This is a genomic window from Mesorhizobium sp. 128a (assembly GCF_053848025.1).
Genome location: NZ_JBSPKY010000017.1, coordinates 1 through 57,671, shown reverse-complemented (window position 1 = coordinate 57,671; position 57,671 = coordinate 1). Strand labels below are relative to the sequence as shown.

Sequence of the window (57,671 nt, the reverse complement as noted above, 5' to 3'; positions counted from 1 at the left end):
TCGATCAGCGTGGCCATGCGGCCGGCCATCGAATTGCCCTCGGCCGCCTTGTCGCACCAGCGTTCGATGTTGAAGACGATGTCGTCGGCGTTGAGCTCGTCCCCGTTCGACCACTTCACGCCCTTGCGCACATGCAGCGTGTATTCGGTGGCGTCGTCGCTGACGTCCCAGCTTTCGATGAGATGGCCCTCGAAGGTGAAGTCCTGGGTGTAGCGGATCATGTAGTCGTTGCACTGGCGCAGCACATTGGCCATCTCCGACCAGTCCCATGTGCGCGGGTCCTTCATGTCCTTGATGATCATCTGCATCTTGAGGATGCCGCCCTTCTTGCCGGGCTCCAGCGTTGCAGCCTCGGCCGGCGTGGGAAGGCCGGCCATTGCGTAGGCGAACGTCGTCGAGGCGCCCATGGCGCTCGCCATGGCAAGGAATTCGCGGCGGTCCATCCTGCCGCTTCTGACTTCATCTGCGTAGCTTTCGATGACCGCCGGGACGCGGTCACCGTTGCTCCTGAAAAGTGCCATTGTTGCTTCTCCGGTTTGGGCTTTCCGCCCGTTCATTCCCCAGTACGCGGGGAATGTTAGAGGCGATGCAAAAATCCCGGAAGGGCTTGAGCTCTCACAAACCGCTGAAATCCAGCCTGCTAGACCTAAAAAAACAATGCCATTGGCGTGTCAAATTTTTTCGTGCGGAGGCAGGGAAGCGCAGGCGAATACTCGTCAGGCGCTGTCTTCCTGCGCCCTCGCCATGATCCATTCGCGCACCGTACGGGCGATGTTGCCCTTGGAGATATGGGTCTCGGTCAGGTAGTAATTCCAGGGACTTGGCGGCCGGACCGCAAACGGTTCTACGAGCAGTCCGCGCCTGAGATAGGCGTGGGCGAGCGAGCGCTGGGTGGCGACGAGGCCGGCGCCCATGGCGGCGAGTTCGAGCGCGATGTTGGAGGCGTTGGTCGACAGGCCCTTGTCGTAATCCTGCATGTCGACGCCAAGTGCGGTGGCAACGACCTGCCAGTATTCCTGGCGGCCATGCACGAAGATCCGGTCCACCTTGAGGATATCCTCCGGTACCTTGATGGCGTGCTCGCCTTCGAGCAGCGACGGGGCGCACAGCAGCACCAGCTCGTCATTCCAGAGCGGGATGGCGGCGGGCGGGCGATCGTCGAAGCGCCGCGTCGAAATGGTGATGTCGGCGATCTGTTCGCTGAGATCCTCCCAGATCGTGCCATGCAGTACGATCTCGATTTCGGGATGCTTCTTGCGGAAGGCGGCCATGCAGCCGGCCAACCAGTTCTCCGCCAGGCTCATCGGACAGGAGACGACCACGGTGCGGTTGCGCGAGGAGGTCACGATCGCCTCCGTCGCCTGGTCGATCTGGTCGAGCGCCTGGCGCAGCGTCGGCAGGAATGCCTCGCCCATCTCGGTCAGCTTGAGGCTGCGCGGATAGCGGATGAACAATTGCCGGCCGATGTAATGTTCGAGCGAGCGGACATGGGTGCTGACCGCGGCCTGCGTGTAGCCAAGCTCCTTGGCGGCCACGGTGAAACTCAGATGCCGGGCCGAGCTCTCGAACGATCTGATATAGTTCAAAGGCGGGGGTGGCTTCATCTCCGGCTCCTGCGCTGTGCCAGAATAGGTAGACCATGGAGGCGCCGGCGTTCAATTGCACGCAAGCGACATGGCATAGATATTTTTGGCCAAAGCCGCTGAACTAATTGCGTGAAAGCACGATGGACCCAAATTAATGATGTCGTGACGACAGAGGGAGTGAAGAAGTGGCTGTGTCGCCCCATCGCCGTGAAGGGCCGGATGCGAGCGCTGAAACTGCCGTGCGCCTGGCCGACTTCGTCTTACGCCGGCCGGCATCGGTCTTCCCTCAGGCGGTGCTGGAACAGGCCCGCTACCTCTTGCTCGACACGATTGGAATTGCGATTGCCGCGGGGCCGATGGAGGCCGGACGCATCGCCCGCGATACGGCCACCCTGCTCTACAATTCGAACGACCCGAAGCATTCCGCACGCATGCTCTTCGACGGCCGCCGCGCCTCAGTGGCGGGTGCGGCTTATGCGGCGGCAACACAGATCGACAATCTCGACGGTCACGACGGCTACAGCCCGACCAAGGGCCATATCGGCGTGGTGGTGGTGCCGGCGCTGGCGGCGCTGGCGGAACAGCTCCCGGAGCTTAGTGGCCCTGACGCACTGGCAGCCCTGGTCGTCGGCTACGAGGTCGCCGGGCGCGCCGGCGTCGCGCTGCATGCGACGGTGTCGGACTACCACACGTCAGGGGCATGGAACGCGCTGGGCGTCGCCGCCATGGCGGCGCGTCTGCGCCGGCTGAGCGACGGGCAATTGCGCGAGGCGCTGGGTATTGCCGAATATCATGGTCCGCGCAGCCAGATGATGCGCGAGATCGCCACGCCGACGATGCTGCATGACGGCTCGGGCATCGGCGCGCTGACCGGCCTGTCGGCGGCGGTGCTTGCCGAACGCGGCTTCACCGGCGCACCGGCGATCACCGTCGAGGCGCCTGAAGTCGCAGTGCATTGGCAGGATCTCGGCAGCTTCTGGCAGGCGCTGCATCAATATGTGAAGCCCTACCCGATCTGCCGCTGGGCGCATGCAGCCATCGACGCGACGCGCGGACTGGTTCTTTCACATCATCTGACACCGGCCGACATCGACCATGTCCAGGTCAACAGTTTCCACTATGCCGCGACACTGTTCGACGGCATGCCCGACACGACGTCGAAGGCGCAATACAGCCTGCGCTTTGCCGTTGCGACCTTCATCCTGCATGGCCGCATCGGGCTGGAGCACATTTCCGGCGGCGGGCTTGAGGACGCCGCCGTTGCCGAGTTGCTCAGCCGCATCAGCGTGTCGGAGCAGGAGCGCCACAGCGCCCGCTTTCCGGCAGGCCGCTGGGCCGATGTCGCTATCACCACCACCGACGGCCGGGTGCTGACTTCGGGCGATGTCCACGCACGTGGCGGACCGGAAGCGCCGCTGACGCCAAATGAGATCGAAGCCAAATATCTGGAGTTCGCGACACCCGTACTCGGACGAGGCCGCGCTATGGCCATCCGCGACGCCATCCTGTCGCTGACCGACCCCGACAGCCGCTTTTCCGATCTCTGCGCCCTGCTCTACGATCCTCCGGTGATCAGCAAGATCCTCCAGCGGCCGGCGTGGTAGACTGACATGCCGCCTCTGGCAGATCGCGGGGTGGGTATGCTCCATGCCTGCGATGACGACCTTCCCTCATCGATAGAAAGACCTACATGACCCGCCCGCAAGGAACCATCGCCCCGATCCTGACGCCGTTCGAGAACGATGGCCGCATCGCCCGCGATCTCTGGATCTCGCACGCCAAATGGGTGCTGGACCAAGGCGCGCATTTCCTGTCGCCCTTCGGTACCACGGGTGAGGCGCTGTCGCTCTCGCTGAGCGAACGCATACAGGCGCTGGAATGGCTGGTTGCATCAGGCATTTCGCCTGCCCGGATGATGCCGGGCACCGGTGTCACCGCATTGCCCGAAACGGTCGAATTGTCGAAGCATGCGGTCGGCCTCGGCTGCGCCGGGGTGATGGTGCTGCCGTCGTTCTTTTACACCGCGGCCGGCGACAACGGCCAGGCGCGCTACTACAGCGAGCTGATCGAGCGGGTGGCCAGTCCGGCGCTGAAGATGATCCTCTACCACATCCCGCAGAACTCCGGCGTGCCGGTCAGCCCTACCTTGACCGCCCGGCTGAGCGCGGCGTATCCCGACACTGTGGTGGCCTACAAGGACAGCGCCGTCGAATGGAACAACACGGCGGCGGTGATTGCCGCCGCACCAGATGTCGCGGTGTTCCCGAGTTCGGAGGCGCAGCTCACCAAGGGGTTGGCCAGCGGCGCGGCGGGCTGCATCTCGGCGACGGTCAATCTCAATGCGGCCGCCATCCGCGCCCTCTACGACGCGACAATCGCGGGCAAGGAGGTCACAGAAGCGGATGCCGCAGTGAAGGCATTCCGGAAGGTCATCCAGGATGCCGGCCTTATCCCGGCGATGAAGGCGGTGCTGGCGGTGCGCTCCGGCGACCAGCGCTGGCTGAACCTGCGCGCGCCGCACGAGAATGCATCGCTGGAAAGCGGCAAGGCGCTGCTCACGGCGCTCGGCCCTCTGGCCGATCATATTGGACGCAACTGAGGCCTGCACAATGTCGGCTCACCCTACCGTCATCCTGCACACCGACCGACCGGCCGCAGCGATGGCGGTGCTTGGGGAGACGCATCCGGATCTCCTTGTCCACGCCTGCGATACCTATGCGACTTTGCCGGCCCTGATCGAGCAGACAGCCGCCGAGGTGGTCTACACCGTCCGCTTCGACGGCACGCCGCGCTTTCCGCGCCAGGCTCTTGTCGAAAGCGCCACGGTGAAGTGGGTATCGGTCGGCGGTTCGGGAACCGATCATCTCGGACGCTGGGATCCGGCGCGCGTCACGGTGACCAATTCGGCCGGCGTCGCCGCCGGCATGCTGGCGGAATATGCGCTGGGCGCCATGCTGTCCTTCTCCCTCGACCTGCGCGGTTTTGAGCGCCGCCAGCTGGCGCGCCAGTGGGGCGGTGGCTGCGTCGAGCCAATCGAAGGCAAGACGGTCCTCGTCGTCGGCCTTGGCAAGACAGGCACGGCAGTCGCCGGGCGCGCCAAGGCGATGGGCATGGAAACACTCGGCATCCGCGCCCGGCCAAAGCCGATGCCCAGCCTCGACGAGGTGCACGACCCGGATGCCTTGCTTGCCCTGCTCGGTCGCGCCGACTTCATCGTCTGCTGCGTACCGCTGCTGGCCAGCACGCGTGGCCTGCTCGGCAAGGCAGCCTTCGCCGCGATGAAACCGTCCGCCGCGCTGATCGATATTTCGCGCGGTGGAGTGACCGAGGAAGCAGCACTGCTCGAAGCCCTCGACGGCAAGCGGATCAAGGGCGCTGCGCTCGATGTCTTCACAGCCGAACCGCTGCCTGCGGACCATCCTTTGTGGGGTTACGACAACGTCGCCATCACGCCGCATTGCGCAGCCGTCTACGAGGGCTGGGACGTCAAATCGGTGCGCATGTTCGCCGACAATCTGAAGCGTTTCCGCAGCGGCCAGCAACTGGAAAACACAGTCAATCCGGAGCGCGGCTACTAAGCCGGGAGGGGACGAGAGAGATGAACCAGGACAGGCGCGGCGGTGGCCGCCGATCGAAGCTCGGGCGAAGCGGCGGCGGCATCGCGCAACTGCCATGGCAGCATGTCGAAAACCCCTATCCACCGATGCAATTGCTGGACGAAGATCGGATGCAGCAGCTGCACGACACCTCGATGCGCATCCTGTCGGAGCTCGGCATCCGCGTGATGAGCGAAAAGGTGATGGATCTGTTTGCCGCCGCCGGAGCCATTGTCGACCGCGAGGAAAAGACCATCAGGATTGACGAAAGCCTGGTCACCGAAGCGTTGCGCGCGGTACCGTCCTCCTTCACGCTGACCAGCCGTAATCCCGAAAAGCAGGTGCATCTCGGCGGCAGATCGCTGGTGTTCGGCCTGGTCGCCGGTCCGCCCAATGTGCATGACCGCATCAATGGTCGCCGGCAGGGCAATTTGCCCGACTACCAGAACTTCATCCGGCTGGCGCACCACTTCAACGCCATCCACATCATCGGCAACCAGGTGGTGGCGCCGATGGAATTGCCGGTCAACGCGCGCCATCTCGACACCTACTACGCCAATCTGACGCTGAGCGATCTCTCTTTCCACTGCACGGCGATCGGCCGCGCCCGGGCGATGGACGGCATCAACATGATGGCCATCGCGCGCGGCATCAGCCTTGAGGAGATGCGGGCTTCGCCCGGTGTGACGACGATCATCTCGATCAACTCGCCACGCCTGTTCGACGATGCCATGGCCGAAGGCCTGATCGCGATGGCCGAGCACGGCCAGCCGGTGACGGTCACCCCCTTCACCCTGATGGGCGCGATGACGCCGGTGACGCTGGCGGCGGCCCTTTGCCAGCAGAACGCCGAAGCGTTGTTCGGCGTGGTACTGACGCAGCTGGTCAATCCGGGCACGCCTGTGATGTACGGCGCGTTCACTTCCAACGTGGACATGAAGTCGGGCGCACCGGCCTTCGGCACGCCTGAGAATGCCAAGGCCAACATCATCGCCGGGCAGTTGGCGCGGCGCTACAATCTGCCCTACCGCACCTCCAACGCGAACGCCTCGAACGTCGTCGATCTGCAGGCGGCCTACGAGACGGAGATGGCGACATGGGGCGCGGTGCTCGGCGGCGCCAATTTGATCTACCACGCGGCCGGATGGCTGGAAGGCGGGCTGACGGCTTCCTACGAAAAGCTCGTGCTCGACGTCGAGATCCTGCAGAACATGATGGAGTTCCTGCGGCCACTGCCGTTCCAGGAAGACGATCTCGGCTTCGAAGCCATCAAGTCGGTGCCGGCCGGCGGCCATTTCTTCGGCGCCGAACATACGATGTCGCGCTACACCACCGCCTTCTACCAGCCGATGCTGTCGAACTGGCAGAACCATGGCGCCTGGGAAGAAGCCGGCGGCAAGGATGCGCTGGAGCGCGCCACCGAGCTCTGGCAGCAGGCGCTGCATGACTATGAGGAGCCGGGGATGGATATCGCAATCCGCGAGGAGCTCGACGCCTATGTCGCGCGCCGCCGCGAGGAGATCGCCGCCAATCCGGACGGCTGACAGCGATGCCATACGATCTCGTCATCCGTAATGCGACGCTGATTTCAGGCGACGGTTCCGATCGCTTCGAGGCCGATATTGCGATCTCCGGCGACAGGATCGCCGCCATCGGCAACCTCGGCGATGCAGATGGTGCACAAGAGATCGACGCTTCGGGCAAGATCGTCGCGCCGGGCTTCATCGACGTGCACACCCATGATGACGGCGCACTGCTGGCGCCCGATGGCATGGTACCGAAGATCAGCCAGGGCGTGACGACGGTGATCGCCGGCAATTGCGGCATCAGCCTGGCGCCGCTGCTGCTCGACCGCGCACCACCGCCGCCCTTCACGCTGGTCGGCGGCCAGGAGAATTTTCGCTTCGACCGTTTTGCCGATTATGTCGCGGAACTGAAGCAACGCGGCATCGCCACCAACGCGGCGCTCCTCGTCGGCCACACCACCTTACGGCAGCGCTGCATGCCCGTGACCGATCGCCCTGCCAACGCGGCGGAGACGGCGGCGATGCAGGAAGCAGTCGTTGAAGCAATGGCCGAGGGCGCGTTTGGTCTCAGCACCGGGCTCGACTATCCGCCGGCGGTCAATTCATCGACCGACGAGCTCAAGGCGCTTGCGGCGACGGCGGCAAACCTCGGCGGGCCGTACGTCACCCATACGCGCAACTATTTCGAGACGATGGATGAGGCGATCGAGGAGGCCATCGACATTGCCGGCCATGCCGACGGCAAGCTGTTCATCTCGCATCACCAGTGCACGGGGCGCGCAAATTTCGGCAAGAGCGGCCCTTCCCTCCAGCGGATCGACAAGGCGCGCGAGACGATGGACATCGGCATGGATGTCTATCCCTATGCCGCGAGTTCCACTGTGCTCAGGCTCGAGCGTTGCGACACCGGGCTGAAGGTCCTCATCACCTGGTCGACGCCGCATCCAGAAATGGCCAATCGCGAGATTGCCGACATCGCCCGCGAATGGAAGTGCACGGAACGCGAGGCGGGCGAGCGGCTGCTGCCAGCGGGTGCAGTCTATTTCCAGCTCGACGAGAACGATGTCCGCACCATCATCGCGCATCCACGCACCATGATCGGTTCGGACGGCCTGCCGCATGACATCCACCCGCATCCGCGCCTGTGGGGCACGTTTCCGCGCGTGCTCGGACACTATGTCAGGGATGTCGGCCTGTTCAGCCTGGAAGAGGCGGTGCATCGCATGACGGGTCTGCCGGCGCGTGAATTCGGCATTGAGCAGCGCGGCACGCTGGCGGTTGGCAATTTCGCTGATCTGACGATATTCGACCCGCAGACGATCATTGACACCGCGACTTTCGAAAGGCCGCGCCAAGCTGCCGCCGGCATCGAGCATGTGTTCGTCAACGGCATCAGTGTGTGGAGTGGCGGCAATGCGACCGGAGCGCTGCCGGGTGCGGTGCTCAAACCCAGCGCTTCAAAGAAGATCGTCAAAAGCGCCTGCGGCTGCGGCGCCGGTCACAGCGCTTCGTAGAGCCGGTCAACGGTTTCCAGCGTGTAGACGAATTCCACCGGCCGCGTGCAGCGCCAGCCTTCAAAGGACTGGCCGGCAAGCGCCTTCAACGCCTCAGGCATGCGCAGTATGCCGCCGCCATAGAGGCGGTTGGCCATGTCGAGCATGCCGGTGCGGTGCATGGCTTCGCTCATGCTGCCGCAGGCCTCCTTGACCAGCCAGACGCGAAAACCCTGATAGACCGCGTCGAACACGCTCTCGGTGACGCAACTGTCGGTGAGCACGCCGGCGACAACAAGGCTTTCGATTTTGAGATCGGCAAGTCTCTGCGAAAGGTCGGTGCGGCGAAAGGCGCTCGGCCAGTGCTTGTGGATGACGATGTCACCAGGCAGCGCCGCGACTTCGGTGCAGATGTCGGCGCCTTCGCTGCCCGCGACGGCGGAGCGAAATTCCTCGGTCAGGATTTCTTCCTGCCTGGCATAGCCGCCGCGCTCCTCCGGCTTCACCCAAGCCTGCGCGTGGATGACCGGAATGCCGGCGGCGCGGGCGGCTTCGATCAGACGGGCGGCATAGGCAAGCACAGCGTCGTAGCCGACGACCGGCCAGGCGGCGCCGGGCCGATATTCGTTCTGCAAGTCGATGACAAGTAAGGCCGTTGCGGCGAGGTTCATGGCTGGTCCTTGTCGAAGTCGGTGACGAAACGCAGGAGCAGAAGGATCGCCTGATCGAGATCGGCGATCTCCATGGCTTCATGCGGATTGTGGCTGCCGTTCTCGTTGCGTACGAACAGCATGGCGGTCGGAATATCGGCGCCGGCAAAGGTGGCGGCATCGTGCCCTGCCCCGCTTGGCACATGCGGTGCCGGTATTTGCAAATCGGCGGCAGCGCGATCCAGCCTTGCAATCAGCGCCGGCGACATGGTGGCGGGCTCCCAAGTAAAGTATGGACCGGCTTCGAAGGTGACCCCGCGTTTCGCGCCGACTTCGACGAAGAGCGCGTGCAGACGCGTTTCGATCCGCTCCAGGACAGCGGCGTCGGCGCTGCGCACATCGAGGGTGAAGCCGAGTTCGCCGAGCACCCGGCTGCCGCCATGCTGGCTCGGATCGGATTCCACCCGACCAAAGGTGATGGTGGCTTCGTGCCCTTCCCGCTCAAGCACATCCCATTCCGCCTCAAGGCCGGCAGCCAGATCGGCAAAACCGAGCACGCTGTCATGCCGGGCAAAGCGTGGCTCGGCGCCGGAATGGGCATAGGCGCCGAGACACCTGGCATCGACATAGCGAAACCCGCCGGCGATGCCGGTGACGATGCCGACCGGCACGCCGGCGGCGACCAGGCGCGGTCCTTGCTCGATATGGACTTCGACGAAAGCGGCGATGCGGTCAGCGTCGATGCCCGGCACTCCGCGCCGCACGGCATCGGGATCGAAGCCTTCCTCTCGCATATGCTCGGCAAGGGTGCGGCCGCTGTCCGACCTCTTGGCGTCCAGGGCTGCCGGCGCCAGCAGACCGAGTGCGGCCTGGCTGCCGGGATAGGACAGCGGAAACCACACCGCTTCCTCGGCGCGCGTCACCAGCACGATCAGATCGCGCGGCATGCCTTGCCCGACCAGTTCGGCCATGACTGCAAGCCCGGCCACGACACCGGCGGCGCCATCAAAATTGCCGCCATGCGGCACGCTGTCGAGATGCGAGCCGATGACGATTGCCGGCAGAGCCGGGTCGCGACCTATCAGCGTCAGATAGAGGTTGCCGGCCGCATCGACGCGCGCAACCGCGCCGAGCCTTTCCGCTTCCTCGCGCACCAGACCGTGGGCAAAGCGCTCGCCGGGTCCGTAGGCGATGCGCGTGATGCCCGGCGCATCGGTGGTGGCTTGCGCCAGCGTCTCCAGCAGACGCCCCGCCAGAATGCCGCCCGCCGTCAATGCGGCATCGCTCATGAAGCAGCCTGCCTGGATTGAGACGCGCGCAACCGATGCGGGGTGAGGTCCGCCAGCGACACGCCTTGCCTCGCGACATCGTCCGGCAGGCCACCGCCGGCGATCAGGCTGGCGCAGACGCGCGACAACGCCGGCGAGGTCTTGATGCCGTAGCCGCCTTGCCCGACCAGCCAGATGAAATCCGGGACCTCGTCATCAGGACCGACGACCGGCGATCCATCGGCAACGAAGGTTCTCAAACCGGCCCAGGAACGCGACACCCGTTGCACCTCGATCGTCGTCGCCCTTTCCAGACGTTCGGCGCCGATGGCGACATCGATGTCCTCGGCATAGGCGTCCATCGGCGCCGACAGCGTCGCATCGGACGGCGAGACGAAGAGCTGTCCTGCATCCGGCTTGAAGTAGAATTCGGCGCCGACATCGTGGACCAGCGGCCAGTCCGATATGTCGACGCCGGCGGGCGCCGGTATGTTGAAAGCGGTGCGGCGCTTCGGTTGCAGGCCGACCGGGTGGACGCCGGCCATAGTAGCGATCTCATCGCCCCAGGCGCCGGCTGCGTTGACGAGGCGCGGCGCAAGGAATGTTCCGGCCGGGGTTTCGACCCGCCATCGACCGCCCTGGCGAACGATTGCCTTGACGCCGCCATTGGTAACGATCCTGGCACCGCGCGCACGGGCGCCGCGCAAAAAACCCTGGTGCAGGCCGTTGACGTCAATGTCCATCGAGTGCGGCTCGATATAGGCACCTGCAAGATAGTCGGCGCGCAGCACCGGCACGCGCTGGATCGCCTCGGACGGCGTCATGGCGACGATCGACGGCACCAGCGCCTGCGCGGCCTCAAGATCCTGGTGCAAGAGGTCGAGTTGATCCTCCCGCGCGACTGTGATCATGCCGCGTTTGCTGAGGAGCGGATAATCAGAGAAGCCGGCCGGCGGGTCGGTCAGGAAAGAGCGGCTGGCCAGCACGATGCGGCGGATGACGCCATTGCCGTAGTTTTCGGTGAAGCTTGCCGCCGAGCGGCCGGTGGTGTGGTAGCCGCAATGGCTTTCGCGCTCGAGCAGCACCACTTTGGCCGACCGGCTGATCTCGAAGGCTGCGCTGGCGCCGGCCATGCCGCCGCCTATGACGATCACATCGGTTTCTTCAGCGACACTCATGGAAATCCATCCTCCGCCATCATGGCTTCGCCGCGCGGCACCGGACGCGGTTCGCCCAACCGCCCGCGTTTGGCGCGATCGCGGGCGCCGCGGCCCTCAGCAAGATTGTTGGCCAGCGTGTTCTGCCGGGCGCAATCCTTAAGGGCAAGATCGGTCACGACCGGCACCGGCTTGCCGGCGATCTCGATGCCTTTCAGCCTAGCCCACACCGCGCGGCGCTTACGCGTTTGGTGCGATTGCAGTTCGCCGAGTTCGGCAAAGCTGGTCTCGCGCTTTATCGCCAATGCGCCGGCTTCAACCGCCGCGTCGAACAGCTCCATGCCACGTGGGGTGCGCACGATTATGCCGTTAAGGGCTTCGTCATCGACCGCCGGCCCGCCATTCAGCCAAGCATCGGTAGCGACGACATCGGCGACCTGGCCGATGGCGTCAGGACAGATCTTGCAACGCGGCTGGATCATCCATTTGTCCTCGTCTTCCCAAAGCTGGCGGTAGGTGAGCTGGAAGGCGCGGCCATCCTTGGTCTCGATCCGATTGAGGCCGGGATTGCCGTAGCCGCGGTAGCGGAACAGCGCGAGCTCATCCTCGCTGAGGCCGAAGCGCTGCAGCACCTGTTCCGATTTCGACAGGTCCGAAGCGCCGCCGCAAGCAAAGCTGAGCGCATAGCCCATCAACTCATCGACGCGCGGATCATGTAGCGCCAGATTGCGGACGGCGGTGATGTCGCAAGGCTTGGCGATCAGCGCGAAAGGTTCGCCGCGCGCAAGGATGTCGCTAAAATCCTCCAGCGGCGCCACCGGGCCATAGCGCGAGCCGGCGCCTTCGAGAACCGAGGCAGCATCGAAGCTCAGCCGCCGCTCGCTGCGCATCGGTGCGGTTCGCGACGCCGAGACATGCAGGACGAATTTCACCCGGCCGGATGTCAGCAGGAACTGGCCAAGCGCTGTCAGCACGCCACCGCTCGAGGCCTGAAACCGCACCGCCGGATCGCCGGCATAGCCAAGGCTGACCCGCTCGGCAGGGCCCCACACCGTGTCGGTCAGTGTCGCGGTGTCTGTCTGCGCCTGTGGTGGTCCGGCGATCCGGGTTCCCGGGCAGACGGCGTTGATCCGCGTCAGAGTCGAAGAGCTCAGCACTTTGCGGGCAACCGGTCGAAGACGCCCTTCCGGCGTCATGACCATCTCGACTTCCGTCGGACCAACGAGCGACCGGCAGAGCCCGCAGCCGATGCATAGCCCGTTCTCGACGATCTCGCCGAGCGACAACGGGACGACCAGCAGCGGCTCCGGGCATTCGGGGAATCGGTCGCGGCCCAGGTCAGACATGCGGACCGGCTTGCTCGCTGATAAGCCGGTACTGATCGGGACGGCGATAGAGCGCGAAGTCGAAATTCACCTTCCGGCAGGTGGCGTTGAGGTCGAGGTCGGCGCGATGGACGATGACTTCGTCGCCGAGCGAAATCGCCTGCGCCGCGATCTCGCCGGTCGGTGCGATGATGCAGGAGCCGCCGATCAGCGCCTGGCCATCTTCGAGCCCGGCCTTGGCAGCCGCGGCCACCCACAGCGTGTTCTGGTAGGCGCCGGCCTGCATCGGCAGATGGTTGTGGAACATTCTGAGATGCGCCAGCGCCGGCGCCTCGTCGAGCAGCAGCGGCGTGTTGTAGCCGAGCACCGCCACCTCCGCGCCGTTGAGACACAGCATGCGGTAGGTCTCCGGCCAGCGGCGATCGTTGCAGATCGCCATGCCGACGCGGATGCCGCCATAGTCGAAGACCGGGAAACCGAGATTGCCCGGTTCGAAATAGCGCCGCTCGAGATGTGTGGTGGTGCCTTCCTCCGGCTCGGCCGAGCCCGGCACATGCATCTTGCGGTAGCGGCCGATGAAGCGCCCATCCGGGCCGACCAGATCCATGGTGTTGAAGTGGCGCGTGCGGCCGTTTTCCCTAGCGATCTCGCAATAGCCGAGCGCAAAACCGACTTCGAGACGAGCGGCCGCATCATAAAGGCGTTGCGTTTCGGGCCCCGGCATTGCGCTTTCGAAGAAGGCGTCGATCTCGACCTGATCGTCGATGCGCCAGCGAGGGAAGAAGGTGGTCAGCGCCATTTCGGGAAACACGGCAACCTCCGCCCCGGCGGCGGCGGATTGCTCCAGGAGATGCACAAGACGACCGACAGTCTCGGCGCGCGTTGCGCTGCGCTGGATGGGTCCTGTCTGGCAGACCGCTATGGTCAGGCATCGAGCCATGGCGTCGTCTCCTCGACTGGTTTCCCCGAACGGGCCGGATCGGCGACGGTGCGCTCCACGAATTGTCCGAAGCCGGGCTGCGCCTTCAGCACGCCGTCGGCGATCACCGGCACGCCGCGGACCAGAACGGTGGTCGGCTTGCCCGTCACGCTCCTGCCCTCGTACGGCGTGAAGTCGACGCGGGAATGCAAAGCGGCGTGTCCGAGCGTCCAGGTCGCTTCGGGATCCCACAGCACCAGATCGGCATCGAGACCTACCTCTATGCTGCCTTTGCGATCGGCGAAGCCGTAGATCGCAGCGGCATTGCGCGAGGTGAGATCGAGATAGCGGTCGAGTGTCAGCCGGCCGGTCAACAGACCTTCCGAGAACAGCAGCGGCAGACGGGTCTCGATGCCGGGAATGCCGCTCAGCGTGGTGGCGAAATTGGGCGTCCGCGATCTGCCGATCTTGTCGGCGAAGTAGTAGGGCGAATGGTCGGAAGACCAGAGATCGATACCGCCATCGATCAGCGCCTGCCACAGGTGCTCATGGCTGCGCGGCGAACGCGGCGGCGGTGAAAAGACGAAGCGTGCCGCATCGAGCGCGGGGCGATCGAGATCGGCGCCGCCGATGAAGAGATATTGCGGGCAGGTCTCGGCAATCGCGTCGACGCCTCGCACACGCGCCCGCACCACCTCCTCGGCCGACTGCCAGGAGGAGACGTGGACGATGGTCATGCGCGCGCCGGTCATTTCGGCGAAGGCGAGCGCGCGGTGCGTCGCCTCGCGTTCCATGGTCTCGCTATGCGCGACGACGTGGTAGCGGATGTCGGTGCGGCCGAGGTCGATCAACCGCTGGCGCGTGCGCCTTATCGCTGCGTCGTTCTCGGCATGGACCATGACGATCCAGCCGAGCGTGCGGGCGGTATCGAGCACCCTGAAGAAGAGATCGTCGTCGACGGCAAAGCCCTGATAGGTCATGAACAGTTTCACCGAGGCAATGCCGCGGCCGGCAAGTTCTGCCAACTGGGTCTCGACATCGGCGCCGGTGCCCATGGTCACCACGGCATGCAGTCCGTAGTCGATCACCGCGCGGCCCGCCGCGCGATCGAGCGCGCGGTCGATGGCACCGACCGTCGACATATCAGGACCCGGCATGCCGAATGGGACGATGCAGGTCGTTCCGCCGAAGGCCGCCGAAATGGTGCCGGACTCGAAATCGTCGGCGTTGCCTGCGCCGCCCCAGACCGGCTGGTCGAGATGGCAATGGGTGTCGATGCCGCCGGGCATGACCCAGCGCTTGGCTGCGTCGATCAGCGATTTGCCTGACAGGCCATTGCCGATGGCTGAGATGCGGCCGTCATCGATGCCGATGTCGCAGCCGGCCCAGCCATCGTCGAGCGCGACGCGTCCGCCTTTGATGACTACCTCATGCATTGCGTTCGCCCACCCCAATCGGCCTCAGCCGACAGCCGCCGTCACCATGATCTCGACGCGATACTGATCGCCGGCAAGCCGCGCCTCGACCGTTGCGCGCACCGGCATGGCGCCGCGGTCGATCCAGGCATCCCAGGCCGTATTCATCATCTCGAAATCGGCGATGTCCCGGAGCCAGATCTGGGCGCTGAGTATTTTGGCCTTGTCGCTGCCGGCCTTGGCCAGAAGCGCATCGATCTTGGCGAGAATCTGCTTCGTCTGCGAGGTGGTATCGCCGGAGAGGTCGTCCGCCGTCAGACCCGCGACATAGACGGTGCCGTTGTAGCGCAGCACCCGGCAGAAACGTTGGCCGTTTTCAAGTCGTTCGATCGTCATGAAACTCCTCCTGGGATGTCGGCGACTTGCCTATGGTATGGACGGCACAAAACCACTGTAAAGCCCCGCCGGCCGCCTAGACGCCGCTTTCGGTCACCGGCATGGCCAAAAAAATCGGAGCCATAGGCGTATCAATCTTCGTTTGCAGCAATCGCCGCCGCGTGTAGCCTCTCGCTCAGGGTGGCGTCGTCGACGGCGCCGCCAGGGGAGCAGCCATGAGGTCGATCGCCCAATCCGCGATGCGGCTGTGGCAAAACGCGGAGCGCTCGCGCGCTCTGCTACCGATCATGACCGGTATCTGTCTCGCCTGCATCGGCAGCGCCATGCTCACCACCGCCGTCTCGCTTCACCTCGGCAAGCCCGGCATTTCGCCCGATGTCGTCCAGATCGTGCTTACCGCCTATCCCGTCGGCTTTTTTGTCGGCTGTCTGGTCACGCGCCCGGCCGTCGCCCATTACGGCCACGAGCGCACCTTCGTGGCGGTCCTGGTGCTGGCGCTGTTGGCGGCCATGGGTTTCGTGTTCACCGATTTCGTGCCGAGCTGGATCTGCTTTCGCCTGCTTGGCGGCATGTCGATGGCTTCGCTCTTCGTCGTCTGCGAGAGCTGGATCAACCTCTATGCCGAGCAGCACAATCGCGGCGCGATGTTCTCGCTCTACATGCTGACGACGGCGATCGCGGTGCTGCTCGGGCAACTCCTCGTCGCGCTGGTCGGGCCGCAATCGCCGCATCTGTTTCCGGTCGCGGCGGCGATGGTGCTGCTGGCGCTGGTTTCCAAATTCGTCGGCGGACGCTGGCCCACCTTGCCAGTTTTTCCCTCTGAGCCGGAGCACGCGAGCGGGCGGGTCAAACGCCTCAGCCCCCTGGCGCTTTTCCGGCTAGCCCCGGTGACGGTGGTGGCTATCTTCCAGGGCGGCGTCACCAACATGAACATCTTCGTGCTGACGCCGATCTACGGCACCCAGATCGGGCTGTCAGCGGGGACGACGGTCGGGCTCGTGACGACCATCAGCATCGCCGGCATGCTGGCGCAGACGCCCGTCGGCTGGCTGTCGGACCGGTTTGAACGGCGGCTGATCCTGCTGGCGCAAGGCTTGCTCTCGGTCGTGCTGTGCGCCACGATCGCCTGGCTCGGCAATTTTTCCGAGCCGCTGCTGTTCGTGCTGTTCTTCCTCTACGGCGCGACGGCGCTGACGATCTATCCCGTAGCGATGGCGTTCGGCGCCTCGCAGTTGCACAGCCGGCATATGGTCGGCGCCTCCGGCACGCTGCTCCTGCTCTATTCGATCGGCAACGTCGCGACGCCCGGCGTATCCGCCGGCCTGATGGCACATATGGGCGCGCCGGCGATGTTCCTGCTGTTGGGCGGCGGCGCGGTGCTGGTGACGCTCGCAGCCTGCTATAATCTGCTGCGCCGGCCGGTCTCCATGCCGGCCCTGCAGGTCGCGGAGAAAGCGAGCCCATGACCGACAATCCCACAGCCAAGCGCCTTGACGGCGCTGTCATCCTGATCGCAGGCGCTGCCAGCGGCATCGGCGCGGCGATCGCCAGGCGGTGCATTGGCGAGGGCGCCAGGATCGTCTGCGCCGACTACGATCTCCACCCGGCGAAGCAACTTGCCGACACGCTCGGCCCTTCGGCGGTCGCCTGCCAATGCGATGTGACCGATAGCGGTTCCGCCCGGGCCGCTGTCGAGTTCGCCAGACAGAAATTCAACCGGCTTGACGGGTTGGTGCACAATGCCGCCGCACCGTCGACCAGCGCCACCGTCGTCGATCTCGACGAGAGCGCGTGGCGGCGCGAACTCGATGTCGGCCTGACCGGCGCGTTCCTGATGAGCAAGTACGCAGTGCCGCTGATCGCGGCAAGCGGCGGTGGATCGGTTGTGTTCATCGGCTCGCAGTTCGGTCGCGTCGCCACCACAAAGGCGGTCGCCTACTGCGCCGCCAAGGCCGGGCTGATCCATCTCGCCAAGGCAATGGCTGTCGACCACGCCGCCGACAAGGTCCGCGTCAACAGCCTGTCGCCGGGTGCGGTGGCGACGACGCGGCTGCTGCGCCGCTTCGCGGATTTCGAGGCAGCCAATGCCACACTCGGGCCTGCCCAACTGCTCGGCCGGATCGCCGAACCGGAGGAGATCGCCGCAGCGGCTGCCTTCCTGCTTTCGCGGGATGCGTCCTTCGTCACCGGCTCCGACATGCTTGTGGATGGCGGCTATGCGACGCGCTGAATTCTACAGGTCGAGTCTACAGGAGATCCCATGACGCTTCTCGTCACCGGCGGCACCGGCTTTGTCATGAGCGTGGTGGCCCATGAATGGCTCACCCGCGACCCGCAAGCCCGCGCCGTGATCCTCGACCGCTCCGGCCTCGACACCATCGCGGAGAAATTCTTCGCGCCGGTGCGCGACCGCCTTACCGTGCTCACCGCCGACATACTGGATCCCAAACAATGGGCTACGGCACTCGACGCGCATGGCATCACGGCAATCGTCCATGGCGCGACGGTGACACCGAATTCGCGCCCGAGCGACCCGACACAACCGCCCGAGGCCAACGATCCGGCTGCCATCGTTGATGTCAATCTGATGGGCACGGTGCGCATGCTGGAATGGGCGCGGGGCCGCCCCGGCATCAAGCGTTTCGTCTATGTCAGCTCCGGCTCGGTCTATCGCCATAACGGGCCGGACTGGAGCGGCGAGCCGCTGCCCGAGGATGGCTATGTCGCGCCGCTGACGCTTTACGGCATTTCGAAATTCGCCGCCGAAATGGTCACCAACCGCTATGCTGACCTCTTCGGCCTGTCGGCCATCTCGGTGCGTCTGTCCTCGGTCTATGGGCCGATGGACCGCGTCACCGGCAGCCGCAATGTGCGCCATCTGCCGAACCGAGTCGCGCATATGGCGCTCAGCAACGAGACGATACGGCCGAACAGTCTTGAGCCGCTCGGCGACTATGTGCTGTCGAGCGATGTCGCCAAGGCAATCATGGCGCTGCTCGATGCCAAGATCTTGCGCTACCGCCACTACAATATCGGCAGCGGCGGCACGCAGACCGTCGGCGACTTCATCGGCTGGGCCGCCGAACGTTTCCCCGGCCTGAAGAGCGAGGTCCGCCCGCAAGAGACGGCGAACATAGTCATGAACGCAGCCCTGAAGACGGGCATGTGGGGCGAGTACGACCTTGCCCGCATCGAGCGCGATACGGACTGGCGGCCGACGCCGGCGAAGCAGGCCTTCCATGATTACATCGACTGGATTGCCGCCAACGAAAGCTGAGGAGCAGAGCGATGCCGACCGAATTCCAGCAACCGCGCGACTTCGTCGGCTATGGCTCGAACCCGCCCTTCATGACCTGGCCGGGCGGCGTCAAGCTCGCCATCAACCTCGTGCTGAACTACGAGGAAGGCTCGGAATATTCCTGGCTCGAGGACGGCCGCAACGACAATTGGGGCGAGTACAATCTCGCCACGAGCCCACCGGTGCGCGACCTCGGCACCGAGACCCATTTCGAATATGGCAGCAGGGCCGGTGTCTGGCGGCTGGCGCGGCTGTTTGACCGCTACGACATCCCGATTACCGTCTCCGCCTGCGCCGTCGCGCTGGAGCGCAACCCGGCGGTCGCCGAATGGATGAACGCGCGCGGGCACGATCTGCTCGGCCACGGCTTGCGCTGGATCGACTACACGACGATGGAACGCGACGAGGAAGAGCGCCAGTTGCACGAGGCGATTGCGCTCTACGAGAGGCTGATGGGCAGGCGTCCGCTGGGCTGGAACTGTCGCTTGCTGCCGAGCGTCAGCACGCGCGACCTCTTGGTGCGCGAAGGCGGGTTTCTCTACCACTCCGACCCCTGCAATGACGACCTGCCATATTTCCTCGACCACCAGGGGACCGAGATCCTGGTCGTGCCCTATTCCAAGGCGCTCAACGACAGCCGCTACCTCGTCGCGCCGGGCTACAGCAATCCGCGCGACTTCGCCGAGGATTGCCGCTCGGCCATCGACTACATGCTCGACGAAGCCGACGAGACCGGTGGCCGCATGCTGACGATTGGCATCCATGCGCGCTGGATGGGCCAGCCCAACCGTGCCTCGGGGCTGCGCGAAGTGATCGAGCACGTTAAGAGACAACCGGCTGCTGCCTTCATGCGGCGCGAGGATATCGCCCGCTTCTGGCTGGAGAACCATGCTGGCTTCGAGCAGCGCGCCTGACGGAGCGGGGCGGCATGTTCGAGACGCTGATCAGGGGCGCGACAATCGTCAATGCCGACAGGCAGGAGCGGCGCGATGTCGGCATTGCCGGCGGACGCATCGCAGCGCTGATCACGCCCGGCGGTGCAGCGGAAGCAGCGACCGTCATCGACGCTTCGGACTGCCTGCTGCTGCCCGGCCTGGTCGACGCGCATGCGCATCTGCGCGAGCCGGGCCTGACGCACAAGGAAAACTTTTACTCGGGTACGCATGCCGCGGCCCTTGGCGGCGTGACGACGGTGCTCGACATGCCGACCGACGAGCCGTGGACGGCCAGCGCCGAGGAGCTGACCGACAAGATGGCGATGGCGGCAGGCCGGCTCCACGTCGATGTTGGTTTCCAGGCCGTGGTCAGCCGCGATCTGTCGCTGATCCATGAGCTGCTCGACCTCGCACCGGTGTCGTTCGAATTGTTTACCGCCGACGTGCCGGAGACCTTCCTGTTTCGCAATTTCGACGCGGTTGCCGAGGCGCTCGGACATTTTGGCCATGCCGATACGCTGGTAGGCATTTCGCCGGGCGATCAATCGATGCTGACCGGCGCCAATGAGCGCAACAAGACAGGGACCATCGCAGCCTTTCTCGACAGCCGGCCACCGCTTGCCGAAGCCGGCGGCGTTGCGCGCGCCGTGCTTGCCGCCGCCGCGACAGGCGCGCGCGTCCATATCCGGCAGATCAATTCGGGGCCGGGCGTCGAAGCGTGGAGCCGGTTGCGCGACCGGGCGGACGCCAGCGTCGAGACGACACCGCAAAACCTGTTCTTCACCGCCGACGATTACGAGACGCAAGGCGCCAGGCTGAAGGGTTCGCCACCGTTACGGTCGCGGCAGGATGTCGAAGCCTTGCGCGCTGCGCTGAAGGGTGGGCTGATCGACATCGTCGCGACCGATCACGCGCCACACGCGCCGGCCGAGAAGGCCGCCGCATACGCCGCCTTCGCCGATATACCCGGGGGCATGCCGGGGCTGCAGACGCTGCTTCAGGTAACGCTGAAACTGGTGGACGAGGGACTGATCACTCATGCCGATGTGGTGCGGATGTGCGCGCGCAATCCGGCCGAGCGTTTCGGGCTCGGCAAGCGCAAGGGACGCATCGCCACCGGCTACGACGCCGACCTGCTGATCGTCGATCCGCGCGTATCCAGCTCCATCTCCGACGCCGAGCAGGTTTCCCGCGCGGCTTACACGCCGTTCGACGGCTGGAGCGTGAAGGCCCGGCTGACCAATGTGTTTCTGCGCGGGCGGGAGATCGTGCGCGATCAGGCGCTGATCGGTGCGGGGCAAGGCAAGGTCGTGCGCCGGGAACACTAGACCGGTTGACCGTTTCAGGGAAACGGCGAACCGCCCTATCTATTTGTTTTTACGCAATTCCGGACAGAAAACCGCTCACACTTTTCATGGAATTGCTCAAAGGAGACGAAATGCCCCTGCTCGAGAACAAGGTTGCGATCGTCACCGGCGGAAGTTCCGGCATCGGCCGTGCGATCGCGCTCAAATTCGCGGCGGAAGGCGCCGCCGTCATCGTCGCCGACACGGGCGAATTGCCGATCGAGGGTGGCGACAGCACGGCAGCCCTTATCGAGTCCTCTGGCGGCACGGCAATGCATGTCACGACTGACATTGCGGACTGGGCTGCGGTCGACGCGCTGGTCGGCGTGACGGCCGGGCGTTTCGGACGGCTCGATGTGATGGTCAACAATGCGGCCATCTACACCAGCACCAATCTGGTCGAGACCACGCCGGAGCAATGGAACCGCGTCATCGGCGTCAATCTGACCGGCTTCTTCCACTGCTCGAAGCGCGCCGTCATGCAGATGCACAGCCAGACACCGGTCAACGAGGTGCGCGGTCGCATCATCAACATTTCCTCGCAGCACGGCATGGTCGCCTGCCCGGGCGATTTTCCCTATTCAGTGAGCAAGGGCGCGATCGTGCAGATGACGCGACAGATCGCCGTCGATCATGCCGATGACCTGATTGTCTGCAACGCGATTGCGCCCGGCAAGATCATCACCGGCAAGCCAGGCGTTGCCAACGATCCCGACGCGCTCGCCTATTCACACAGCCGCACGCCCTGGCCGCGGCTCGGGCATCCGAACGACGTGGCGGGCGCCGCGCTGTTCCTTGCTAGCGACATGGCAAGCTACGTCACCGGGATCAACCTGATGGTCGATGGCGGCTGGATGGCGGGATGACACGAATTGCAGGGCCGTTCAGGTACAGTGCGATGCCGCCATTGGCCCTTGAACGGCCGAAATGGAGGCGTACCATCTCGGCATCTGAAACTGAGTCTGCTTTCATTCGTCTGGGCTAATGTCCGGACCGGATTGGGTATTTTCCTTGGCAATGGACGCAACCAGCGGCGCGGCGAAGCGCGGCAAATCGTTTGCCCATGTGGCGGAGGCGTCCTGGGGCAAGGGCCTCAGCACGCTGCTGCGCATCGTGCGCATGACGCTGCGCCATCCCTGGCAGGTGGCTATCACCATCGTCTCGACCTTCATCGCCGCGACGCTGCAGCTGTTCATCCCGCGTCTGCTCGGACGCGCCATCGATCAGGGGCAAGGCGTGATGGCCGCAGCCGCTGGCGCGGCGGCCGAGCAGGCGCTGTGGACGACGGCGATCACGCTGCTCGTCGTCAGCATCCTGCGTGGCCTCTTCACCATGGCGCAGAACTATTACGGCGAGGCTGTCGGCCACCGCACCGGCTATGAACTGCGCCTCGCCTTCTACGAGAAGATCCAGCGCCTGAGCTTCAGCTTCCATGACAGGGTGCATACCGGCGACCTGATCACGCTCGGCCTGCTCGACCTCGACGGCGTTCGCATGTTCTTTTCCACCGGCATATTGCGCGTGGTGCTGCTCGGCGTGCTGATCGGCGTCGGATCCTATCTCCTGATCAGCACCGATCTTGAACTTGGACTGCTCAGCCTGAGCTTCGTACCGTTCGTCGCCTGGCGGTCCTCGGTCACGCAGCTCAGGCTGCGCAGCACCTGGCTGACGCTGCAGGAGCGGCTGTCGGTGCTGAGCCGGGTGATGGACGAAAATCTCGGCGGCATCCGTGTCGTGCGCGCCTTCGCCGCGCAGCGGCATGAGCTGGAAAAATTCGACCGCGCCAAGCTATCGGCGCTGGAGCTCGCCAATCAGCGCGTCGACATCCGCGTCGCCAACACCAGCGCCATGAACTTTTCGTTCCTCGCCGCCATGGGGCTGGTGCTGTGGTTCGGCGGCCAGAAGGTGATCGCGGGTGAGATCAGCGTCGGCACACTGGCGCAGTTCCTGACCTTCATGACCATCCTGCAGATGCCGGTTCGCCAGCTCGGCCTGATGGTCAACTCGTTCGCCCGCGCCTCGACCTGCGGCACAAGGCTGTTCGAACTGCTCGACGCCGAGCTCGACATCGAGGACGCACCGGGCGCCAAGGATCTCGTGGTCAGCGAAGGTGTGCTGCGCTTCGACAATGTCGGCTTCCGCTATGCAGGCACGGGCGGCCGGCCGGCGCTGTCGGGCATCTCCTTCGAGGCCCGGTCCGGCGAGACCGTCGGCATTGTCGGCCCGCCGGGCAGCGGCAAGTCGACCATCGCGCATCTGATCCCGCGCTTCTATGACGTGACGTCGGGCGCGATCACCATCGATGGCCAGGACATCCGCGCGGTCACGCTGCAATCGCTGCGCAAGGCGGTCGGCGTCGTTCAGCAGGATGCGTTCCTGTTCACCACCTCGATCGAAAACAACATCGCCTATGGTAATCCCTGGGCGCGCGAGACCCGCATCGGACAGGCTGCCGAATATGCCCAGTTGCACAACTACATTATCGGGCTTCCGGCCGACTACAAAACGGTCGTCGGCGAGCGCGGCGCCTCGCTTTCGGGAGGCCAGCGGCAGCGCCTGACCATTGCCCGCACCCTGATGCTGCGGCCTTCGGTGCTGGTCTTCGACGATTCCACCGCGGCCGTCGACGCCGGCACCGAGCAGCGTATCCGCACCGCCATGAAACGCTTCACCAAGGACCGCGTGACGCTGATCATCTCGCATCGGCTGAGCTCGCTGATGCATGCCGACCAGATCCTGTTCGTGGAAGGCGGCCGCATCGTCGAACGTGGCACGCATGAAGAGCTGTTGGCACTCAAAGGGCGCTACCGCGCGCTCTACGATTTGCAGCTGCGGCCGGATGAAGACCGGCTCGAAGGAGCCGCCTGATGTCCAAGCAGGATGACGACGAAAAGGACGACAAAAGCGGCCGGCCGACCAAGGCCGTCGTTGGCTCGCATCGCGACGACGAGGAGGTTTTCGGCAAGGCCTACGATCCGCGTATCGTGCGTCGCATCTGGAGCTTCGTGAAGCCGTATCAGGGTCGGCTCTTCATCTCGGTTGCCGCGGTGCTGGTGTTCACTCTGACGCAGCTGGCGATCCCGCTGGTCATTCGCTACGCCATCGACCACGGCATGGTGGCAGGCAAGGTCGACCGGTCGGTGATGAATTGGGCGATCGGCGCTTTCGCTGCGATCATCCTGATCAACTATGGCGCCAGCTATGTCCAGGAAAGCGTGGTCGGCAAGGTGGCCGAAAATGTGCTGTCGGATTTGCGCCGCGCCATGTTCAGCCATCTGCAGCGTGTCTCGCTCAGTTTCATGGACAAGACCGAAGTGGGACGGCTGATGTCGCGCCTGCAGGGCGATGTCAATTCGATGCAGGAATTCCTCGAGACATCCGTCATGTCGGTCGGCGACATCGTGCTGTTGTTCGGCATCGTCACCGTTCTGTTGTGGCTCGATTTCCGGCTCGGCCTGCTGACGCTGTCGACCATGCCGGCCCTGTTCATCGTGCGGCTGTTCTGGCTGCCCCGCGCCAAGGTCGCCTTCATGGCCGCGCACGAAACCAATTCGATCGCCAACGGCGCGCTGGCCGAAGGCATCCATGGCGTGCGCACGGTGCAGAGCCTCGAGCGCCAGCACGTCAATTTCGAGCTCTATGACGAGAAGGTGCTGGCCAATCTGAGGACGCACCTGACCTCGGCCAAATATGCGCAGGTGATGGTGCCAATCGTCGACACGCTGACCGGCATCGCCATGGCCACGGTCATCGTCGTCGGCGGCTCGATGGTGCTGTCGCACAGCCTCGACATCGGCGTCATGGTGGCGTTCCTGTTTTACATCCAGCGCTTCTTCGACCCGATCCGCTCACTCACCATGCAATACTCGGTCATGCAGCGCGCCATGGCTTCGGGCCAGCGCATCTCCGAAGTGCTCGACGTGCCGGTCGATGTCAGCGATAAACCAAGTGCAGTCGCTCTGACGCGCGACATGGACGGTTCGGTCGAGTTCAAGAACGTCACTTTCGGCTACTGGCAGAACCAGCCGGTGCTGAAGAATGTCTCCTTGCGCGTCAATCCCGGCGAGACCGTCGCGCTCGTCGGCCCGACCGGTTCGGGCAAATCGAGCTGCATGGCGCTGGTTCACCGCTTCTACGATGTCTGGTCGGGCGAAGTGCTGGTGGGCGGCCATGATGTGCGCGACGTCACGCAGGATTCGCTCGGCGACCAGGTCGCGATGGTGCTGCAGGAACCGTTCCTGTTTTCAGGTACGGTTCTGGAAAACATCCGCTACCACAAGACCGGCGCCAGCCGCGAAGAAGTGGTGCGCGCGGCGCAAGCCGTCGGCGCGCATGATTTCATCGAGAACCTGCCCGACGGCTACGACACCGAACTCGAACAGCGCGGCGGCAACCTCTCGCTTGGCCAGCGCCAGCTGATCAGCTTTGCCCGCGCACTGGTGGCGGATGCCAAGATCCTGGTGCTCGACGAGGCTACGGCCAGCATCGATTCCTACACCGAGATGCTGATCCAGAAGGCGCTGGTGACGCTGCTCGAAGGCCGCACGGGGCTGGTGATCGCCCACCGGCTGGCGACCATACGCGGCGCCGACCGCATCATCGTGCTGCAGAATGGCGAGATCGTCGAAAGCGGCAACCATGAGCAGCTTATGGCGAGGCAAGGCCTCTACGCCCGCCTCTACAACATGAACTACGCTTCGTTCGACGACATGTCCGAGGATGAGATGACGACAGGCGCACCCGTCGGCAAGGCGACGTGAAGGTGGCCTGTTGAGCCCAACGGAAACTCGCGGGAAGCCGCGCAGAGCGGGTCAGCGATTCTATCAAATGCCGAGTCCCTCCGGGGCCAGCAGGCAGGGTTCCTGCTTTTCTTAGCCGTCAAACAGAGACCGTAATCACGCCGGCTGCGCTTGCCCTTGGCGCGCAAGGGTTGCAAGTCATTGGAACAGGATGGCCTGCCGCGAGTTTCTGTCTTCGAGCCGCGCGGTGTGAATGGCGCGGCAGCGCAAGGAGACGGCATATGGGCCTGGGTACCATTCTTATTATCATCCTGATCATCGCGTTGCTCGGCGGCTTCAGCGGCCTCGGCGGCGGACCCTTTTATGGCACCGGATACTATGGCGGCGGCGGCCTCGGGCTGTTGCTGATCATCGTCATCATTCTGGTTGTTCTCGGGCGGATATAGCGCCGCCGACAGCGGCCGCCGGACCTCCCAGGTACGGCGGCCGTTCTTCGTTGAAGACAATGGTTGGTAGTTGAAGACATCGCTGACGTCTGGAGACATTGGTGGCACGCAAACTCGACCTGCGCAGCGGCCGGCCGGTCTGGTTTGCCTATCGGGCACCCTCGGTGCCTACGGAAAAACTGACGCGCGATGTCAAGACCGACGTGCTGATCGTCGGCATGGGGATCAGCGGCGCCATGGCCGCCGAGACGCTGACCGCCTCCGGTCATTCGGTTATCTGTATCGACCGTCGTGGTCCGCTGCTCGGGTCGACCTCGGCAACCACCGCCCTGGTGCAGTTCGAGCTCGACCAGCCACTGACGAAACTTTCGGCAATGGTCGGGAAGGCCGATGCCGGACAGGCATGGCGGCGGTCGCGCCTGGCGGTATCCAACCTTAGCGGACGGATCACCGAACTCGGCATCGACTGTCGCCTGACACCATCGTCCTCGCTCTATTTGGCCGGCGATGCGCTCGACCCCTCTGCACTGCGCGATGAGGCAGAGGCACGCCGGCAGGTCGGCATTGGCGCAAGTTACCTGACCCGCAAGGCGCTCGCCGACGAGTTTGGTATCGATCGCGCCGGCGCCATCCTCAGCCACAGCAATCTTGCGCTCGACCCGCGCAAGCTGACGGCTGGCCTGCTGCTGAAAACCCTGCAGCGCAAGGCGCGTTTTTATGCGCCGGTGCAGGCGACGGCGATCGAGGACAGAAGCGATCAGGTCGTCGTCGCCACCAGCCTCGGTCCGACGATCACCGCGCGGCATCTGGTGCTGGCCACCGGCTATGAGCTGACTGACGTCATCCCGAAGACCGCGCACGGCGTCGTCTCGACCTGGGCGATTGCAACAGCACCGCAACCGAAAAACATCTGGCCGGACGCAGCGCTGATCTGGGAGGCGTCGGAGCCGTATCTGTATCTGCGCGCAACAGAGGACGGCCGCGTCATCTGCGGCGGCGAGGACGAGGAATTCACCGACGAGGCACGTCGCGACGCGCTGATCGCCGACAAGGCGAAACGTCTGGCGAAGAAACTGCATCGCCTGCTGCCGCGGCTCGACGTGAGGCCCGAATTCGCCTGGACCGGCTCATTCGGAACAACCGGCACAGGCATGCCCTATATCGGCGCCCTGCCCCGGCATCCACGCATCCATGCCGTGATGGGCTATGGCGGCAACGGCATCACCTTCTCGCAGATCGCTTCGGAGATCGTTGCCTCGGCGATCGGCGGCATCGAAGACTCCGATGCGAAGCTGTTTTCATTCAGCAGATCCTGATCGAGGGGGCCTCCGTTCGCCGAGCCGCCACTTTGGAATCGCTCTCGTCAGGTCGGCAGATTTGTGCGTCTCTGTGCCATCAGAAACACCACAAGCACACAGCACAGCAGGCCAAGCGAGGCTGGCAGCCCCTGATGTCCGGTCAGCTGCATTGCCAGTCCCGCCGCAGGTGAGCCGACGATGCCGCCTATGCCCCACACGAAGGCGAAGGCTGCATTCCCTGCGATCAAGGCTTGACCGGTGAAACGCTCGCCGAGCTGGATCAGAGACAGCGTGTAGATCCCGAACGAGACTCCGCCCCAGATGAAGAAGAGCGGCCAGATCAGCCACGTGTCGAAGAGCAACGGCAACAGCAGGCAACCGACGAGGCAAAGCAGGACACAGAACAGCATCATCCGCTTCGAGCCGAAGCGTTCTGCGGCGCGCCCGAGCACAATCTGCAGAACGGCATTGCCGGCGATGAAACAGGTGATGAGCGAAGCGATGCGCTGTTCCGCGCTGCCGAGTGCGGCGCCATAGACCGCGAACAGGGACAGCAGAACCTGCTCGAAGGCGGCAGCGGTGAAGACTGCGAACAAAAGCAGCGGCGCCAGCGCGAAGAAGCCGCCGACCGACACCGCCTCGCCCTCGAGCGGCATGTCGGGCAGCCGCTGCGAGACGGCAAGCACGATCAGGCCGCAGACCAGGAAGGCCGCGCTGCCTATCATAAAGGGCGGCCACCCCTGCGTGCCGACCAGGCCGAGCGACAGCGGGCCGAGTCCGAAGCCGGCCGAAACAATCGAGGAATAAAGGCCCATGATGCGGCCCCGGCGTGCGGCGGGCGTGATCGAAACCAGCCAGGTTTCGCTGATCACGTAAAGCGGATTGGCAAAGAAGCCGAGCAGGAAGCGCAGCGGCATCCAGGCCCAGACGTCCTGCGTCCAGGCAATCGCGATCAGCGCGGTTGCCGCCAGAATGGAACACAGGACCGCAAAGCGCGCCGCCCCCACGCGCCGGACCAGCCCCGGCGTGAAGAGCGAGGATACGATGAAGCCCAGTGGCGTCATGGCGGCGGAGAGGCCGATCAGGCTCGGTGTCGTCCCCTGCCGTTCCAGGATGAAGCTGAGCAGCGGATAGGTCAGCCCCTGCGCCACGGCGAAAACCGTGACGGTCGCGATGATACCGGCCATCGCGGCCGATGGGATGCGGCTCTCGCGGGGTGACGTCGCGTCTTCGGCGCTCATGCAGCTTTCGAAGCAAGATCGGTACATTCCGGCAAGTGCAAATACCGGCGAAGCGCCATGGCACGCTGAAATTGGCGAACCGGTTTCATCTGCGGCCTTACACTTCCCAAAAGCGCTTGACGATCTCGGCATCGACCTGGCGTCTGGTCAGGCCGATATCGTCGATCAGATGCGGATTGGTCTCCGCCATCTGCTTCAGGTCCCAGCGAAAGTGTATCCGTTCACGCCAGGCCGCAATCATGCCGCGCGGGCTCGTCGGGCTCCGGCGCGATGACGCCGCTGATTGTTCCGGCCAGGCTGCCGAAGCAGAAGCAAGGGTATCGTTCATGGCAACCTCCATTCGGTTTGAGAGCAAGAGCCCTCGGTAGGAGGCTGAACTGTGCAGCATGCGGACGGCGCCGTAATTAAGCGCAGCCAAATAGTTCTCAAAAGTTCCAAACCGGTTATAGATGCGCGCTATGCAAGGATCGCGCTTTGCCTTTGGTCCGTTCGTGCTTGATCCGGGTGCGGGAACGCTCCTTCGGGACGATGTCCCCGTCGCCGCCGGCCACCGCGGACTGCAGCTGCTGGCGGCGCTCGTCGCCCGGCCCGGCGAGATCCTGGCAAAGGCCGAGTTGATGGACGCGGCATGGCCAGGCACGGCCGTCGAGGAAGGCAACCTCACCGTCCAGATCGCGCAATTGCGCAAGCTGCTGGGTCCGGCCGCGAACGGCGGTGAATGGATATCGACGGTTCCGCGCGTCGGCTATCGCTTCATCGGCGCGATCGAACAGCTCGGCGATGCGAAGCGACAGGCTTTGCCGCTGCCCGCCAAGCCGTCGATAGCCGTGCTGCCCTTCGCCAATTTCAGCAACGACCCCGAGCAAGAAGCCTTCGCCGACGGGTTGACCGAAGACCTGATCACCGACCTGTCGCGGATAGGCGGCCTGTTCGTCATCGCGCGCAACTCGACCTTTGCCTACAAGGGCAAGGCGGTGGATGTGCGCGAGATGGCCAGGGAGCTTGGCGTGCGCTATCTGCTGGAGGGCAGCGCCAGACGTGCCGCGGGCCGTGTGCGCATCAACGCCCAGCTCGTCGACGCGCTGAGCGGCGAGCATCTGTGGGCGGACCGCTTCGATCGCGGCCTGGAAGATATCTTTGCCGTCCAGGACGAGGTGACGGCCAAGATCGTCGAGGCGCTGCTTGGCCGGCTGCGCGCGCCGCGGCCGCGCAACCGGCCGAGGAATTTCGAGGCCTACGATCTTGTCGTGCGGGCGCGAAAGCTGATCGACGATTCGCCGCAATCGGCGCGCGAAGCGCATCTGATGCTGACGCGCGCGCTCGCGCTCGATCCGGACTATGCCGAGGCCTGTCGCTGGCTTGCCATGAATCACTGGATGGGATGGGTGCATTGGGGCGACCCCATTGAGCCTGCCCGCCGCCTCGCCCTGGACCTGGCGCGCAAGGCCGTGGCGATCGATCCCAACGATGCCGGCTGTCACTGGGTGCTTGCCAACCTGCTTGCCTATGAGCGCAGATTCGACGAGGCGGACTCGGAATTTGCCAGGGCGTTCGAACTCGACCCGAACGAGGCCGATGCCTGGGCGACATTGTCCGACATCGCGGTGCTGGCCGGCCGCGTCGAAGAAGGCCTCGAATACATCCGCAAGGCGTTCCGGCTGAATCCGTTTCCGGCAAGCTGGTACTATCTGACACTCGGCCAGGCGCAATATGCGGCGCGCGACTATGAAGGCGCCGTCGAGACGCTGCGCCGGGACGAGACGTATAGGACAAGCTCGCGCCGCTTCCTGGCGGCAAGCCTTGCCCAACTCGGCCAGCTCGGCGCGGCGCGCGCCGAAGTCGACCTGTTCCTTGTCGCCAACCCGCATTTCACCACCCGCCACTGGGTCGAGACCGAGCCATTCCGCGACACTGCCACGCTCGAACATTTCGTCGATGGCTTCCGCAAGGCCGGCCTTCCGGAGTGACGGACCGGTCCGCGCTCGATCGATGACGCTGTGCCCGTACGATGCCAGCACGGTCGGCTCAGAATAAACTGGTCGACCAGCCCCTGGGCGACGAGGACTGGGGGCAAAGCGCGCTCCGCCAGGACAGCTCACGATGATTTTCTTACCCGCACGAAAGCCCGTCCTGCCAGGTCAGCTATTGATCCACATCGCGTCCGGCACGACCACCAGCTTGCCGACGAAATCCTTGGCCACGAAATCGGCCTGCGCCTTGTGGAAATCGGACAGTTTGTAGACACCGCCGACCAGTGGCCGGATTTTCTTCGCCTCGATATACCCAACGATGCGGCGGAAATCGGCGCGCGTGCCCTGGCTGGAGCCGTGCAGCTGCAACTGCTTGAGATACATGGTTCGTAGATCGAGCTGCACGACCGGGCCGGCGATGGCACCGGCGGTGGTGTAGCGGCCTTCAGGCCGAAGGATGCGCAACAGGTCGTTGAAGATCGCGCCGCCGACGAGATCGGCGACCACATCGATTGGTTGGCGGCCGGTCGCTTCATTCACAGCGGCCGGAAGGTCGGCGACGCCACGGGTAATGACGGCCTCGGCGCCGATGTCGCGCACCGCCTGCTCCTTGCCCTTGCCGACGATCGCATAAGGGATGGCGCCGCGCGCCCTCGCCAGTTGCACGATGCCTGAGCCGACGCCGCCCGAGGCGCCGGTGACAAGCACGCGCTCGCCGGCTTCGAGCCCGGCGCGCTCCAGCATCTGTTCGCCGGTGAGGTAGGCGCAGCAGAAGGTGGCGAGTTCGACATCGCTCATCTCCGTGTCGACGACATGCGCATTCTCGGCCGGCACCGCCTGGTACTCGGCATACCCCCCGTCGCGGCCATGGCCCATGTAGTCGATGTCGGCGAGTGAATCGTCGTCGCGGTTGTAGATGGAAAAGTCGACCATCACCCGCTCGCCGATACGGTCCGGCGAGACGCCTTCGCCGACGGCAGCGATGGCGCCGACCGTGTCGGTGCCCTGGATGCGCGGGAAAACAAGCGTGTTGCCTTGCCGCCGCCAGGTCGACACCGCGGCAGAATCTTCCTCCGTGCCATAGGCGCCCTGTCGCACCCAGACATCGGTGTTGTTCATCCCGCAAGCACTGACCCTGACCAGCACTTCGCCGGGCGCGGGCTCAGGCACTCTTACATCGGTGCGGTAGACAAGTTCTTCCGGTCCGCCATGCCCGGTGAGCAGCACAGCGGCCATGGTCGCGGGAAAGGTCTTGGTCATGGCATTCATCGTCGATTTCACAGATTGGCAAACACGCTGTTGACCGCATCGGCGGTCTTCGAAACGACGATGTCTGCTTCCTCGCGCGTCAGGCAGAGCGGCGGTGCGAAGCCGAGTATGTCGCCCTGCGGCATGGCGCGGCCGATGACACCGCTCGCGGCGAGCGCTGTCGCCACCTGCGGCCCGATCTTCTGTGCGGCATCGAAGAAGACGCGGTCGTCCTTGTCGGCAACGAACTCGATTGCTGCCAGCATGCCGTCGCCGCGCACGTCGCCGACGTGCTTGTGGCCGCCGACAGCCTTGGCGAGTTCGGTGCGGAAGTAGGCACCGGTTTCGCCGGCATTTGTCACAAGATCCATCTCGTCGATCAGTTCGAGATTGGCGACGCCGGCGGCAACGCAGATCGGGTGCGCCGCATAGGTCCAGCCATGACCGAGCGACCCCAGTCTGTCGGAACCCTGCACCAGCACCTGCCAGACCTTGTCGGCGACGATGACGCCTGACAGCGGCGCATAGGCCGAGGTCAGGCCCTTGGCGATGGTGATCAGGTCGGGCTTGATGCCGTAGTGGTCGGAGCCGAACATGGTGCCGAGACGGCCGAAGCCCGTCACCACCTCGTCGGCGACCAGCAGCACATCATACTTCTTCAGCACGCCTTGCATCTTTTCCCAATAGCCGGCGGGCGGCGGCACGATGCCGCCCGTGCCGAGGATCGGTTCGCCGATGAAGGCGGCGACGGTTTCGGGACCTTCAGCCAGGATCATTTCCTCGAGCTTGTCGGCGCAGTGCTGCGAGAACTGCTCCTCGCTCATCGAGCGGTCGGCACGGCGGAAATAGTACGGCGCCTCGGTGTGCAGGACGGGCGCGCGCGGCAGATCGAAGGCGTTGTGGAAGAGATCGAGCCCGGTCAGCGATCCTGTCATCACGCCTGAGCCATGATAGCCGCGCCAGCGTGAGATGATCTTCTTCTTTTCTGGCCGTCCCAGCACGTTGTTGTAGTACCAGATCAGCTTGATGTTGGTTTCGTTGGCATCCGAACCCGAGAGACCGAAATAGACCCTCGACATGCCTTTCGGCGCGCGGTCGATGATCATCTTGGCCAAGGTAATCGAGGCCTCAGTGCCGTGGCCGACATAGGCGTGGTAATAGGCAAGGTTCCTCGCCTGGGTGGCGATGGCGTCGGCGATCTTCTGGCGGCCATAGCCGACATTGACGCAATAGAGCCCGGCAAAGGCATCGATGCTCTTCTTGCCATTGTTGTCCCACACGGTGACTCCCTCACCACCGGCCATGATGCGCGTCGGCGATTCACCGCGTGCGTGAGTGCCCATATGAGTCGAGGGATGGAAGAAGTGGTCGCGATCCCAGGCGTTGAGTTCGTTGGACTGGTCGAGCATCTTTTGACTCCTTGAGATATGGCCGTACGGACTTAAGCGACGTCCAGGCAGAGGTACTTCAGATCGGTGAAAGCTTCGAGCCCGTGGCGCGAGCCTTCGCGGCCGATGCCCGATTGCTTGACGCCGCCGAACGGGATCGGCGCACCGGTGATCTTGACACGGTTGACGGCGACCATGCCGTAGTCGAGCGCGCGGCCAAGGCGCTGTTGGCGGGCTCCGTTCTCGGTGACGACATAAGCGACGAGGCCGTATTCGGTGGCGTTGGCGCGGGCGATGACCTCGTCCTCGCTGTCGAAAGGCGTGACGGCGGCGACCGGCCCAAAGGTTTCCTCGCGCATGATCAGCGCTTCGTCAGTGACATCGGCCAGCAACGTCGGCTGGTAGAACAGCGGCCCTGCCTGATGCCGCTTGCCGCCGGTGACGCAGCGCGCTCCATGAGCGATGGCGTTGGCGACCTGTTCCTCGACCTTGGTGACGGCGCGCTCATGCATCAGCGGTCCGATGTCGATCTTGTCGGCAAGCCCGTTGCCGGTTCGCAGCGCCTCGATGCGCCTGGCAAAGGCGGCGCAGAAGCGGTCGTAGAGCGGGCGCTGGACATAGATGCGGTTGGCGGCGAGGCAGTCCTGGCCGGAGGTGGCGAATTTGGCCTCGATGGCAATATTCACGGCCTTGTCGAGATCGGCGTCGCCAAAGACGATCAGCGGCGCATGGCCGCCAAGCTCCATCACCAGCCGCTTCATCGTCGGCGCACTCTGCGCGGCGATCAGCCTGCCGATCTCCGTCGAGCCGGTGAAGCTCATGGCACGAACCCGTGCATCCTCGCCCATGCGCCCGACGATGACAGCAGCCTTGCCGGTGATGACATTGAAGACACCGGCGGGCAGGCCGGCACGCTCGCCAAGTTCAGCCAGCGCCAGCGCCGACAGCGGCGTCTCCGACGACGGATGGGCGACGATGGTGCAGCCGGCAGCAAGGGCTGCGGCCGCCTTGCGGGTCAGCATGGCCGAGGGGAAATTCCACGGCGTAACGACGCCGACGACGCCGAGCGGCTCGCGCCTCACCATCATTTCCGCATTCGGCAGATGGCTGGTAACGCTCTCGGCATTGAGGCGTTTTGCTTCCTCGGCATACCACTCGACGAAGGAGGCGGCATAGTCGATCTCGCCGAGTGACTCCCGCAGCGGCTTGCCCTGTTCCAGTGTCATCAGCAGAGCAAGGTCATCCTTCGCCGCAGTGATCAGTTCGAACCATTTTCGCAGGATTTTGGACCGCTCCTGCGGCAGCAGCGAGCGCCATGCCGGAAAGGCGCGCGAGGCGGCATCGATCGCCTTTGTCGTCTGGTGCGCGTCGAGCGCCGCGACAAAGGCGACGGTGGCGCCGGTGGCCGGATCGGTAACTTCAAAACTTTCCGCCGCTTCGCTCGCCGTCCAATGACCGTCGACATAGGCGAGTTCGCGCAGCAATCGGCGGTCGGCGAGGCGATCAAGCGCTTCGTGGCGATGCGAGCGGGCAAAATGAGCGGACATGGTCGAAGCCTCCCGGTTCGGACGATGCGGGAAGACTATCGGCCAGAAGCAGACAGAGAGACTGTTTGCATGGCTTGAAGGAGAGAGTGTCTCTCTATTGTGCCGTTCCGGCAGACAATCTCTCCGACCTCACGACGATGCGGGCACGAGGTCGGCGATGGGGAGAACGATCTCCTCCTTCACCGTCTTGGTGACGATGTAGGTGAAGTAGCGGTCGATACCGATCTCACGCTCGAGCAAGCCGTCGACCAGCCGCTGATAGGCGTCGATGTCTCGTGCCATCACCTTCAGCAGATAGTCGACGCCGCCGCCGACCGACCAGCAGGCGACGATCTCGGGGATATCGCGGATGACACGTTCGAAGCGGTCGAAATCGGCCTGGCGATGGCTGGCCAGCGTCACCTCCATCAGCACGGTGGCGACAGGCGCCACGACGCGCATGGCGATCCTGGCGTGATAGCCCGATACGATGCCGGCCTTCTCCAGCTTGCGCAGCCGCATCCAGCACGGCGTCGGCGACAGGCCCACCTGTTCGGCCAGCGCCAGCTTGGTGATGCGTCCGTCGCGCTGGATGGCGTCGAGGATTTTCAAGTCGATCGCGTCGAGTTTCGCTGATGTCATCGGCGTCCACTTTTTGTCGACATCACCATGATGTCGCATTATTTCGATTGTCAATTGCACTGATTTCGATCCTAATAAGTCATGACATTATGGCAACCCGATCCAGCGCTGCTTCGCCGGCCAGCCTATCAATCGCTGGCCGACCAGTTCGCGCGCGCCATCCATGACGGGCGGCTGGCCAATGGCGCCCGGCTGCCGACGCATCGAAGGCTGGCCGACAACCTGAAACTGTCGGTGCAGACGGTCAGCCGCGCCTATGAGGAACTGATCCGGCGGGGACTGATTTCCGGCGAGATCGGCCGCGGCAGCTTCGTCCAGACGCAGCGCCGCGAACCGGAACCGCCCTATCTGCCGGAGCGCCTCGGCGAAGTCATCGACCTCTCCATCCTGAAGCCGGTCTGCGAGCCGATGCATCTGGAGCGGCTGAAGCAGGCCTTGGGTTGGCTCGCCGAAAACCTGCCGTCCAGTTCGGCGCTGTCGTTCCGGCCCAACATGGTGTTTCCGCGCCACCGTGCGGTTGCGGTGGATTGGCTGAAACTGTGTGGGCTGGATGTCTCGGCGCAGAATATCAGCCTGACCAACGGCGCCACCGCCGGAATGACAGTGACGCTGATGAGCGTCGCGCCGCCCGGCTCAACCGTCGCCACTGAAGCAATTGGCCACCACACGCTGGTGCCGCTGGCGCGCTATCTGGGCTTCAACCTCGAAGGCCTGCCGATCGACGGCAACGGCCTTATCCCCGAGGCGCTGGACGAGGCCTGCCAGCTCTCGGACATTCGCGCGGTGTTCGTGCAACCTTCGGTGATCAACCCGACGGCGACGCTGATGGACGCACGTCGGCGCGAAGAGATCGCCGCGGTCGCGCGCAAGCATGACATCGCCATCATCGAGAACGATGTGCTGGGACCGCTGGTCGAGGAACGACCGCCGCCGGTCGCGGCTTTCGCACCGGAGCGCACGCTCTACGTCACCTCCTTCACCAAGATCACCGTGCCTGGCCTGCGCATCGGCTATCTCGCGGCGCCCGACCGCTACGTTGCCGCCGTTGCCAACCGGCATCTGGTGTCGAACTGGATGGCGACGCCGCTGGTGGCCGAGATCGCCACCAAATGGGTGGCCGACGGCACCGCGATGGAACTGGTCCGCTGGCAGCGCGCGGCGTTGCGGCGCCGCCAGGACATCGCTGCCGAAGTGTTGGCCGGCGTCGACTATCGCGCCCGGCGCGACGGGCTGCATGTCTGGCTGCAACTGCCCGCCGACCGCGCCGAGGAAAGTTTTGTCGCCCAGGCCCGCTTGCAAGGCGTGGCAATCGCGCCCGGCATCTCCTTCCGCATTTCCGACGCACCCTGGCATCCGGCCGTACGCATTTCACTGGGCTCGACCACCGAAGGGGAACTGCGCACCGGCCTCGGCGTTGTCACCAAGCTGTTGCTTGGCGATCCGGAGCATCTGCTGCTCGCGATCTGAGCGGAAATTGCCCTGAAATCATGCAATGTGGAAATATTGTCATGATTTTATTTTCCCAATTGACATGATTTGGCGCGTTCCGCATCGTTAGGGGCACAGGCTTCTCCAGCAGGGGAAATTCATTTGTCCGCACCCATCATCAAGGTCGACGCCATTTCGAAGAGCTTCGGCTCGTTCAAAGTGCTCGACGGCCTGTCGATGCAGGTCATGCCCGGCGAGAAGCTGGCGCTGATCGGCCCGTCCGGCTCCGGCAAGACGACGATCCTGCGTATTCTGATGACGCTGGAAAAGATCGATGGCGGCCATATCCAGATCGATGGCGAGCAGCTCTACCACATCGAGCGCAACGGGCAGCTGCTGCCCGCCGACGAGCGGCATCTGACCAAGATGCGTCAGAAGATCGGCATGGTGTTCCAGCTGTTCAATCTGTTTCCGCACAAATGCGTCATGGACAATGTCACCCTAGCGCCGATGCTGACCAAGGGCACGCCGCGCGCCGCCGCCGAGAAGCGAGCGATGGAACTGCTCGATATGGTCGGCATGGCCGACAAGGCGAAGTCGATGCCGGCGCAATTGTCCGGTGGCCAGAAGCAGCGCGTGGCGATCGCGCGCGCGCTGGCGCTGTCGCCAAAGATCATGCTGTTCGACGAGGTGACCTCGGCGCTCGATCCGGAGCTGGTCGAAGAGGTGCTCAACGTCATGCGCAAGCTCGCCGCCGAGACCGACATGACCATGCTGCTCGTCACCCACGAGATGGGCTTCGCTCACGACTTCGCCGATCGTGTGCTGTTCTTCGACCGCGGCAGGATCGTCGAGGAGGGCAAGCCCGATGAGATTTTCCGCCATCCCAAGCAGGAGCGCACGCAAGGCTTCCTGAAGAAGATCATCGCGGCCGGACATCGTGTCTGACCGCTTTGCGGGGCAAAAGACCGCCCCAGACAAAACCAAGACAAGAAAACAAGGAGTTGGGAACAATGAAGAAACTTGGCATTCTGGCCGGCGTCGCCGGTCTCGCACTGACGGCGGTGCTGGCCACCTCAAGCACCGGTTCGGCTGACGACAGCAAGCTTGAGCAATTGAAGGCGCAAGGTTTTGCGCGCGTCGCCATCGCCAATGAGCCGCCCTATACGGCGGTCGCCGCCGACGGCAAGGTTTCTGGCGCGGCGCCGGACGTGGCGCGCGAGATCTTCAAGCGTCTCGGCGTCGGCGACATCGTTGCGTCGATTTCGGAGTATGGCGCGATGATCCCCGGGCTGCAGGCCGGCCGCTTCGACGTCGTCACCGCCGGCCTGTTCATGAAACCGGAGCGCTGCGCGGCGGTCGTCTATTCCGAACCGGTGCTGTGCGATGCCGAAGCGATGCTGGTCAAGAAGGGCAATCCGAAGGGCTTCAAGAGCTACGAGGACGTCGCCAAGGACACGTCAGCCACGATCGGCGCGCCCGGCGGCGGCACCGAAGAGAAGCTGGCGCTCAACGCCGGCGTGCCGCGCGAGCGCGTCATCGTCGTGCCCGATGGCCAGAGCGGCCTGAAGATGCTGCAGGACGGACGTATCGACGCCTATTCGCTGCCCGTCCTGTCGATCAACGACCTTGTCAAGAAGGCCAACGATCCGAACCTCGAAGTCATTGCGCCAGTGCAGGGCGCGCCGGTCTATTGCGACGGCGCCGCCTTCAAGAAGGGCGACGAAGCGTTGCGCGATGCCTTCGATGTCGAGCTCGCCAAGATGAAGAAATCCGGCGAGTTCGCCAAGATCATCGAACCCTACGGCTTCTCGGCGGCGGCCGCGATGTCGACCACGCGCGACAAGCTCTGCGCCGCGAAGTAGCGCGCTCCTCTTTCCTTCTCCCCGTTCACGGGGAGAAGGACCCAAGAACGCCAACGTGGAACCTCTCGCAGAATGACCCAGTGGTCCGGCTATCTCGGCCTGATATTGCAGGGAGCGCTTGTTACCATCGAGCTGACGCTGATGGGGTCGGTGCTCGCGCTGATCATGGCCTTTCTCGCCGGCTTGGGGCGCGTGTCGCGCTTCTTTGCGCTGCGCTGGCTGGCCACCACCTATATCGAATTCTTCCGCGGCACCTCGATCTTCGTGCAGCTGTTCTTCGCTTATTTCGTGTTGCCGTTGATCGGCCTCGAACTGACCCCGCTGCAGGCCGGCGTGCTTGCGCTGGGCCTCAATGTCGGCGCCTACGCGGCCGAAGTGGTGCGCGGCGCCATCCAGTCGATCGGCCGCGAGCAATATGAAGCCTGCATCGCGCTCAATCTCGGCCGTTGGCAAGGCATGCGCCACGTCATCCTGCCGCAAGCGCTGCTGATCATGCTGCCGACCTTCGGCAACAACGCCATCGAGCTGCTCAAGGCCACGTCCGTGGTGTCGCTGATCTCGCTCGCCGATCTCACCTTCCAGGCGCAGGTCGTGCGCTCGCAGACCGGCAACACGCTGGTGCCCTTCACCGCCATCCTGATCATCTATTTCGCGCTGGCGCTGATCATTTCCTGGGGCGTGCGTTCGCTGGAACGCCGTATGGCGCGCGGCCTCGATGGGGTGCGCGTCTGATGGCCAATGCCCTTCTAATGAATTGGGCCCTCTGATGGAATGGGACTGGAACTTCGTTTGGGAAATCATGCCGACGCTGATCCAGGGCGTGAAGATCACCATCCTGGCGACGCTGCTTGGCTCTCTGCTGGCCGCCATCGTCGGGCTGGGCATCGCATTGGCGCGCCGCTCGCCCAACAAGGTGGTGTCACGCACCGTCGGCTGGGCGGCTGAATTCATCCGCGGCACGCCGCTTCTGGTGCAGCTCTATTTCATCTTCTACGTGCTGCCCGATTTCGGCATCCTGCTGCCGCCGCTGGTCGCCGGCGTCATCGGGCTCGGCCTGCACTACGGCACCTACACGGCGGAAGTCTACCGCGCCGGCATCGACAACGTGCCGCGCGGCCAGTGGGAAGCTGCCAAGGCTTGCAATCTGAGCGCCACGCAGACCTGGACCAACATCATCATCCCGCAGGCCATCCCGCCGATGATCCCGGCGCTGGCCAATTATTTCATCGCCATGTTCAAGGAGACGCCGTTGCTATCGGCGATTACCGTGCTGGAGCTGATGAACCAGGCCAAGAGCGTCGCCAACACCTACTATCGCTACATCGAGCCGATCACGCTGGTCGGCGCTTTCTTCCTCGTCATCAGCCTCTTTTCCGTCGTGCTGCTGCGCTGGCTGGAACATCGCTACGGCAAGATCGAAAGGTAACCCTGAGATGAAACCGTTGCCCGAAATCAGGCAGATGCCGACAAGGCCGGCACTCGACGCGCGTCCGCTGGAAAAGCGCGTCGGCCTGATCATCCTTGCCACCGACCACACCAGCGAACCGGATTTCCGCCGCATGGTGGCGAGCGAGCGGCGCGGCGTCTATGTCGCGCGCATTCCCTACAAGAACCCGACGACGCCCGAGAACCTTCGCAAGATGCAGCCGGAGCTGGCGGCGGCTGCGGCATTGATCCTGCCCGACGAGACGCTCGACGCCATCTGCTATTCCTGCACCTCGGCCTCGGTGGTGATCGGCGATGCCGAAATCGAAGCCGCCATCCAGTCTGCCAAATCAGGCGTTCCCGTCGTCACGCCGCCGATGGCCGGCGTGCGCGGGCTGAAGGCACTGGGCGCGAAGAAGATCAGCATCCTCACCCCTTACACCGTTGAAACTTCCAGGCCGATGGCGGCATACTTTGCGGCGCGCGGTTTCGATATTGTCAGCTTCACTTGCCTCGGTTTCGAGGACGACCGCGAGATGGCGCGCATTGCGCCGACAGCGATTGTCGAACTCGCACGCGAGGCTATGCATGCTGAGGCCGAGGCGCTGTTCGTGTCCTGCACGGCGTTGCGCGGTGCGCTCGCAATCACCGGCATGGAGGAGGCGATCGGCCGTCCTGTGGTGAGCAGCAATCAGGCCAGCGCCTGGAATTGTTTGCGGCTGTGTGGCGACGAGCCATCCCTCCCCGAATTCGGCCGCCTGATGACGCTGCCATTGCCGCGCGATTGACGATCATGACAACAGTTACCCTCAGCGATATACGTGCCGCGCGTGAGCGCATTGCCGGCAAGATCGAGCGCACGCCAACCGTCTTGTCCCACAGGCTGTCGGAGCAACTTAGCGCTCCCGTCCACCTCAAACTCGAACATCGCCAGACCACCGGAAGCTTCAAGCTGCGCGGCGCCTCGAACGCCGTCGCTTCGCTGAGCGCTGAGGAGAAGGTGCGCGGCGTCGTTGCGGCATCCACAGGTAATCATGGCCGCGCGCTGGCCTACGCTGCAAAGCTCGAAGGCATGCGCGCGGTGATCTGCATGTCGCGGCTGGTGCCGGACAACAAGCTCGACGAAATCCGCCGGCTTGGCGCGGATATCCGCATCGTCGGCAACAGCCAGGACGAGGCGCAGCAGGAAGTCGAGCGACTGGTGGCGCAAGAAGGTTTGGTCATGCTACCGCCCTTCGACCATCCCGCCATCATTGCCGGGCAAGGCACGCTCGGGCTGGAGATGGTCGAGCAGGTTCCGGATGCAGCTATTGTTCTGGTGCAGCTCTCCGGCGGCGGGCTGGCCTCGGGCATCGCCGCCGCCGTCAAGGGCATCAACCCTCAGACAAAAGTCATCGGTGTTTCAATGGCGCGTGGCGCGGCGATGAAGGCAAGCCTTGAGGCAGGCAGGCCGGTCGAGGTCGAGGAGTTGCCGACGCTGGCGGATTCGCTCGGCGGCGGCATCGGCCTCGACAACCGGCTGACCTTCGCCATGTGCCGCGAGCTGCTCGACGACGTCATCCTGCTCAGCGAGGACGAAATCGCCGCGGGCATCCGCCATGCCTATGAGCACGAGCGCGAGATCGTCGAAGGCGCCGGCGCCGTCGGCATCGGCGCACTGCTTGCCGGCAAGGTCAAGGCGAACGGGCCGGCGGTCGTACTGCTGTCCGGACGAAACATTGCCATGAACACGCACCGCAAGATCGTTTGCGGTGCGGTAGCCGCGGAGCGCACCTCATGAGCCGGATGACGATCCTCACGGAGAGTGAACTACGCAAGATCGTGCCCCTCGATCTCCACGCCGTCGCCTGCGTCGAGAACGCCTTCCGCGCTTTGGCCACTTTGCCGGTGGCGATGCCACCGATCCTGCGGCTCGACATTCCCGAGCGTCGCGGCGAGGTCGACGTGAAGACCGCTTATGCGCCCGGGATAGACGGTTTCGCCGTCAAGATAAGCTCTGGCTTCTTCGACAATCCAACGCTCGGCCTGCCGAGCGGCGGCGGCATGATGGTTTTGCTCTCAGCCAAGACCGGTGTGGTCGAGGCGCTGCTGCTCGACAATGGCTATCTCACCGACATCCGCACGGCCGCCGCCGGGGCGGTAGCCGCGAAGCATCTGTCGCAGCCGGATTCGTCTGTTGCCGCAATATTCGGCGCCGGCGTGCAAGCCGGGCTGCAGCTCGAAGCGCTCTTGCTGGTGCGGCCGATCGCCGAGGCGCGCATCTGGGCCCGCGATGCGGTCAAGGCGGAGGCGACAGCAGGCGCACTGCGCGAGAAACTTGGCATTCTCGTGCGTGCCGAGCCGGACGCGGCAACGGCCGTTGGCGGCGCAGACATCATCGTCACCACCACGCCGTCGACCTCGCCGCTGATCAAGGCCGGCTTCGTTTCGGCCGGCCAGCACATCACTGCGATGGGTTCGGACGCAGAGCACAAGAACGAGATCGCACCCGCCATTCTGCGCATGGCCGATCTCTACGTCGCCGACAGCGCGAAGCAGACACGACGTCTCGGCGAACTGCATCACGCCATCGCCTCGGGCGTTATGGGCGCCGACATGGAGGTCACCGAGCTCGGCCAGATCATTGCCGGCGAAAAGCACGGAAGGCGCTCGGCCAGCGACATCACCATCGCCGACCTCACCGGCACCGGCGTGCAGGACACCGCGATTGCCACTCTGGCCCGCGACCGGGCGCGGGCGGCCAAGTCCGGCACCATTTTCGAAAGCTGACTTCTGGCCGCGAGGCCCAACAAACGAGGACCAAGAACAATGCAACCGAACCTGAAATTCTCGCGCGCCGAATTTGCGGACCGCCTCGCCAAAACACGGCGATCCATGGGGACGAAGGGCGTCGATCTGCTGATCGTCAGCGATCCGTCCAACATGGCCTGGCTGACCGGCTATGATGGCTGGTCGTTCTATGTGCACCAGGCGGTCATCGTGCCGCCATCGGGCGAGCCGGTCTGGTACGGCCGTGGCCAGGACGCCAACGGCGCCAAGCGCACCGCCTATCTCGCGCATGACAATATCGTCGGCTATGCCGACCACTACGTGCAGTCGACCGAGCGCCACCCCATGGATTTCTTGGCCAGCGTGCTCAGTGATCGCGGCTGGAGCAAGCTCACCATCGGCGTCGAGATGGACAATTACTGGTTCTCGGCGGCCGCCTTCGCCGCGCTGCAGAAGCATCTGCCCAACGCCCGCTTCGTCGACGCCACTGCGCTGGTCAACTGGCAGCGCGCCGTGAAGAGCCCGACCGAGATCGATTATATGCGCAAGGCAGCCCGCATCGTCGAAGCCATGCACCAGCGCATCGTCGACAAGATCGAAGTCGGCATGCGCAAATGCGATCTGGTGGCCGAAATCTACGATGCCGGCACGCGCGGCGTCGACGGGATCGGCGGCGACTATCCGGCGATCGTTCCGCTGCTGCCGTCGGGCGCCGACGCTTCGGCACCGCATTTGACCTGGGACGACCTGCCGATGAAGTCGGGCGAAGGCACCTTCTTCGAGATCGCCGGCTGCTACAACCGCTACCATTGCCCGCTGTCGCGCACCGTCTTTCTGGGCAAGCCGACACAGGAGTTCCTCGATGCCGAGAAGGCGACGCTGGAGGGCATGGAGGCGGGGCTTGCGGCTGCGAAACCCGGCAACACCTGCGAGGACATTGCCAACGCCTTCTTCGCTGTCTTGAAAAAATACGGCATCGTCAAGGATAACCGCACCGGCTATCCGATCGGTCTGTCCTACCCGCCGGATTGGGGCGAGCGCACCATGAGCCTGCGCCCCGGCGACCGCACCGAGCTCAAGCCCGGCATGACCTTCCATTTCATGACCGGCCTGTGGCTGGAGACGATGGGACTGGAAATCACTGAATCCATCCTGATCACCGAAACCGGTGTAGAGTGCCTGGCCAATGTGCCGCGCAAGCTGGTGGTGAAGAATTGAAACCGATGTCTGGTCTCCGCCCATCGCCGATCGCGCCAACCGTCGATTTCGACAAGGACGGCGTGCAACACGGTTTCCTGCGCTTGCCCTACAGCCGCGACGACTCGGCCTGGGGTTCGGTGATGATCCCGATCTGCGTCATCCGCAATGGCAAGGGGCAGACTGCCTTGCTCACCGGCGGCAACCATGGCGATGAGTATGAGGGGCCGCTGGCGCTTTACGATCTCGCCCGCACACTCGACGTGAGCCAGGTCAGCGGCACGGTGATCATCGTGCCGGCGATGAACTATCCGGCCTTCCGCGCCGGTACGCGGACGTCGCCGATCGACAAGGGCAACATGAACCGCGCTTTCCCTGGCAGGCCGGACGGCACGGTGACGGAAAAGATCGCAGACTATTTCCAGCGCGAATTGCTTCCGCGTGCCGACCTCGTCTTCGACTTCCACTCCGGCGGCAGGACGCTGGATTTCGTGCCGTTCTGCGCCGCGCACACTTTGCCCGACAAGGCACAGGAGCAGAAAGCCTTCGACGCGGTCGCGGCGTTCTCCGCACCGTTCTCGATGCGCATGATCGAGATCGACTCGGTCGGCATGTACGACACGGCGGCTGAGGAAATGGGCAAGGTCTTCGTCAGCACCGAGCTTGGCGGCGGCGGCACCTCGCGCGCCCAGACCATGCGGATTGCGCGGCGCGGTATCAGCAATGTCCTGCGTCATGCCGGCATCGTTGCTGGGGCGGTCGAGAAGACTCGAACCCAGTGGCTCGACATGCCGTCAGGCGATTGCTTCTCCTTCGCTGAGGATGACGGCATGATCGAAACCATGGTCGATCTTGGCGAGCCAGTCACGGAAGGCGCGGTGCTGGCGCGCATCCATTCCACCGGCCGCACCGGCATCGCTCCTCAGGAAATCAAAGCGAAAATGTCCGGCATGCTGGCGGGGCGTCATTTCCCCGGCCTGGTCAAAGCCGGTGACTGTGCCGCGGTGATTGGCGCTCTGGTCTCGTGATGTTCGGGGTGAGCGAAATCAATGACCAGCGTGTGTGCTTGTATCAAAGAGCATCGTAGACGGCGTCGATCACACCCTTGCGGCGTGGATCGAGGTCGTCGAAACCGAGCATACGATTGGTGACATAGCCGAACCCGACACCGGCGACGGGATCGGCAAAGCCGATGGCGCCGCCCCAGCCGCTGTGACCGAACGTTTGCGGCGACGCGCGCCCGGCATAGGTGGGATCCTCCATCTGATAGCCGGCGGCGAAGGCTGTCGGCAACGCGAAGCTGTCGTCCATGCCGCGAATGCGAAGTCTTGCTGCTTCTGCGACTGCGGCAGGGCCGATCAGAGGCTTGCCCTCCCACACGCCGCCGGCCGCCATCATGCCGTAGATGCGGGCCAGTGCGTGGGCAGTCGACTGGCCATTGCCGCCCGGCACCTCGGCGGCGCGCCAGGCGCGATCGTTGGGCGCCGTTGCCCGGGGTGTCGGATTATTCGATGCGTGGGGAAAGGGCGAGGCGCGGACAAACTCGACCCAGTCCGAAGTTTTTGGACCTTCAATCATCTCGGCGACCCTGGGATCCTCACTGGCCGGCAGACCGACATGAAAATCGGCGCCAAGCGGGCCTGCGATCTCTTCCGCGATGAAGCGGCCCACGCTTCGCCCGTCGACACGTCGCAGCACTTCGCCAGCGAGGTGGCCATAAGTGAGAGCATGATAGACACAGCGGCTGCCGGGCTCCCATAGCGGCGGCATTGCGGCAAGCGCGTCGACAAAGGGCGTCCACGCCAACAGCCCTGCCTCGTCCATCGGCACGGCGAGACCATTCAGCCCGGCCTGATGCGACATGATCTGATCGAGCGTGATGCGCTCCTTGCCGCCTGCCGCGAATTCCGGCCAGTAGCGCGCAACGGGGGCGGCATAATCGAGCCTGCCGCGCTCCACCAACATGGCGATGGCCAAGGCCACAACGCCCTTGGTGCAGGACCAGACATTGACCAGCGTGTCTTGCCGCCACGGGCGGCTGCGCGCGGCATCGGCGTGACCGCCCCACAGATCAACGACGGTCCTGCCATGGACCACGACCGACACGCCGCCACCATGCTCGAGCCCTTGGTCGAAAGACCTGCCAAACGCCTCGCGCACGCCGGCAAAGCGCGGATCGCAGGTACCGTCTATGTTCATGCGCGAATTCTCATTCGGTAGGAGGTGGTCGTCGACGCGATGCAGTTTCAGTGGCTGCCCTTGGATTGGCAACCAAGCTCTGGCGACCAGCACAGAGACATGGTGCCGCAGTCAGTCCGGAGGGCAGTGGCGTGCCTGCCAACACGACCTTGCCATGGCATCGATCGCACGGCGGGTGACGAGCGCCTCTTCCTTGTACGGTCGGGTTCTGGACGAGGCTGACGGTGTAGCCATCCTTGGTGAGGATGTCGTAGACGCCCTTCCATCCCGTCACGGTCAATTTCGCTATTAAGGATATTGTACATCCTTGTGGATATAAGATATCCTTAATTGTCGAACTGGAAAGTCCTTCCAACAATAAGGGACAGGCGACAGCTTGCCGTCACCAGGTGCCCTGCCCAACGGACTAGCCAGGACCGATGAGACTTGCACCACAACATCGGCTTGTTCAAGGTAGGTGCAACGACGGACCTAGCTGTCTTTGCTCGCCGATTTGACCGGAAGGTTACCGCACGATGCCACTCATGAATCGACGATTTGGAGCCAAGACTCCGGCGCGCCCGGCACGACTTCTCGGAGACCTGGCGGCGATGTTTGTCCTGATTGCCAGGCCGCTTGTCTTTGGGATCGCCCTTTTGTTGGCTGCTCAGGCACATGCGCAAACGCCGGCGACCGCCCCACCTGAAAGGGTCAATCAGTTGTTCGAGCTTCTCGACGATCCGTCGGTGAAGGCCTGGGTGGCCCAACAGCGAAATCAGGACGGCGGGTCAACGGAGACACCCGCCGGGGCGGGCGCTCCGTCGGCCGGCACCGCGGCTGCGCCAGGTCAGATGAACACGATGGCCTCCTCGACGCTCGATCGGATCAAACATCATATTGAAAAGATCGTGCGAACCTTGCCCTCGCTGCCGGGCCAGTTCGCGCGCGTCCGGGCCAATACCATGGACGATATGTCGAACAAGGGGCCAGCCAGCATATTGGTGCTGGTCGCGATCTTCATCGCCGCTGGCCTAGCGCTCACCTGGGCAACGTACAAGCTCACCCGTCCATTTCGTCTTTGGATCATCGCACAGCCGAAAGATACGCCCGTCGGGCGGGCCAAGAAGATTGGCGGTCGCACGCTTTATTCCAGCATGATGATCGTCTCGTTCGCTCTGGGCAGCGCCGGCGCATTCATGCTGTTCGAGTGGCCGGGGCTGATCCGCGAGATTGTGCTGACATTTCTGATTGCCGCGGTCTTTACCTGGGGTGTGCGCCTGTACGTCATGGCTATGCTCGTCCCCTCCTTTATGGAGGTCGAGCACGCCGCTGAGGTTCGTGCCCTGCCGATCACCAACGAGACCGCTGACCATTGGGCCTATTGGTTACCCCGGATTGTCGGGTTTTTCGCCTTCGTCTTCGCCGCCTTTATCCTCTTGCCGGGTCTAGGCATCGATCAGGACGGAATGACGGTCCTGTCCGTGGTCGCCGATTTCCTCCTGCTGTCGCTCGTGTTGGTTGCCGTCTGGCGTCGGCCCAGAATCCAGCGGGACGGCGCCCGCCAAAGCGGTCACACGGCAACGACATGGCTGTTGACTGCCTATTTCGTCGCTCTGTTCCTGCAGCGCATAGCCGGCCTTTACACCTTGTTCTGGTTTACCTTCACCGCATTCTTCCTGCCCATGGCAATCGTTCTGACCGAGCGTGGGGTTAACTTCATCCTGCGGCCGGGTTCGGAAGAAGCTGGCCGGCCAACGATCCCGGCGGTGACGATCGCAGCCATCGACCGCGGAATCCGGATGATTTTTATTCTGGCGGCGGCTTACTTTCTCGCCGGGGTCCTGGGCCTGGACATGCAATCCATGCGGGACGGCGATACGATCACCACGCTGATATTGCGCGGCTTGATCAACGTCGTGGTCATCGCGCTTGCAGCCGATTTCGGCTGGTCGATCATCAAGGCCTTGATCGAACGAAAGCTGGGCATCGAGATGCCGCAGGCGGCAATGGGCGAGGAGGAAGTCCCGACCCTCGACCCCCAGCAGGCGCGGTTGCGCACGCTTTTGCCGATCATCCAGAACATTCTGCTTGCAGTGATCGTCGTGATGGCGGTGCTGATGATGCTCGCCTCGATCGGTATCCAGATCGGCCCGCTGATCGCCGGCGCCGGCGTTGTCGGCGTCGCCGTGGGTTTTGGCGCACAAACCATCGTCAAGGACGTCATCTCGGGCGTGTTTTATCTGCTAGACGATGCTTTTCGTGTCGGCGAATACATTTCCTCAGGCAGCTACAAGGGTACAGTGGAAAGCTTTTCGCTGCGCTCGGTGAAGCTGCGCCACCATCGTGGTCCGCTGTTCACGATACCGTTCGGTGAACTCGGGGCAGTCCAGAACCAGAGCCGTGACTGGGTTATCGACAAGTTCAACATCACCGTCGGCTATGACACCGATATCGACTTCGCTCGCAAGCTGATCAAGCGAATCGGCCTCGAACTGGCAGAAGATCCCGAGTTCAAGAACTGGGTGCTCGACCCGATCAAGATGCAGGGCGTACAGGAGTTCGGCGAGTACGGCATCGTCTTGAGGGTCAAGGCCATGACCAGACCCGGAGGCGCTTTCGGCATGAAACGCAAATTCTATGTGCGTCTGCGCCAGGTCTTCAAGGAGCAGGGCATCGAACTCCCGTTCCCGACCGTCCACGTCCAGGGGCTGCAGGACCCACATGGGGCAGAAAATGCACCATTGGAGATCACACCCGAGTTGCAAATGGCCGTCGCGCAGTCGCACACCAATCGACGCAGAAAAAAAACGAGTACACCGGAGTAGGAAAGCTGTGACACCCCCCGGCAATGGCGTGGGTTTCCGCATGGACGTCGTCAACTCGAGGGTCGCAGACCGTGGAAACACACATATGTGGTCGCGCTCAATCAGAGTGCAGCCAGGCGTCTTTTTGTGCTATTTTTGCTACATTTCGTAACTTTGTGACTTGAGCCCACGGTTTTAGCGACCGCTAAATTGTAAATCTGTAGACAATCATGCTTGGGTTGCAGCGCTTGGAATAAGGTGCAGGGGGAATGTTGGGGTGGTCAAAATGAATTCGACAACTATGTCGGCCATAGGCAAGCGCCTTGGCCTGCTGACAACGGTTGCCATATTGGGCTGCGGGAACGCTCACGCGCTCACTCTCAAGGAGGCGATGGCGGTCGCGGTGGAGTCCAATCCCGAGATTGGCCAAGCAATCGAGAATCGTGAAGCAATCGAATTCGAACTGCGCCAGGCGAAGGGGCTTTATCTTCCCAGCGTTGACCTGGAAGCGTCAGCGGGGGCTCGCCGCCTCGACAATCCGGACAGGCGCTCGCTTTCCATCGAGAACGACACGCTCTATCCAGCTGAAACCGACCTCACGGTTACGCAGACGCTCTACGACAGCGGTGCAAGGCGCGCCGAACTGAACCGCCAGGCCTCGCGCGTCGACGGCGCCTCGTTCCGGGTTCTGGAACGGTCCGAATTCATCGGGCTCTCGGTTGTCCAGGATTACCTCGAAGCCATGTTGCAGGCCTCGATCGTTGTCGAAGCAAAGAAAAACCTCGGATTCCATCAGGGAATTCTCGGCGACATCCGGCAAGGCATTGCCGGCGGCGCACTGAACGAGGCCGATCGGCAGCAGGCCGAGGAGCGGCTGTTTGCCGCCAAGGCCCGTATGCAGGAAGCCACCGAGGAACTCGAGGCAGCAAAGATCCGGTTCTTCAAGACTGTCGGAAAGCCGCTGACCAGTGCCTCGAGGCCGGGCGATGTGTCCGCCGCGCTGCCGAGATCGCTTGATGAAGCTATCGGGCTGGCACGACAGAACAATCCGCGCGTGCATATGGCCAACAGCGATATCGACGCCGCGGCTTCCCTGGTGGATGCCGCACGGGCAAAATTCGGGCCCTCGATTACCGCCGAAGGCGTCGCCCGGGCAGGATCCGACATCGATGGCAGTGATGGCGACACGAGCGATCTTCAGGCAAGGGTCGTGCTGCGCTGGAACCTTTATCGCGGCGGCATCGACAAGGCTAACGAACAAGAACAGGTTCGCCGCACCAGCGAGCAGCGCCTTTTCCTGCACCAGGTCCTGCGCGAGATCGAGGAAGCCGTCCGCACGTCATGGGATCGACGCTTCCGGCAGGCCGACCTGGCCAAGACGCTGAAGCTTCAGGCTGCGGCCAACGAAAAATTGGTGGCGTCCTATCGCGAGCAGTTCAAGGTCGGACAACGCTCGCTACTCGACGTGCTCGACGCGCAGAACACGCGGTTCAACACAGCAACGCTTGCCGACACCGCGTCCTACGCGTCGCTTTTCGCCCAGTACCGACTGCTGGCGGCAACCGGACAATTGCTGAAGACCATGGACCTTCAGCCGGCCAAACAGGCAACCGCCTACGCCAAGGCCGAGTTCAACGCACCGGAAACGGCCGACACCGAAACCTATGCACGCACGCCGTCGGAACAGAAGAACGATCTGCCTTTCGACATCCTCGCGCCGGTAAGGAAAAAGTAGTAAGGCCAAGGTCTAACGACAGTCCTGCGGGCGGATCGTGAACCCACAACCTAAAATCCTGTCCCCGAAGGAGGCCTTCAAGGCCTGCTTTTCGGCTGTTGCCGGCTACCTGGGCAGGCCGAGTGCCGAGACCGTGCTGTTTGCCGGCGTGCCGCTGTCGGATACCCGAATCGATATCGACGCCATTCGGCATCTTGCTGAACGTGTCGGTCTTGAAATCACGGAGTTCAGCCATCGCGATTTTCTTCGCGGACGCATCGACCTCCCCGCCATCTTGTTTCGCGTCAGCCAATTGCCGGTTGCGCTGCTTGCCGAGACAGAGGACGATGGATTTACGACCGCTCCCCAGGAGGACGGTCGCACAACCATCAGCAAATCCGAACTTGCCGGAAGCTACATAAGCGGCGGGGTTTCCTTCTCGATAACCTATGCCAACGCGGTCGAGGGGATGAGCGTCGGTTCGGCGGCCAAGATTGAGCGGCGACATTGGTTGACCGGAACGATGGGGCCGTTCTGGCGCACCTATTCGAAGGTCATCCTGTCAGCGGTATTCATCAATCTGCTGGCTCTTGCCTCGCCGATCTTCACCATGAATGTCTACGACAGGATCTTGCCAAACAAGGCGATATCGACGCTTTGGGTGCTGTCGATCGGGATCGGCGCGGTCATTCTGTTCGACCTGCTCTTGAAGACCGCCAGAGCGTCGCTGATCGACTATGCCGGGCGCAAGGCCGATCTTCGCATCTCCTATATGCTGTTCGAGAAGGTGCTGAACTCGTCCTTGTCGGCACGGCCCGGCTCAACCGGCGAATATGCAAATCGGGTGACGCAGTACGAGTTCGTACGCGAGTTTTTCACGTCGAACACCATCAGCGTCTTCATCGACACGGCATTCGTCTTTGTCTTTCTTCTTGTCATCTATGCGATAGGCGGATGGCTGGTCATCATACCGGCCATTGCCTTTGTCGCCTCCGTGATCGTCGGGCTGATCACGCAACGGCGTATCGGCAAGCGCGTTGCCGCTTCCATGAACGAGGCTTCGCAACGCCAGGCCCTGCTGGTCGAATCCATCTCCACGCTGGAGACGATCAAGTCGCTGCGGGCAGAGGCGTACCTTCTGAGAAAATGGGCAGAGCATTCCAAGAATGCATCCAACACGTCCGAGAAGATAAAGCAGCTTTCGGCTGCCGCCGGCAACATCACGCAGGCCATCCAGCAGATGGTGACCGTCGCCCTGATCGTGGCCGGCGCCTATGCCTTTTCGGAAGGGCATGTCTCCACCGGCGCCATCATCGGCACCGTCATGCTGGCGGGCCGGGCGGTGGCTCCGCTTGGGCAGATCGCAATCACCTTGTCCAGACTTCGTCAGGCAATGCTTTCCTTGCGGATTGTCAACTCGATCATGGCCCAGCCGGAGGATCGGCCGGACACGGTTGGTTTCGTCAACCGCCCCATTCGCAATGGCGCGATGGCGTTCAGGAACGTCGGCTTTGTCTATCCGGGTTCCGAAAACGAAGTTCTGACCGGCGTGAATTTCTCGGTGAAGCCTGGTGAGCGGATCGGCATCATCGGCCGCATAGGCTCGGGAAAGACGACCATGGGGCGGCTGATCGGCAGGCTCTTCCTGCCGACCTCCGGCGAGCTGCTGGTGGACGGGATCGACATCCGCCAATACCACCCGTCGGAGGTTCGCGCCGCGGTCGGTATCGTCGCGCAGGCCAACGATCTGTTTTCAGGCACCATCAAGGAAAATCTCCTGATGGCGTGTCCGGAGGCGACCGATGAACAGATCGTCGAAGCGGCCAAGGCTGCCGGCGTCGACGATTTCGTCTCCCGCCATCCGCGCGGCTACGACATGAATGTCGGCGAGCGCGGCACCAACCTCTCGGGCGGCCAGAGGCAGACTATGGCAATTGCCCGCCTGTTGCTGACCAAACCGAAAATCGTCTTCCTGGACGAGCCGTCCGGCTCGATGGATCTGGCTTCCGAGCGCCAGCTGATCAAGCAGCTCAAGGTGGCCTTCGATCGCAGTACGACGCTGATCGTTTCGACGCACCGCTTCAGCATGCTCGAGTTGGCCGACCGCCTGATTGTCATCGAGCAGGGCAAGATCGTTGCCGATGGACCGAAAGACCAAGTGATACAGGCGCTGCAGAGAACGAGCGCCTGACAGAAACAGACTTGTTGAGTACATTCAATACGTTAGGGCATGGACAATGCTTGCCAGGGAAGACCGCCCGCCGCTTTTTGCGTCGGTGTCGATATTCATCATCGGAGCGCTTTTTGCGAGTTCGGTCGCCTGGGCGTCCTTTGCCGAGGTCGATGAAATCGCACGCGGCGACGGCAAGATCATACCGGCGTCGAAGACCCAGATCATCCAGGCCAGCGAGCCTGGCGTTGTTCAGGAAATCGCGGTGACGATCGGGCAGATCGTCAAGAAGAACGACCTCATCATTCGCCTCGACAACACCTTCAACACCTCCAGCCTAGGCGAACAGCAGGCGAAGGCGCGGGCGCTGCAGACGCGCATTGCGCGGCTCAAGTTCGAACAGACCGGCACTCTCGAGGGCGCGTTTCCCTGCCCGTCGGAGATCCAGAAGGTGGCGCCGGAAATCTGCGACAACGAACAGAAGCTGCTCATCGCGCGCCGCGACAACTTCGAAGTCAAGCTCTCGGTTCTCAAGTCGCGCCTCGATCAGCGCGAAAAGGAACTGGACGAAGCCAACGCCAATGCCGATCGCCTTACCAAGAATCTGGTCGTCAGCGACCAGGAGGCGAAGCTGGTCGAAGCGATGGTCAAGAAAGGCCTGATGGCGCGAACCGAGCAGTTGCGCGTCGAGCGCGAGCAGACCGAGCTCAATGGCCAGCTGGCACTCGCGGGAGAAACCATCAAGAAAGCCAAGTCTGCCATCACGGAAGCCCAGCTTCAGGTCGATGAACTCGGCCTGCAGCTGCAACAGGAAGCGCTCAGCGATCTGACAGAGGCGCTCGCCGACCTCTCGGTGGTGGATGAGACGATACGCGGTGCCACCGACAAGGTGGCGCGCACCGACATCCGTTCGCCTGTCGACGGCATCGTCAACACACTCGACATCAACACGGTCGGCGCCTTCGTCCAGCCCGGCGCAGTCGTCGCAGGTATCGTCCCGACCTCCGAGACCCTGCTGGTCGAAGCGCGGGTTTCACCGCGAGACGTCGCCTTCATCCGGCCGGGGCAGGATGCACTGATCAAGGTGACCGCCTATGACTTCTCGATCTTCGGCGGCATCGAAGGCAAGGTCTCCAACATCACCGCCGACAGCCTGGTCGACCAGAAGACCGGCGAACCCTACTATCAGGTTCGCGTCGCCACCGACAAATCGACGCTGACACGCGACGGCAAGACCTATTCGATCATCCCCGGCATGATCTGTTCGGTCGACATCAAGACCGGACGCAAGACGATCCTCACCTACCTGATGAAGCCGATCAACAAAGCGCGCGAGGAGGCGATGAGTGAGCGGTAGCGCGATCTCCCCTCCTGCCGATCGCGACCGGCTGCTGCCACCGCTGGCGGCAGAGGATTTCGGGCTGGAGTTTCGGGTTGTGGCGCGTGGCGGTACGCGCCGCGGCATTCGCCTGGAACGGGCGTTCTGGACCTCGCTGAAGCAAATGGCAGAAAGCCGGAAATGCACGATCGGCATGCTGATCGAAGAGATCGCCGAGAGCCACGCCAACACCGGAAACCTGACATCGGCAATCCGGGTGGCCTGCATGCGCGGACTGGCCGACCAGAACCTAACCTTGCAGCGGCTGGCGTCGATCAAGACCATCAACGCCATTCTGGTCGCCTGCCCCTCGCCGGCCTTTGCCCTGTCCTCGTCGAAGAAGATCCTGACCTTCAATGCGCAGTTCCAGCAACTGGTGCGACGTCAATTGCCGGCGGCGCCGAACGAGGACGCGCGCCATGACCTCAAGCTGGCGCTGGACCTCAATGTCGCCGACATATTCGCAAGGCTCGAGGCCAATGGCGAGACGCCGGTCGCCACCGGTTTCGTCATCGGCGCCGGTGACCGCCGCTACCGAGGTCAACTGAACGCGGCGCGCGCGCCGGTGCTCGAGCCGGAACTGCTGATGGCATTCGTCTTCGGCGGCTAATGCATGTCGAGCAAAAGTGACCTCTTGCGATAACGACATGCATCAAACAATGACCTAAAGCGCGTCGTGTGAATCCGTTTTCACGCGACGCGCTTTAGGGCGCCGAAGACACCGTGACGGCATACTTACTGCTGCAGACCTTCGCCCGGCGCGACCGTTGAAAGGCCGCCCTTGATATCGGCTATTTGCGCAGAGCCGGTCTTCGCACCATGGATCCATGCGCGGTCGGTGCTGAACGAATACAGCGGCACGTAGCTCGGCAGATCGCTGTCGCGCGAAACGACATTGCTCAGGCTGTCGAGAATGAAAACGCCGCTGCCGGTGCTGACCGACAGCACGGCATGGAAGAAACCGCGCTTGCGATCCTGCAAGACAACCAGCGACATGCTCTGGGCCGGGATGCCCGCATGCAACAGCGCGGCCATCTTGAGGATGGCAAAATCCTCGCAGTCCCCTGCCCGCCGCTCGAGGATTTCCGAAGGCTTGGCCCAGTAGTCGAGCTTGCCGTAAACCACGCTGTCCTTCTTGTAGGCGATGGCGCGATTTATACTTGAGTTGACGAAAGACAGCTTGTCGATGAAGCGCTTATCCCGCGCTGCCTCGACGATCCCGGCAAAGGTGCTGTTCTTGCGCTCGCATGAACTGCCCGCGGTGCACTCGACAATTGCCTTGTAGACAGGCGCCCAGCGCGCCGAGACCGGGAAATTGCGCATCGACAGGGCGACCGAACCGAACACGCCGGGAATGATCGCCGCCGTCTGGATCGGGTCGATCCCGGCGTCGTCCAGCACGATCGAAGGATCGCGCTTTTCATCAACGGCAACAGGACCATAGCTGCCGAAAGCCATGCCGACCCTGTTGGCTGAAACGGGCTGCCAGGGTTGCGGCCGAGCCAGCGAAACGCCACCGAGACTGGACGGGGTTTCGACCGCTGCCAACATTCCAACGACAGCGCGGTTGTCCTCGGCAACGGCGCTTGCGGAGGATGGATGCGCCAGGCTTGCGATGCCCATTGCCAGCAGGAGCAGCTTGAGCCCGGTTATCCCCGGGGCAGATTTTTCTTTTTTCATAACGCCCACCTTTGACGGTGGACGCTACCCATCTTGTCTCAAATTACTGGAAAGGAAGGTGGATAAATTTCGGAAAAGCCGGAACATCTATTTTGCGTAAAATTTTATTCAAATTTATACTTCTGTCTATCGACCCGCGCCGGCCGGCGGATATCAAACGGGCCACGGCCGGACCAATGTATATCAGGTTATACGTTTGGGATTTACCACGTATAAAAAATGCCGAGACAGGCATATCGGAATATATGAAATCGGTTGTGGGATAGTTGCAAAGCAGAGGCCGTCACTGTCTCTTTCCGGAAAATACCGAAGGGGTTTGGTTATGACGAGCAATAACGAATTGGACACCGTCTCGAATTCTTGGGACCAGCATTCTCCCGATGAACATGGCGGCTCACCATCGCAGGCGGGAACGCAGGTAGCGCAGGCCGCTCAGGCGGCGCCTGCCGAGCCCGTACCGGTCGATGTCGGCAGCGGCGCGCCCGTCAAACAAGATGCACCTGCGGAGGCGAAGGCACCGGCGACAGCTGCGTCCCACGAATACGTGGCCGACGCCAGCAACGTGGTAAAGCTTCCTGCCAACGTCTCGATCGACAACATCAAGGTCGACGGCCACAACCTCGTACTCGAACAGGCTGATGGCTCGGTGATCGTGATCAAGGATGGCGCGCTCAACGTGCCGACCTTCATCATCGGTGACGTCGAGGTGCCGCGCGTTGCCTTGCTGGCAGCTCTCGAAGCAAGCCATGTCGATGTCGCCTTCGGTGCCGATGGTTCCATATCGGCCGGTCCGGGCGGTCCGAACCCAAGCGCGGGCGCAGACTTTTCGGTTCCCCCCGGTGGTATCGGCGACGGGTTTGACCTGTCGGCACTGTTGCCGCCCACGGCTCTGCAATTTGGGCTTCTGGATCGGCGCGAACTGTTTCCGTCTGTCGTCGACAGGCCTGTTTCGGTGGTGGCCACATCATTGCTGACCCCGGACCAGGCGGCCAGCGAAACCGGTCTTGACGGCGGTCCGGCTCAATCACCCGGCAGCGACGCGCCGAGTGACGCGGAAACCTCCGGCATCGGAACGATCAGCATCGACGCGCCGGATGGTATCGGCTCGATCGTCATCAACGGCGTCACCGTCACCGGCGTCGGCCAGCAGATTCCAGGCGATTTCGGCTACCTGACGATCGTCTCCTACAACCCGAGCACGGGTGCTATCGAATACAATTACACGGTGACTGAATCGGTCACTCATCCCCTACAGGGGGACGGTTTCAATCCCAACGACACGGTTCCGGACAATTTCAGCATCACGGTTACGGATGTCGACGGCGATTCGGCCAGCACCACCTTTGCCGTCGCCATCATCGACGACGTGCCGACGGCGATTGCCGATACCGACAGCATCGCCGCAGGCCAGTTTGGCCCCGCGACGGGCAATGTGCTTGTCGGCGGGACGGACGCGGTCGACGCGAACACCACGGACGGCGTTGCCGACACCAAGGGCGCCGACGGTGCGGCGGTGGTTGGCGTCCAGGCTGGCAACACCAATGCCGCTGTCGACAATGCAGCCACGCTCGGCGTCGAAATCCAGGGTACCTACGGCAAGCTGACGCTGGCCGCCGACGGCACCTACAGCTACGTTCGCGATGCCGGCACGCCCG

General features: G+C 63.5%; 49 protein-coding genes (1 of these 49 running past the window's edge). 32 read left to right on the top strand and 17 right to left on the bottom strand.

Features of this window, described 5'->3' with window-relative positions; genetic code table 11:
* A protein-coding gene (locus ACWTU9_RS25000; protein ID WP_455860628.1) for an ABC transporter substrate-binding protein crosses the window boundary here: on the bottom strand, positions 1–521 show its beginning. Its footprint begins 1,138 nt before the window's first position; only the first 521 of its 1,659 coding nucleotides appear in the window; it begins with the start codon at positions 519–521; the stop codon falls past the left edge of the window.
* 195 nt (positions 522–716) lie between these two features.
* On the bottom strand, positions 717–1,604 hold the full coding sequence (locus tag ACWTU9_RS24995) for a LysR substrate-binding domain-containing protein (protein WP_455860627.1): 888 nt from the start codon (positions 1,602–1,604) through the stop codon (positions 717–719).
* 167 nt (positions 1,605–1,771) lie between these two features.
* On the opposite strand from ACWTU9_RS24995, the gene ACWTU9_RS24990 reads away from it, so the two are divergent.
* The 5 genes from ACWTU9_RS24990 to ACWTU9_RS24970 all read left to right on the top strand — a co-directional run bounded on the left by ACWTU9_RS24990 (position 1,772) and on the right by ACWTU9_RS24970 (position 8,222).
* Positions 1,772–3,190: an MmgE/PrpD family protein gene (locus ACWTU9_RS24990; RefSeq protein WP_455860626.1), complete on the top strand. Its 1,419-nt coding sequence runs from the start codon at positions 1,772–1,774 to the stop codon at positions 3,188–3,190.
* 86 nt (positions 3,191–3,276) lie between these two features.
* The gene (locus ACWTU9_RS24985; RefSeq protein WP_455860625.1) at positions 3,277–4,185 is read left to right on the top strand and encodes a dihydrodipicolinate synthase family protein; all 909 of its coding nucleotides are present in this window, start codon (positions 3,277–3,279) and stop codon (positions 4,183–4,185) included.
* A 10-nt stretch (positions 4,186–4,195) separates the two neighbouring features.
* The gene (locus ACWTU9_RS24980; protein ID WP_455860624.1) at positions 4,196–5,164 is read left to right on the top strand and encodes a D-2-hydroxyacid dehydrogenase; all 969 of its coding nucleotides are present in this window, start codon (positions 4,196–4,198) and stop codon (positions 5,162–5,164) included.
* A 20-nt stretch (positions 5,165–5,184) separates the two neighbouring features.
* The gene (locus tag ACWTU9_RS24975; RefSeq protein WP_455860623.1) at positions 5,185–6,726 is read left to right on the top strand and encodes a trimethylamine methyltransferase family protein; all 1,542 of its coding nucleotides are present in this window, start codon (positions 5,185–5,187) and stop codon (positions 6,724–6,726) included.
* A 5-nt stretch (positions 6,727–6,731) separates the two neighbouring features.
* Positions 6,732–8,222: an N-acyl-D-amino-acid deacylase family protein gene (locus ACWTU9_RS24970; RefSeq protein WP_455860622.1), complete on the top strand. Its 1,491-nt coding sequence runs from the start codon at positions 6,732–6,734 to the stop codon at positions 8,220–8,222.
* Here the strand turns inward: ACWTU9_RS24970 and ACWTU9_RS24965 are convergent.
* The 7 genes from ACWTU9_RS24965 to ACWTU9_RS24935 are packed head-to-tail and all read right to left on the bottom strand — an operon-like array spanning position 8,207 to position 15,331.
* On the bottom strand, positions 8,207–8,872 hold the full coding sequence (locus tag ACWTU9_RS24965) for a cysteine hydrolase family protein (RefSeq protein ID WP_455860621.1): 666 nt from the start codon (positions 8,870–8,872) through the stop codon (positions 8,207–8,209). The two genes, ACWTU9_RS24970 and ACWTU9_RS24965, sit on opposite strands and share 16 nt — an antisense overlap.
* Positions 8,869–10,140: a hydantoinase/carbamoylase family amidase gene (locus tag ACWTU9_RS24960; protein ID WP_455860620.1), complete on the bottom strand. Its 1,272-nt coding sequence runs from the start codon at positions 10,138–10,140 to the stop codon at positions 8,869–8,871. The genes ACWTU9_RS24965 and ACWTU9_RS24960 overlap by 4 nt, the downstream gene beginning before the upstream one ends.
* Complete coding sequence (locus ACWTU9_RS24955; RefSeq protein ID WP_455860619.1) at positions 10,137–11,297, bottom strand: NAD(P)/FAD-dependent oxidoreductase; 1,161 nt, start codon at positions 11,295–11,297, stop codon at positions 10,137–10,139. The genes ACWTU9_RS24960 and ACWTU9_RS24955 overlap by 4 nt, the downstream gene beginning before the upstream one ends.
* The gene (locus tag ACWTU9_RS24950; RefSeq protein ID WP_455860618.1) at positions 11,294–12,622 is read right to left on the bottom strand and encodes a Coenzyme F420 hydrogenase/dehydrogenase, beta subunit C-terminal domain; all 1,329 of its coding nucleotides are present in this window, start codon (positions 12,620–12,622) and stop codon (positions 11,294–11,296) included. The genes ACWTU9_RS24955 and ACWTU9_RS24950 overlap by 4 nt, the downstream gene beginning before the upstream one ends.
* Positions 12,615–13,541 (bottom strand): nitrilase-related carbon-nitrogen hydrolase, encoded by a 927-nt coding sequence (locus ACWTU9_RS24945; protein WP_455860617.1) that lies wholly within the window; start codon positions 13,539–13,541, stop codon positions 12,615–12,617. The genes ACWTU9_RS24950 and ACWTU9_RS24945 overlap by 8 nt, the downstream gene beginning before the upstream one ends.
* On the bottom strand, positions 13,526–14,956 hold the full coding sequence (gene hydA / locus ACWTU9_RS24940) for a dihydropyrimidinase (protein WP_455860616.1): 1,431 nt from the start codon (positions 14,954–14,956) through the stop codon (positions 13,526–13,528). The genes ACWTU9_RS24945 and hydA overlap by 16 nt, the downstream gene beginning before the upstream one ends.
* A 24-nt stretch (positions 14,957–14,980) precedes the next feature.
* Positions 14,981–15,331, bottom strand: coding sequence for a RidA family protein (locus ACWTU9_RS24935; protein WP_455860615.1), 351 nt, complete (start codon positions 15,329–15,331; stop codon positions 14,981–14,983).
* 215 nt (positions 15,332–15,546) lie between these two features.
* On the opposite strand from ACWTU9_RS24935, the gene ACWTU9_RS24930 reads away from it, so the two are divergent.
* From ACWTU9_RS24930 to ACWTU9_RS24885, 10 genes are all read left to right on the top strand, one after another.
* Positions 15,547–16,797 (top strand): MFS transporter, encoded by a 1,251-nt coding sequence (locus ACWTU9_RS24930; protein ID WP_455860614.1) that lies wholly within the window; start codon positions 15,547–15,549, stop codon positions 16,795–16,797.
* Positions 16,794–17,561, top strand: a complete 768-nt coding sequence (locus tag ACWTU9_RS24925; RefSeq protein ID WP_455860613.1) for an SDR family NAD(P)-dependent oxidoreductase — start codon at positions 16,794–16,796, stop codon at positions 17,559–17,561. Before ACWTU9_RS24930 ends, ACWTU9_RS24925 begins: the two co-directional genes overlap by 4 nt.
* 30 nt (positions 17,562–17,591) lie before the next feature.
* Complete coding sequence (locus ACWTU9_RS24920) at positions 17,592–18,608, top strand: NAD-dependent epimerase/dehydratase family protein (RefSeq protein WP_455860612.1); 1,017 nt, start codon at positions 17,592–17,594, stop codon at positions 18,606–18,608.
* An 11-nt stretch (positions 18,609–18,619) separates the two neighbouring features.
* Complete coding sequence (locus ACWTU9_RS24915) at positions 18,620–19,543, top strand: polysaccharide deacetylase family protein (RefSeq protein WP_455860611.1); 924 nt, start codon at positions 18,620–18,622, stop codon at positions 19,541–19,543.
* A gap of 14 nt (positions 19,544–19,557) precedes the next feature.
* Positions 19,558–20,892, top strand: coding sequence for a dihydroorotase (locus ACWTU9_RS24910; protein ID WP_455860610.1), 1,335 nt, complete (start codon positions 19,558–19,560; stop codon positions 20,890–20,892).
* A gap of 110 nt (positions 20,893–21,002) precedes the next feature.
* Complete coding sequence (locus ACWTU9_RS24905; protein WP_455860609.1) at positions 21,003–21,776, top strand: SDR family NAD(P)-dependent oxidoreductase; 774 nt, start codon at positions 21,003–21,005, stop codon at positions 21,774–21,776.
* 151 nt (positions 21,777–21,927) lie between these two features.
* Complete coding sequence (locus ACWTU9_RS24900; protein WP_455860695.1) at positions 21,928–23,778, top strand: ABC transporter ATP-binding protein; 1,851 nt, start codon at positions 21,928–21,930, stop codon at positions 23,776–23,778.
* A complete protein-coding gene (locus ACWTU9_RS24895; protein WP_455860608.1) occupies positions 23,778–25,670 on the top strand; it encodes an ABC transporter ATP-binding protein in 1,893 nt (630 codons plus the stop codon). Before ACWTU9_RS24900 ends, ACWTU9_RS24895 begins: the two co-directional genes overlap by 1 nt.
* A gap of 260 nt (positions 25,671–25,930) precedes the next feature.
* Positions 25,931–26,095, top strand: coding sequence for a DUF3309 family protein (locus ACWTU9_RS24890; RefSeq protein WP_455860607.1), 165 nt, complete (start codon positions 25,931–25,933; stop codon positions 26,093–26,095).
* 101 nt (positions 26,096–26,196) lie between these two features.
* On the top strand, positions 26,197–27,411 hold the full coding sequence (locus ACWTU9_RS24885) for an NAD(P)/FAD-dependent oxidoreductase (protein ID WP_455860606.1): 1,215 nt from the start codon (positions 26,197–26,199) through the stop codon (positions 27,409–27,411).
* A 47-nt stretch (positions 27,412–27,458) separates the two neighbouring features.
* On the opposite strand, the gene ACWTU9_RS24880 is transcribed toward ACWTU9_RS24885, so the two are convergent.
* Together ACWTU9_RS24880 and ACWTU9_RS24875 are read right to left on the bottom strand one after the other, a co-directional pair.
* On the bottom strand, positions 27,459–28,634 hold the full coding sequence (locus ACWTU9_RS24880; RefSeq protein WP_455860605.1) for an MFS transporter: 1,176 nt from the start codon (positions 28,632–28,634) through the stop codon (positions 27,459–27,461).
* Positions 28,635–28,731: 97 nt separating this feature from the next.
* Positions 28,732–28,962: a DUF1127 domain-containing protein gene (locus tag ACWTU9_RS24875; protein WP_455860604.1), complete on the bottom strand. Its 231-nt coding sequence runs from the start codon at positions 28,960–28,962 to the stop codon at positions 28,732–28,734.
* Positions 28,963–29,083: 121 nt separating this feature from the next.
* Here ACWTU9_RS24875 and ACWTU9_RS24870 point away from each other — a divergent pair, with 121 nt between their 5' ends.
* Entirely contained in the window at positions 29,084–30,601 is a 1,518-nt protein-coding gene (locus ACWTU9_RS24870; protein ID WP_455860603.1) for a winged helix-turn-helix domain-containing tetratricopeptide repeat protein, read from the top strand.
* 171 nt (positions 30,602–30,772) lie between these two features.
* On the opposite strand, the gene ACWTU9_RS24865 is transcribed toward ACWTU9_RS24870, so the two are convergent.
* The 4 genes from ACWTU9_RS24865 to ACWTU9_RS24850 form a co-directional block, all read right to left on the bottom strand.
* Entirely contained in the window at positions 30,773–31,873 is a 1,101-nt protein-coding gene (locus ACWTU9_RS24865) for an alcohol dehydrogenase family protein (protein WP_455860602.1), read from the bottom strand.
* An 8-nt stretch (positions 31,874–31,881) separates the two neighbouring features.
* The gene (locus tag ACWTU9_RS24860; protein ID WP_455860601.1) at positions 31,882–33,261 is read right to left on the bottom strand and encodes an aminotransferase; all 1,380 of its coding nucleotides are present in this window, start codon (positions 33,259–33,261) and stop codon (positions 31,882–31,884) included.
* A 32-nt stretch (positions 33,262–33,293) separates the two neighbouring features.
* Positions 33,294–34,787 carry an NAD-dependent succinate-semialdehyde dehydrogenase gene (locus tag ACWTU9_RS24855; RefSeq protein WP_455860600.1) on the bottom strand — a complete coding sequence of 498 codons (1,494 nt, stop codon included), beginning with the start codon at positions 34,785–34,787 and terminating at the stop codon, positions 33,294–33,296.
* Between the two features lie 129 nt (positions 34,788–34,916).
* The gene (locus tag ACWTU9_RS24850; protein ID WP_455860599.1) at positions 34,917–35,408 is read right to left on the bottom strand and encodes an Lrp/AsnC family transcriptional regulator; all 492 of its coding nucleotides are present in this window, start codon (positions 35,406–35,408) and stop codon (positions 34,917–34,919) included.
* 81 nt (positions 35,409–35,489) lie between these two features.
* Here ACWTU9_RS24850 and ehuR point away from each other — a divergent pair, with 81 nt between their 5' ends.
* The 10 genes from ehuR (at position 35,490) to doeB (ending at position 45,120) form a co-directional block, all read left to right on the top strand.
* Positions 35,490–36,875 (top strand): MocR-like ectoine utilization transcription factor EhuR, encoded by a 1,386-nt coding sequence (gene ehuR / locus ACWTU9_RS24845; protein WP_455860598.1) that lies wholly within the window; start codon positions 35,490–35,492, stop codon positions 36,873–36,875.
* 123 nt (positions 36,876–36,998) lie between these two features.
* Positions 36,999–37,784: an ectoine/hydroxyectoine ABC transporter ATP-binding protein EhuA gene (gene ehuA, locus ACWTU9_RS24840; protein ID WP_455860597.1), complete on the top strand. Its 786-nt coding sequence runs from the start codon at positions 36,999–37,001 to the stop codon at positions 37,782–37,784.
* A 65-nt stretch (positions 37,785–37,849) separates the two neighbouring features.
* Positions 37,850–38,701: an ectoine/hydroxyectoine ABC transporter substrate-binding protein EhuB gene (gene ehuB, locus ACWTU9_RS24835; protein WP_455860596.1), complete on the top strand. Its 852-nt coding sequence runs from the start codon at positions 37,850–37,852 to the stop codon at positions 38,699–38,701.
* Between the two features lie 72 nt (positions 38,702–38,773).
* Complete coding sequence (ehuC, locus tag ACWTU9_RS24830; protein ID WP_455860595.1) at positions 38,774–39,433, top strand: ectoine/hydroxyectoine ABC transporter permease subunit EhuC; 660 nt, start codon at positions 38,774–38,776, stop codon at positions 39,431–39,433.
* A gap of 34 nt (positions 39,434–39,467) precedes the next feature.
* Entirely contained in the window at positions 39,468–40,127 is a 660-nt protein-coding gene (gene ehuD / locus ACWTU9_RS24825) for an ectoine/hydroxyectoine ABC transporter permease subunit EhuD (protein ID WP_455860594.1), read from the top strand.
* 7 nt (positions 40,128–40,134) lie between these two features.
* The gene (eutA, locus tag ACWTU9_RS24820; RefSeq protein WP_455860593.1) at positions 40,135–40,914 is read left to right on the top strand and encodes an ectoine utilization protein EutA; all 780 of its coding nucleotides are present in this window, start codon (positions 40,135–40,137) and stop codon (positions 40,912–40,914) included.
* Positions 40,915–40,919: 5 nt separating this feature from the next.
* The gene (gene eutB / locus ACWTU9_RS24815; protein WP_455860592.1) at positions 40,920–41,906 is read left to right on the top strand and encodes a hydroxyectoine utilization dehydratase EutB; all 987 of its coding nucleotides are present in this window, start codon (positions 40,920–40,922) and stop codon (positions 41,904–41,906) included.
* Complete coding sequence (locus ACWTU9_RS24810) at positions 41,903–42,895, top strand: cyclodeaminase (RefSeq protein ID WP_455860591.1); 993 nt, start codon at positions 41,903–41,905, stop codon at positions 42,893–42,895. The genes eutB and ACWTU9_RS24810 overlap by 4 nt, the downstream gene beginning before the upstream one ends.
* 39 nt (positions 42,896–42,934) lie before the next feature.
* Positions 42,935–44,113, top strand: coding sequence for an ectoine hydrolase DoeA (gene doeA, locus ACWTU9_RS24805; protein WP_455860590.1), 1,179 nt, complete (start codon positions 42,935–42,937; stop codon positions 44,111–44,113).
* A 5-nt stretch (positions 44,114–44,118) separates the two neighbouring features.
* Positions 44,119–45,120, top strand: coding sequence for a N(2)-acetyl-L-2,4-diaminobutanoate deacetylase DoeB (gene doeB, locus ACWTU9_RS24800; RefSeq protein ID WP_455860589.1), 1,002 nt, complete (start codon positions 44,119–44,121; stop codon positions 45,118–45,120).
* A gap of 43 nt (positions 45,121–45,163) precedes the next feature.
* Here the strand turns inward: doeB and ACWTU9_RS24795 are convergent, their stop codons facing one another.
* On the bottom strand, positions 45,164–46,291 hold the full coding sequence (locus tag ACWTU9_RS24795) for a serine hydrolase domain-containing protein (RefSeq protein ID WP_455860588.1): 1,128 nt from the start codon (positions 46,289–46,291) through the stop codon (positions 45,164–45,166).
* A gap of 590 nt (positions 46,292–46,881) precedes the next feature.
* Between ACWTU9_RS24795 and ACWTU9_RS24790 the strand changes: the two genes are divergently transcribed.
* From ACWTU9_RS24790 to ACWTU9_RS24770, 5 genes are all read left to right on the top strand, one after another.
* Positions 46,882–49,095, top strand: a complete 2,214-nt coding sequence (locus tag ACWTU9_RS24790) for a mechanosensitive ion channel family protein (protein ID WP_455860587.1) — start codon at positions 46,882–46,884, stop codon at positions 49,093–49,095.
* Positions 49,096–49,360: 265 nt separating this feature from the next.
* Positions 49,361–50,809, top strand: coding sequence for a TolC family protein (locus ACWTU9_RS24785; RefSeq protein WP_455860586.1), 1,449 nt, complete (start codon positions 49,361–49,363; stop codon positions 50,807–50,809).
* Positions 50,810–50,846: 37 nt separating this feature from the next.
* A complete protein-coding gene (locus tag ACWTU9_RS24780; protein WP_455860585.1) occupies positions 50,847–52,979 on the top strand; it encodes a type I secretion system permease/ATPase in 2,133 nt (710 codons plus the stop codon).
* A gap of 46 nt (positions 52,980–53,025) precedes the next feature.
* The gene (locus tag ACWTU9_RS24775) at positions 53,026–54,315 is read left to right on the top strand and encodes an HlyD family type I secretion periplasmic adaptor subunit (protein WP_455860584.1); all 1,290 of its coding nucleotides are present in this window, start codon (positions 53,026–53,028) and stop codon (positions 54,313–54,315) included.
* On the top strand, positions 54,305–54,946 hold the full coding sequence (locus tag ACWTU9_RS24770) for a ribbon-helix-helix domain-containing protein (protein WP_454573516.1): 642 nt from the start codon (positions 54,305–54,307) through the stop codon (positions 54,944–54,946). The genes ACWTU9_RS24775 and ACWTU9_RS24770 overlap by 11 nt, the downstream gene beginning before the upstream one ends.
* Before the next feature lie 125 nt (positions 54,947–55,071).
* Here ACWTU9_RS24770 and ACWTU9_RS24765 read toward each other — a convergent pair whose 3' ends face one another.
* Entirely contained in the window at positions 55,072–56,016 is a 945-nt protein-coding gene (locus ACWTU9_RS24765) for a transglutaminase-like cysteine peptidase (RefSeq protein ID WP_455860583.1), read from the bottom strand.
* 322 nt (positions 56,017–56,338) lie between these two features.
* On the opposite strand from ACWTU9_RS24765, the gene ACWTU9_RS24760 reads away from it, so the two are divergent.
* Positions 56,339–57,671: hypothetical protein (locus ACWTU9_RS24760; protein WP_455860582.1), on the top strand; the 1,333-nt coding region annotated here is incomplete at its 3' end.

Bases quoted from the DNA above. Each gene is read 5' to 3' on its own strand.
- ACWTU9_RS24925 (WP_455860613.1), top strand. From the start codon at position 16,794: ATGACCGACAATCCCACAGCCAAGCGCCTTGACGGCGCTGTCATCCTG.
- hydA (WP_455860616.1), bottom strand. From the start codon at position 14,956: ATGCATGAGGTAGTCATCAAAGGCGGACGCGTCGCGCTCGACGATGGC.
- ACWTU9_RS24850 (WP_455860599.1), bottom strand. From the start codon at position 35,408: ATGACATCAGCGAAACTCGACGCGATCGACTTGAAAATCCTCGACGCC.
- ACWTU9_RS24880 (WP_455860605.1), bottom strand. From the start codon at position 28,634: ATGAGCGCCGAAGACGCGACGTCACCCCGCGAGAGCCGCATCCCATCG.
- ACWTU9_RS24875 (WP_455860604.1), bottom strand. From the start codon at position 28,962: ATGAACGATACCCTTGCTTCTGCTTCGGCAGCCTGGCCGGAACAATCA.
- ACWTU9_RS24870 (WP_455860603.1), top strand. From the start codon at position 29,084: ATGCGCGCTATGCAAGGATCGCGCTTTGCCTTTGGTCCGTTCGTGCTT.
- ehuC (WP_455860595.1), top strand. From the start codon at position 38,774: ATGACCCAGTGGTCCGGCTATCTCGGCCTGATATTGCAGGGAGCGCTT.
- ACWTU9_RS24975 (WP_455860623.1), top strand. From the start codon at position 5,185: ATGAACCAGGACAGGCGCGGCGGTGGCCGCCGATCGAAGCTCGGGCGA.
- ACWTU9_RS24935 (WP_455860615.1), bottom strand. From the start codon at position 15,331: ATGACGATCGAACGACTTGAAAACGGCCAACGTTTCTGCCGGGTGCTG.
- ACWTU9_RS24895 (WP_455860608.1), top strand. From the start codon at position 23,778: ATGTCCAAGCAGGATGACGACGAAAAGGACGACAAAAGCGGCCGGCCG.
- ACWTU9_RS24950 (WP_455860618.1), bottom strand. From the start codon at position 12,622: ATGTCTGACCTGGGCCGCGACCGATTCCCCGAATGCCCGGAGCCGCTG.
- ACWTU9_RS24980 (WP_455860624.1), top strand. From the start codon at position 4,196: ATGTCGGCTCACCCTACCGTCATCCTGCACACCGACCGACCGGCCGCA.
- ACWTU9_RS24995 (WP_455860627.1), bottom strand. From the start codon at position 1,604: ATGAAGCCACCCCCGCCTTTGAACTATATCAGATCGTTCGAGAGCTCG.
- ACWTU9_RS24910 (WP_455860610.1), top strand. From the start codon at position 19,558: ATGTTCGAGACGCTGATCAGGGGCGCGACAATCGTCAATGCCGACAGG.
- ehuR (WP_455860598.1), top strand. From the start codon at position 35,490: ATGACATTATGGCAACCCGATCCAGCGCTGCTTCGCCGGCCAGCCTAT.
- ACWTU9_RS24960 (WP_455860620.1), bottom strand. From the start codon at position 10,140: ATGAGCGATGCCGCATTGACGGCGGGCGGCATTCTGGCGGGGCGTCTG.
- ehuD (WP_455860594.1), top strand. From the start codon at position 39,468: ATGGAATGGGACTGGAACTTCGTTTGGGAAATCATGCCGACGCTGATC.
- ACWTU9_RS24765 (WP_455860583.1), bottom strand. From the start codon at position 56,016: ATGAAAAAAGAAAAATCTGCCCCGGGGATAACCGGGCTCAAGCTGCTC.
- ACWTU9_RS24855 (WP_455860600.1), bottom strand. From the start codon at position 34,787: ATGTCCGCTCATTTTGCCCGCTCGCATCGCCACGAAGCGCTTGATCGC.
- ACWTU9_RS24775 (WP_455860584.1), top strand. From the start codon at position 53,026: ATGCTTGCCAGGGAAGACCGCCCGCCGCTTTTTGCGTCGGTGTCGATA.
- ACWTU9_RS24900 (WP_455860695.1), top strand. From the start codon at position 21,928: ATGGACGCAACCAGCGGCGCGGCGAAGCGCGGCAAATCGTTTGCCCAT.
- ACWTU9_RS24905 (WP_455860609.1), top strand. From the start codon at position 21,003: ATGCCCCTGCTCGAGAACAAGGTTGCGATCGTCACCGGCGGAAGTTCC.
- ACWTU9_RS24965 (WP_455860621.1), bottom strand. From the start codon at position 8,872: ATGAACCTCGCCGCAACGGCCTTACTTGTCATCGACTTGCAGAACGAA.
- ACWTU9_RS24785 (WP_455860586.1), top strand. From the start codon at position 49,361: ATGAATTCGACAACTATGTCGGCCATAGGCAAGCGCCTTGGCCTGCTG.
- doeB (WP_455860589.1), top strand. From the start codon at position 44,119: ATGTCTGGTCTCCGCCCATCGCCGATCGCGCCAACCGTCGATTTCGAC.
- eutB (WP_455860592.1), top strand. From the start codon at position 40,920: ATGACAACAGTTACCCTCAGCGATATACGTGCCGCGCGTGAGCGCATT.
- ACWTU9_RS24970 (WP_455860622.1), top strand. From the start codon at position 6,732: ATGCCATACGATCTCGTCATCCGTAATGCGACGCTGATTTCAGGCGAC.
- ACWTU9_RS24985 (WP_455860625.1), top strand. From the start codon at position 3,277: ATGACCCGCCCGCAAGGAACCATCGCCCCGATCCTGACGCCGTTCGAG.
- ACWTU9_RS24790 (WP_455860587.1), top strand. From the start codon at position 46,882: ATGTTTGTCCTGATTGCCAGGCCGCTTGTCTTTGGGATCGCCCTTTTG.
- doeA (WP_455860590.1), top strand. From the start codon at position 42,935: ATGCAACCGAACCTGAAATTCTCGCGCGCCGAATTTGCGGACCGCCTC.
- ACWTU9_RS24890 (WP_455860607.1), top strand. From the start codon at position 25,931: ATGGGCCTGGGTACCATTCTTATTATCATCCTGATCATCGCGTTGCTC.
- ACWTU9_RS24920 (WP_455860612.1), top strand. From the start codon at position 17,592: ATGACGCTTCTCGTCACCGGCGGCACCGGCTTTGTCATGAGCGTGGTG.
- ACWTU9_RS24865 (WP_455860602.1), bottom strand. From the start codon at position 31,873: ATGAATGCCATGACCAAGACCTTTCCCGCGACCATGGCCGCTGTGCTG.
- ACWTU9_RS24915 (WP_455860611.1), top strand. From the start codon at position 18,620: ATGCCGACCGAATTCCAGCAACCGCGCGACTTCGTCGGCTATGGCTCG.
- ACWTU9_RS24930 (WP_455860614.1), top strand. From the start codon at position 15,547: ATGAGGTCGATCGCCCAATCCGCGATGCGGCTGTGGCAAAACGCGGAG.
- eutA (WP_455860593.1), top strand. From the start codon at position 40,135: ATGAAACCGTTGCCCGAAATCAGGCAGATGCCGACAAGGCCGGCACTC.
- ACWTU9_RS24945 (WP_455860617.1), bottom strand. From the start codon at position 13,541: ATGGCTCGATGCCTGACCATAGCGGTCTGCCAGACAGGACCCATCCAG.
- ehuB (WP_455860596.1), top strand. From the start codon at position 37,850: ATGAAGAAACTTGGCATTCTGGCCGGCGTCGCCGGTCTCGCACTGACG.
- ACWTU9_RS24955 (WP_455860619.1), bottom strand. From the start codon at position 11,297: ATGAGTGTCGCTGAAGAAACCGATGTGATCGTCATAGGCGGCGGCATG.
- ACWTU9_RS24860 (WP_455860601.1), bottom strand. From the start codon at position 33,261: ATGCTCGACCAGTCCAACGAACTCAACGCCTGGGATCGCGACCACTTC.
- ACWTU9_RS24810 (WP_455860591.1), top strand. From the start codon at position 41,903: ATGAGCCGGATGACGATCCTCACGGAGAGTGAACTACGCAAGATCGTG.
- ACWTU9_RS24795 (WP_455860588.1), bottom strand. From the start codon at position 46,291: ATGAACATAGACGGTACCTGCGATCCGCGCTTTGCCGGCGTGCGCGAG.